The 57,671-nt window shown below is 39.3% G+C and carries 43 protein-coding genes and 3 pseudogenes (1 of these 46 running past the window's edge); 17 read left to right on the forward strand and 29 right to left on the reverse strand.

The annotated features are described in order from the left end of the window. Positions 1-229: 229 nt before the first annotated feature. From ACN6OV_RS01985 to ACN6OV_RS02000, 4 genes and pseudogenes are all read right to left on the reverse strand, one after another. Positions 230-541 (reverse strand): helix-turn-helix domain-containing protein, encoded by a 312-nt coding sequence (locus ACN6OV_RS01985; RefSeq protein ID WP_427949211.1) that lies wholly within the window; start codon positions 539-541, stop codon positions 230-232. Beyond that, positions 538-1,869, reverse strand: a complete 1,332-nt coding sequence (locus ACN6OV_RS01990) for a type II toxin-antitoxin system HipA family toxin (protein ID WP_427949213.1) — start codon at positions 1,867-1,869, stop codon at positions 538-540. The genes ACN6OV_RS01985 and ACN6OV_RS01990 overlap by 4 nt, the downstream gene beginning before the upstream one ends. 380 nt (positions 1,870-2,249) lie before the next feature. Continuing rightward, a pseudogene (locus tag ACN6OV_RS01995) lies at positions 2,250-2,363 on the reverse strand (IS982 family transposase); the annotation flags it as partial. 138 nt (positions 2,364-2,501) lie between these two features. Further along, entirely contained in the window at positions 2,502-5,840 is a 3,339-nt protein-coding gene (locus ACN6OV_RS02000; RefSeq protein ID WP_427949215.1) for an SNF2-related protein, read from the reverse strand. A gap of 107 nt (positions 5,841-5,947) precedes the next feature. On the opposite strand from ACN6OV_RS02000, the pseudogene ACN6OV_RS02005 reads away from it, so the two are divergent. Then, a pseudogene (locus tag ACN6OV_RS02005) lies at positions 5,948-6,219 on the forward strand (IS5/IS1182 family transposase); the annotation flags it as partial. A gap of 19 nt (positions 6,220-6,238) precedes the next feature. Here the strand turns inward: ACN6OV_RS02005 and ACN6OV_RS02010 are convergent. Together ACN6OV_RS02010 and ACN6OV_RS02015 are read right to left on the reverse strand one after the other, a co-directional pair. Continuing rightward, positions 6,239-6,388: pseudogene (locus ACN6OV_RS02010) on the reverse strand (IS30 family transposase); the annotation flags it as partial. A gap of 65 nt (positions 6,389-6,453) precedes the next feature. After that, positions 6,454-6,591 carry a hypothetical protein gene (locus ACN6OV_RS02015; RefSeq protein ID WP_427949216.1) on the reverse strand — a complete coding sequence of 46 codons (138 nt, stop codon included), beginning with the start codon at positions 6,589-6,591 and terminating at the stop codon, positions 6,454-6,456. A gap of 148 nt (positions 6,592-6,739) precedes the next feature. On the opposite strand from ACN6OV_RS02015, the gene ACN6OV_RS02020 reads away from it, so the two are divergent. From ACN6OV_RS02020 to ACN6OV_RS02030, 3 genes are all read left to right on the forward strand, one after another. Further along, on the forward strand, positions 6,740-6,898 hold the full coding sequence (locus ACN6OV_RS02020; protein ID WP_427949218.1) for a hypothetical protein: 159 nt from the start codon (positions 6,740-6,742) through the stop codon (positions 6,896-6,898). 147 nt (positions 6,899-7,045) lie between these two features. Next, complete coding sequence (locus tag ACN6OV_RS02025) at positions 7,046-8,464, forward strand: PLP-dependent aminotransferase family protein (RefSeq protein ID WP_427949220.1); 1,419 nt, start codon at positions 7,046-7,048, stop codon at positions 8,462-8,464. 171 nt (positions 8,465-8,635) lie between these two features. After that, positions 8,636-10,066: an amidase gene (locus ACN6OV_RS02030; RefSeq protein WP_427949222.1), complete on the forward strand. Its 1,431-nt coding sequence runs from the start codon at positions 8,636-8,638 to the stop codon at positions 10,064-10,066. Between the two features lie 103 nt (positions 10,067-10,169). Here the strand turns inward: ACN6OV_RS02030 and ACN6OV_RS02035 are convergent, their stop codons facing one another. The 6 genes from ACN6OV_RS02035 to ACN6OV_RS02060 all read right to left on the reverse strand — a co-directional run bounded on the left by ACN6OV_RS02035 (position 10,170) and on the right by ACN6OV_RS02060 (position 19,757). Then, positions 10,170-12,302, reverse strand: coding sequence for a TonB-dependent receptor family protein (locus ACN6OV_RS02035; RefSeq protein WP_427949224.1), 2,133 nt, complete (start codon positions 12,300-12,302; stop codon positions 10,170-10,172). A gap of 209 nt (positions 12,303-12,511) precedes the next feature. After that, the gene (locus tag ACN6OV_RS02040) at positions 12,512-15,667 is read right to left on the reverse strand and encodes an efflux RND transporter permease subunit (RefSeq protein WP_427949226.1); all 3,156 of its coding nucleotides are present in this window, start codon (positions 15,665-15,667) and stop codon (positions 12,512-12,514) included. Next, positions 15,657-16,877, reverse strand: coding sequence for an efflux RND transporter periplasmic adaptor subunit (locus ACN6OV_RS02045; protein WP_427949273.1), 1,221 nt, complete (start codon positions 16,875-16,877; stop codon positions 15,657-15,659). Before ACN6OV_RS02045 ends, ACN6OV_RS02040 begins: the two co-directional genes overlap by 11 nt. A 4-nt stretch (positions 16,878-16,881) precedes the next feature. Further along, complete coding sequence (locus ACN6OV_RS02050; protein ID WP_427949228.1) at positions 16,882-18,201, reverse strand: TolC family protein; 1,320 nt, start codon at positions 18,199-18,201, stop codon at positions 16,882-16,884. A gap of 44 nt (positions 18,202-18,245) precedes the next feature. Continuing rightward, positions 18,246-18,698 carry a cation efflux protein, CzcI-like gene (locus ACN6OV_RS02055; protein ID WP_427949230.1) on the reverse strand — a complete coding sequence of 151 codons (453 nt, stop codon included), beginning with the start codon at positions 18,696-18,698 and terminating at the stop codon, positions 18,246-18,248. A 222-nt stretch (positions 18,699-18,920) separates the two neighbouring features. Then, positions 18,921-19,757, reverse strand: a complete 837-nt coding sequence (locus tag ACN6OV_RS02060; RefSeq protein ID WP_427949232.1) for an SDR family NAD(P)-dependent oxidoreductase — start codon at positions 19,755-19,757, stop codon at positions 18,921-18,923. Between the two features lie 495 nt (positions 19,758-20,252). On the opposite strand from ACN6OV_RS02060, the gene ACN6OV_RS02065 reads away from it, so the two are divergent. Together ACN6OV_RS02065 and yddG are read left to right on the forward strand one after the other, a co-directional pair. Then, positions 20,253-20,690, forward strand: coding sequence for a DUF2147 domain-containing protein (locus ACN6OV_RS02065; protein ID WP_427949276.1), 438 nt, complete (start codon positions 20,253-20,255; stop codon positions 20,688-20,690). Positions 20,691-21,023: 333 nt separating this feature from the next. Then, positions 21,024-21,968 carry an aromatic amino acid DMT transporter YddG gene (yddG, locus tag ACN6OV_RS02070; RefSeq protein ID WP_427949234.1) on the forward strand — a complete coding sequence of 315 codons (945 nt, stop codon included), beginning with the start codon at positions 21,024-21,026 and terminating at the stop codon, positions 21,966-21,968. 5 nt (positions 21,969-21,973) lie between these two features. On the opposite strand, the gene ACN6OV_RS02075 is transcribed toward yddG, so the two are convergent. The 6 genes from ACN6OV_RS02075 to ACN6OV_RS02100 form a co-directional block, all read right to left on the reverse strand. After that, complete coding sequence (locus ACN6OV_RS02075) at positions 21,974-23,224, reverse strand: MgtC/SapB family protein (RefSeq protein WP_427949277.1); 1,251 nt, start codon at positions 23,222-23,224, stop codon at positions 21,974-21,976. A gap of 357 nt (positions 23,225-23,581) precedes the next feature. After that, the gene (locus tag ACN6OV_RS02080; protein ID WP_427949236.1) at positions 23,582-24,469 is read right to left on the reverse strand and encodes a DMT family transporter; all 888 of its coding nucleotides are present in this window, start codon (positions 24,467-24,469) and stop codon (positions 23,582-23,584) included. Positions 24,470-24,716: 247 nt separating this feature from the next. Then, a complete protein-coding gene (locus ACN6OV_RS02085) occupies positions 24,717-26,345 on the reverse strand; it encodes a long-chain-fatty-acid--CoA ligase (protein WP_427949238.1) in 1,629 nt (542 codons plus the stop codon). Positions 26,346-26,692: 347 nt separating this feature from the next. Continuing rightward, the gene (locus tag ACN6OV_RS02090; protein ID WP_427949239.1) at positions 26,693-27,967 is read right to left on the reverse strand and encodes a DcaP family trimeric outer membrane transporter; all 1,275 of its coding nucleotides are present in this window, start codon (positions 27,965-27,967) and stop codon (positions 26,693-26,695) included. A 238-nt stretch (positions 27,968-28,205) separates the two neighbouring features. After that, positions 28,206-29,573, reverse strand: a complete 1,368-nt coding sequence (locus ACN6OV_RS02095) for an MFS transporter (RefSeq protein ID WP_427949241.1) — start codon at positions 29,571-29,573, stop codon at positions 28,206-28,208. Positions 29,574-29,902: 329 nt separating this feature from the next. Next, the gene (locus tag ACN6OV_RS02100; RefSeq protein ID WP_427949243.1) at positions 29,903-30,817 is read right to left on the reverse strand and encodes a LysR substrate-binding domain-containing protein; all 915 of its coding nucleotides are present in this window, start codon (positions 30,815-30,817) and stop codon (positions 29,903-29,905) included. A 345-nt stretch (positions 30,818-31,162) separates the two neighbouring features. Here ACN6OV_RS02100 and catA point away from each other — a divergent pair, with 345 nt between their 5' ends. From catA to pcaD, 7 genes are all read left to right on the forward strand, one after another. Then, positions 31,163-32,083 (forward strand): catechol 1,2-dioxygenase, encoded by a 921-nt coding sequence (gene catA / locus ACN6OV_RS02105; protein ID WP_427949244.1) that lies wholly within the window; start codon positions 31,163-31,165, stop codon positions 32,081-32,083. Positions 32,084-32,166: 83 nt separating this feature from the next. Further along, a complete protein-coding gene (gene benA, locus ACN6OV_RS02110; RefSeq protein ID WP_427949246.1) occupies positions 32,167-33,564 on the forward strand; it encodes a benzoate 1,2-dioxygenase large subunit in 1,398 nt (465 codons plus the stop codon). After that, positions 33,561-34,070 carry a benzoate 1,2-dioxygenase small subunit gene (gene benB, locus ACN6OV_RS02115; protein WP_427949247.1) on the forward strand — a complete coding sequence of 170 codons (510 nt, stop codon included), beginning with the start codon at positions 33,561-33,563 and terminating at the stop codon, positions 34,068-34,070. The genes benA and benB overlap by 4 nt, the downstream gene beginning before the upstream one ends. A 90-nt stretch (positions 34,071-34,160) precedes the next feature. Beyond that, positions 34,161-35,177: a benzoate 1,2-dioxygenase electron transfer component BenC gene (benC, locus tag ACN6OV_RS02120; RefSeq protein WP_427949248.1), complete on the forward strand. Its 1,017-nt coding sequence runs from the start codon at positions 34,161-34,163 to the stop codon at positions 35,175-35,177. 17 nt (positions 35,178-35,194) lie between these two features. Further along, positions 35,195-35,980, forward strand: a complete 786-nt coding sequence (benD, locus tag ACN6OV_RS02125; protein WP_427949250.1) for a benzoate diol dehydrogenase BenD — start codon at positions 35,195-35,197, stop codon at positions 35,978-35,980. Positions 35,981-36,029: 49 nt separating this feature from the next. Continuing rightward, entirely contained in the window at positions 36,030-37,262 is a 1,233-nt protein-coding gene (benE, locus tag ACN6OV_RS02130) for a benzoate/H(+) symporter BenE (protein WP_427949251.1), read from the forward strand. Between the two features lie 63 nt (positions 37,263-37,325). After that, on the forward strand, positions 37,326-38,105 hold the full coding sequence (pcaD, locus tag ACN6OV_RS02135) for a 3-oxoadipate enol-lactonase (RefSeq protein ID WP_427949253.1): 780 nt from the start codon (positions 37,326-37,328) through the stop codon (positions 38,103-38,105). Between the two features lie 110 nt (positions 38,106-38,215). On the opposite strand, the gene ACN6OV_RS02140 is transcribed toward pcaD, so the two are convergent. The 11 genes from ACN6OV_RS02140 to ACN6OV_RS02190 all read right to left on the reverse strand — a co-directional run bounded on the left by ACN6OV_RS02140 (position 38,216) and on the right by ACN6OV_RS02190 (position 51,870). After that, the gene (locus ACN6OV_RS02140; RefSeq protein WP_427949278.1) at positions 38,216-38,962 is read right to left on the reverse strand and encodes an OmpA family protein; all 747 of its coding nucleotides are present in this window, start codon (positions 38,960-38,962) and stop codon (positions 38,216-38,218) included. Between the two features lie 20 nt (positions 38,963-38,982). Continuing rightward, positions 38,983-39,942, reverse strand: coding sequence for a type VI secretion system-associated protein TagF (gene tagF, locus ACN6OV_RS02145; RefSeq protein WP_427949254.1), 960 nt, complete (start codon positions 39,940-39,942; stop codon positions 38,983-38,985). Positions 39,943-40,002: 60 nt separating this feature from the next. Next, positions 40,003-43,773 carry a type VI secretion system membrane subunit TssM gene (gene tssM / locus ACN6OV_RS02150; protein WP_427949280.1) on the reverse strand — a complete coding sequence of 1,257 codons (3,771 nt, stop codon included), beginning with the start codon at positions 43,771-43,773 and terminating at the stop codon, positions 40,003-40,005. A gap of 91 nt (positions 43,774-43,864) precedes the next feature. Beyond that, complete coding sequence (locus ACN6OV_RS02155; RefSeq protein WP_427949256.1) at positions 43,865-45,310, reverse strand: hypothetical protein; 1,446 nt, start codon at positions 45,308-45,310, stop codon at positions 43,865-43,867. Positions 45,311-45,312: 2 nt separating this feature from the next. After that, entirely contained in the window at positions 45,313-46,302 is a 990-nt protein-coding gene (tssG, locus tag ACN6OV_RS02160; RefSeq protein ID WP_427949258.1) for a type VI secretion system baseplate subunit TssG, read from the reverse strand. Continuing rightward, complete coding sequence (gene tssF, locus ACN6OV_RS02165; RefSeq protein ID WP_427949260.1) at positions 46,266-48,074, reverse strand: type VI secretion system baseplate subunit TssF; 1,809 nt, start codon at positions 48,072-48,074, stop codon at positions 46,266-46,268. The genes tssG and tssF overlap by 37 nt, the downstream gene beginning before the upstream one ends. 15 nt (positions 48,075-48,089) lie before the next feature. Further along, on the reverse strand, positions 48,090-48,566 hold the full coding sequence (tssE, locus tag ACN6OV_RS02170) for a type VI secretion system baseplate subunit TssE (RefSeq protein WP_427949262.1): 477 nt from the start codon (positions 48,564-48,566) through the stop codon (positions 48,090-48,092). A 69-nt stretch (positions 48,567-48,635) separates the two neighbouring features. Then, a complete protein-coding gene (locus ACN6OV_RS02175) occupies positions 48,636-49,139 on the reverse strand; it encodes an Hcp family type VI secretion system effector (protein ID WP_086179007.1) in 504 nt (167 codons plus the stop codon). Positions 49,140-49,188: 49 nt separating this feature from the next. Continuing rightward, on the reverse strand, positions 49,189-50,670 hold the full coding sequence (gene tssC / locus ACN6OV_RS02180; RefSeq protein ID WP_427949263.1) for a type VI secretion system contractile sheath large subunit: 1,482 nt from the start codon (positions 50,668-50,670) through the stop codon (positions 49,189-49,191). Next, entirely contained in the window at positions 50,663-51,166 is a 504-nt protein-coding gene (tssB, locus tag ACN6OV_RS02185; protein ID WP_427949264.1) for a type VI secretion system contractile sheath small subunit, read from the reverse strand. Before tssB ends, tssC begins: the two co-directional genes overlap by 8 nt. 20 nt (positions 51,167-51,186) lie before the next feature. Then, entirely contained in the window at positions 51,187-51,870 is a 684-nt protein-coding gene (locus ACN6OV_RS02190) for a hypothetical protein (RefSeq protein ID WP_427949265.1), read from the reverse strand. Positions 51,871-52,253: 383 nt separating this feature from the next. Between ACN6OV_RS02190 and tssH the strand changes: the two genes are divergently transcribed. The 4 genes in view from tssH to icmH are tightly spaced (at most 19 nt apart) and all read left to right on the forward strand, a layout consistent with a single transcriptional unit that may run on beyond the window. Beyond that, positions 52,254-54,923 carry a type VI secretion system ATPase TssH gene (gene tssH / locus ACN6OV_RS02195; protein WP_427949267.1) on the forward strand — a complete coding sequence of 890 codons (2,670 nt, stop codon included), beginning with the start codon at positions 52,254-52,256 and terminating at the stop codon, positions 54,921-54,923. A 19-nt stretch (positions 54,924-54,942) separates the two neighbouring features. After that, positions 54,943-56,070 carry a type VI secretion system protein TssA gene (tssA, locus tag ACN6OV_RS02200; protein ID WP_427949268.1) on the forward strand — a complete coding sequence of 376 codons (1,128 nt, stop codon included), beginning with the start codon at positions 54,943-54,945 and terminating at the stop codon, positions 56,068-56,070. A 5-nt stretch (positions 56,071-56,075) separates the two neighbouring features. Continuing rightward, complete coding sequence (gene tssK / locus ACN6OV_RS02205) at positions 56,076-57,440, forward strand: type VI secretion system baseplate subunit TssK (protein ID WP_427949269.1); 1,365 nt, start codon at positions 56,076-56,078, stop codon at positions 57,438-57,440. Positions 57,441-57,449: 9 nt separating this feature from the next. After that, positions 57,450-57,671: the 5' portion of a type IVB secretion system protein IcmH/DotU gene (icmH, locus tag ACN6OV_RS02210; RefSeq protein WP_427949270.1), read on the forward strand. 582 nt of this gene lie beyond the right edge of the window; the window shows 222 of its 804 coding nt (coding positions 1-222); the start codon lies at positions 57,450-57,452; the stop codon falls past the right edge of the window.

The following is a 57,671-nucleotide window of genomic DNA, read 5'->3' on the forward strand; positions in this document are numbered from 1 at the left end:
ATGTTTAGTTCGTCTGATCACAGATACGTTATAAAGTATTTTAATACTTTTTTGAATCCGTCAATGCGTAAGTCCTAGTATAGATATTTTAATTGGTGAATAACATCCACTTGTAGGCCCAAAATAGAAATGCCCTTTTTTAAACACTCATTCTTGAGTATTTTATAGCGGTTGATTTTCAATGTTAGTGTCTATATAAGATAATCGAAATATCTTCGATATAAAGACTTTAATCACTAGAAGGCTGAATAATCTTGTGAACGATATGCTCATGTGTCGGTACGAGACCGGCTTTTAAGCCAAGTGGTTTAAACACCTTATCTAATACGACCTGAGTCAGTTGGCCTTTGTCTTGTTCAATGTCTGTTAAAGTACGCCGACTGATTCCGACCATTGCTGCATATTTTTCTTGAGATAGTCCCAATACATTTTTGCGTAAGTGGCTCAGTAGTTGTCCCAAGGTAATTTTACCGAATAAATATTGCGTATATAAATCAATGAGCAATTGCTGACGGTTAAATGGCTGATTTTCCTTTTTCATAATAGCTTCCATCGAATCAATTTGGCTTCAATAAAGTCATATCCTAGACCTGGCATATCTATAATCGTTTGGGGAACACCTTTATCGATTAATTGCTGTTTGAGACCAACAAGTTTGCTCGCCAATGTTTTCAATGTACTTAAAGATATTTGTGGTTCACACCAATGTGCAAGATTTTGGCTAATACTTTCCCAGCGGTATTCCCCTCCTTCTTCATACGGACTTCCCCATGTTGTTGATCTCGTCACAACTTCTGGATCGGCTTTCATTGGGGCAAAGTCGTAAATTGGAGCAAGAAATATTCGTCCTGATTTTTTTAAGAATGACGTATTACGACCATGATTATCTGAGTTGCCAAAAATGATATTCAGCAAATCTCTTTGTAACCACTCACAAACGAATTGCGAAGAATCAAAGTTTTTGTCTACCGATTTTAATAAGGTACAAAGCGCTTCTATGACCTCAAAATGATTCAAATAGCTCCCTGATGTTTTATTCAATATGGAATAAACTGACTCAAGCCCAAATCTATGCCATTGTTGATTACGCCACTCCGTGTCAAATCTCGGCAGCCATAACGAAGGGTATTTCTCACCTTCAATTAGCTTCATCTGAGAAGTTTCAATTGTTGTAAATCCAAGTTCATTCAGGGCATGATAAAAATGATATTCTGCTCTCAATATGTCGCAATCTATTGCACTACGCTTATTTCGAGGGAATTTAACTAGATAATGCTGATCTGGTTCATCAAAAGAATCTTGATAGGTATCAATCCAAACTTGCTGATCCTTTGACACGCGAATTAGTAATTTTGGAGCCTCGCCTCCTGCACCAGTTGCACCGCCACTAATTGCACCCATTTGTTGTGCGTATTCGAGAAAATCAATATTTCGTTCTGTAACATCACCAGTAGTGAACTTGCGTAAGTGTAATGTTGATTCTGGATTGTTCGGTGGAACTGATTCCTTAATTCTTAGATTCCCTACAGGAGCAATTGTACCTTTTTTCAATAACGTAAAATCTTGCTCTGCAGGTGAGAGTTTTTGCAGACCTAGATGTTGAACTAAATAACGTCGAGCAGCACCAGACGGAACAATATCATCTAAAAAACTAAACCATACTTTCGATTCATGTTGAATAAGAATTTGAACGGGAAGCGCTAAGCTACAAGCATGTTCATCCCTCTTGTCTAGATAAGAAATGGCATATTCTAATTCATAGACTAACTCACTCGCACTTGCTGATCCTTTATGTGGCTCTAAGATCTTTAGTTTTGCTATATCTAGCCATTCAGTATCGAGTAGAGCCTGGATTGTTAAATTTTCCATAGATAGCAATGTGCAAATATTTTCTCAAAAATATCATAAATACGAAAAAATGAGAATATATTTGCTCATTTAATTTAGATTATTATATAAATGCGCAAATATATTCTCAATAAATGGTTGAAGTTTCTTTAAATACTACAAATGTAGAGCTTGTCTAAATCAGAAAGTAAACAAAATATGTGCTTTAAGAATTCTAATCGTAGACTTGATATGACAATGCTCCATACGAGCGTGACTCCAGATGAAAAAATGAGGTTACGTTGCTGGCTAGCGATACTGAGGGCAGCCTAAAACTTGAAGTGCGACACCACATCCCAATTTAATTTGGGTTAAGGAGTGTCACATCGTCATACAAACATCTAAGTTTTGAAACACCACCCAATATCGGTTAAAGCTGGAGGGAATCCTCTCGTTCTTAATGGCTTTGTGACGATAAGTGAATAGCAAGAGTCTATGAATAAATACACAGAAATGATAAATTCGTAAATGGACATAACATGAGGTAGTTTTCTTAGTCGAAATCTAAATTGTGTTATGTCCTTTTTATTTCAAGAGTTTAGAAAGTTGAGATTCGCGTAATGATATGGTTAAAGACCTTATAATGATACATTCTAGTCGAACCTGTAAAAAGACTAAAATTTCTCAAACAATTTCATCACATCATTTTCCGTAAGTTTTGCCTCTCCTTCATGATCGGTGCTTAGAATAGATAGTGCCAGTTCTGCTTTATTTTTCTGCAAGGCAATAATTTTTTCTTCTATGCTTTGGTTGGTAATTAACTTATATACAAATACAAGCTTATCCTGTCCAATCCTCCATGCACGATCAGAAGCTTGATCTTCAGCAGCGGGGTTCCACCATGGATCATAGTGAATGACCGTATCCGCTGCTGTCAAATTCAAGCCAACACCGCCAGCTTTAAGGCTGATTAAAAACACAGGTACTTGCCCAGACTGGAATGTAGTAACAGCTTCATCTCGTTTCTTGGTCTTTCCAGTCAGCTTCACATAGCCAATTTTTGCGTTATTGAGTCGCTGCTCAATCAATTCTAGCATTGAAGTAAATTGTGAAAAGATGAGGATTTTTCTTCCCTCTTCCACCATTGGAACGACCATGTCCATCAACTGTTCAAGTTTGGCGGAGTGTGCCTGTCCAGTTTTAACTGAATCCAGTTTCAGCAAGCTAGGATGACAACAGACCTGACGCAGCTTTAGCAAGGCATCTAAAATTTGAATTTGACTACGCTTAAAACCTTTTTCTGCCACAATTTTCTGAATATTTTCCTGCATCGTGGCGCGAACAGCTTCATATAGCTTGGATTGCTGTTCATTCATATCAATGTTGACTTCAATGCTGGTTTTTTCTGGCAATTCTTTGGCAACGTCAGTTTTTAAGCGACGTAAAATAAAGGGCTTAATACGATTCACCAATTTTTGCCTTAACTGCTGATCACCCCGTTTTTCAATAGGATGGCGATATTTTTTATTAAAAACTTCTTGCGAATATAAAAAACCTGGCATCAGAAAATAAAATAACGACCACAGTTCACCCAAATGATTTTCCATCGGGGTGCCAGTCAGACACAGGCGATGTCGCGCTTTTAATTGCCGTACTACCTGTGCAGCTTTGGCATGCGGATTTTTGATATTCTGCGCTTCATCCAAAATGAGTTGATGGTATTCATATTGGTTTAGTTGTTCTTCATCTCTCGATAATAGTGGGTAGGTGGTTAAAATAATGTCATATTGCGGAATCTGGTCAAAATACTGACGGCGGTCCTGCCCCTGTAGTAACAGAACTTTAAGCTCAGGGGTAAATTTTTCCGCTTCTTTGAACCAGTTGTGCATCAACGATGTTGGCGCAACAATGAGTGCAGGTCTATCCTGCAAATGTCCAGCCTGCTTTTCCATGAGTAAATGTGCTAAAGTTTGTGCAGTTTTCCCCAAACCCATATCATCTGCCAGAATCCCGCCATGTTGAGTTTCCCGTAAAAACTGTAACCAACCTAAGCCCTGCTGTTGGTACGGACGCAACTGCCCCTGAAAACCGTCTGGTGTCGGCAATTGCTGCTGATAGCCTTGTTTGAATTTCTGCGCAAATTGCTGCAAGCGATCACTGACCTGCCACGCCATCCCAAGATTATGCTGTAACTCTACTAGCTGACTCGCATCATAGCGATCTATGCTGCGCTCTTCTTGCTGTAAAATGCTCCCGAGATGCAATAATACCGGCTTAATCTCCCTGACAGATAGTGCCAAATCGGGTTGATCCACTGCAGTTTTCAGGGTGAAAATTTGAGTGTCATCAAGATCACTGAAAGTTTTCGGATCAAGTAAATCAGGATGTTTTTGCACCAAAGCTACGATTGCATCGAGCAAATCATAACAATTGCCTGCACTGTCTTGAACAGTTGCCCCGATATTGAACCAGTCCTGCTGGCTTTCAGATTCAGTGATGGAAATATTTAAATTTTCAACATATTGCAGGTTAAAGGGGCTACGTTTCAGATGCTCTATTTGCCACCCCATCAATTCAATTTGATTGATGGGCATGAGTTGCCTGATCCAGTCTCCATAGAAAGCAAAAACTATAGAATCGAGACGTTGTTTATCCAGTTTTAATAGCTGGTCATTGCTCAGATCTTTCACCCACTCCAATGATTCGACTAACAGCTGTAAACGCTGGATTGCCTGTTGCTCCTGAGTGAAATCCCGAAGCTGTCGCACCATTTTGCCATGCTGCTCACCGATAAAACTGTCACCTGATGCACCTACTTTTATTCGCCCGCCTGCATAGGAGAATTCAATTTCAGCACAAACAGACTCCTCGAATTTCCAATCAATTTTATCTAAAACGCCAAAGCGTAAAATTGGCTGGGGACTACCCTCTAGTACCTGAATATTCTGAATAGACTCAGGCTGAGGCAGGTTCCACGCATCTGAATATTGATGAGTCATCTGCTCAAATTCAGTCAATAGCGTGGATGGGAGATCAGGCATCTGCAAGAAATGATAGAGTAGATTTGCCGTATATTCACCATATAACTGACCCACGGTATTCTGTCGAATATCGATATAACACGGTGGCTGGCTGGCGAGAATTTGGATATGTGGATTTGATTTTAAATCGAGTCGAATATCACCATTGACCAATTCAATATTTAAATGCTCAGTCTGTTTTTTGACACCTTGTTCCCATATAAATTCGATGTTGTAGCCTTGCTCTGACCATTGAAGTGCGACATGGTTCTTTTTTTGCCAATAAACATCGCCACTTTGAATAAAAGACTTGAAATGCTCCAATAAAATCCCGGAGATATCAAGATTACTCTGATAAAAGTGATTGTCGCTGTTTATTTTGGCGTAATAATAGACTTGGTTAAATAATTGTCGTTTTTGTTCAGGTAACGTCAGATGCTTTTTGGTGATATTTTCATATTGTATATAATCACTTTCACCGGCAATTGAGCCATTTTTATTCCGTCTAGCTTTCTGCACTACAAGAGTCAATTTTTTTAAGCTAATAGACTGATTTAACAGGTAAATTAAATGTGTGTTTGTTTTTGTAGATTGCTCAGGTTCAGTCTGTTGTAAATGCAGTTTAAAGTCATGCAACCAGCGTTGCGCCTGATCATCCCCCTGTTGGCGGTTTGCAGGGGATTTAGATTCAGCATAACGCTGCTGAAATTCCTGACGATATTCTTGGAAGAATAACCGTGCTAAAGCCGCAGCATGTTTACAATTATATGCAACTGGGCAAGTGCATTCGTCATCAATTAAACGATCCTTTTTAAAATTATAGGTAATCGCAGTCTCATAATAATCTGTACCCTCAATTTGAGCATACATCGTGATATCGCCGCTTGTCTCAAAAAACTCAATCGTTTCCCTATCAATGTGCTTAGCATAGCTAAGACTACGCTGAATAGTTGTGGTGCTGAAGCGGGATAAAAAATTGATCAATGAAGACATAACAACTTAATCAGCTAAAAAAGTGATAGAATTATACTGCTAATTTTTCAAACACATATGGATTAATCATACAAAATTTATCGGAGACCACATCCCTGAGTAAATATCCCGATAAAAATGCAAAAATACACTCTCTATTGGAGCGAAATAAGCTACTTTGAACAGTTAAACATTTAGGCAGAACCATTTGGGAAAAATGGTCTGGGTATCATCGAAGAAGCTTAGTTGAAACTAAGATGCATTGCATCAAACTATAATGCTAGGAGATAAACTCAGCGCTAGGAATTTTGATAAGCAAGTCAACGAGATTCATGCAGGTGTAACTGTCTTAAATAAATTTACAGAATCAGGCCGACCTCCTAACCAAGTTGTTACTTAAATTTGAGTCGCTTAAGGGGAGTTCTATTTTTGAGCCTGTGAATAATTTTATTTAACATGCTGTCCCGTCCTAACTCTCGAGCAAGCATAGCGATTGAACTTTTACTTTTCAAAGTTGCATAAATTTTGTATCTTTCATCTTGTTGAGAAAGTTGGGGGTGTATCTTGATTGTGTGCCTTCCAATTGCGAGTTGAAAAAGTCTAATGATTTTATGAATAAACCTAACTTTTTCAACTAACTACAAAAGTGTCGCACTTCAAGTTTTAGGCTGCCCTTTTGCACCTGCTTTTCTTCAACAAGCATCAATGGCTTACCGTCACCAGTTGTCTTGTAATAAATATTACGATCTTTGAACGATAAATAATCCTTCATGTGATGTCATCCTCGACTATATTGATCACCTAAAAAATTATGAGCTAATTATAACTGTTATAGAAATAAATCATTTTTTTGTATCTACCTCTCATTGCCTTATACATGAATAATCACCTACAACTACTAGGTATTTAGAGTACGTCTTATGAATGACCAACAACCTAAAAAACCGCAAAAATATGCTGATAGTGAGATTTCTGATAAAGCATTTAAACGTGCCATCATTTGGTTCACTATTTATGTTCTACTTTTTTGTATTGGCGTTGCATTTGTCGTTGGTGCAGACAATTCATATCTCCCTTAATACAAAATTAGAATCATAAAAAAGCTTGTAATCACTCTCTGGTTACAAGCTTTTTTTAACCGAGAAATCTAGCTTTTTGTTATAAAAAATAACTACAAAAGAAATTAAACTGATATATTTATAACAGATTTTTTAGCCCTTCATGATATGTATAAATCTGAACAGCTTGCTCAGCACTTACGTCAACTCATCGAAAATGGAACCTTAAAAGCTCATGAGAAGCTGCCATCGCTTCGTGAGCAAGTTCGACTCTCAGGTTTTAGTTTAATTACCGTGATGAATGCCTATCAAGAGCTTGAATCTCGTGGCTTAATCTATGCACGTGAAAAGTCAGGTTATTATGTAGCACAAACGATTTTAGAATCTGAAAATGAACACGCTCAGATTATCTCTTTAAATACGCCTGTCGAAATTAACTCACTCGTCTTTCAATACTTAAAATCCATTCAAGATTCACACATCATTCCATTCGGTTCTGCATTTCCATCACAAGATGTGGTTTTTTCGAAGAAACTCACGCAAATTATGGGGCAAATTTCACGTAATAAAAAAAGTTATGATGCGATTGATAACTTGCCACCAGGTAATTTAGCCCTCAGAAAATTAATTGCTCAACGCTACTGTATGCAAGGGATTCAAACCGACCCAGATGACATTGTCATTACATCAGGTTGTATGGATGCCTTGAATTTATCCTTACAAGCGATTGCAGATCCCGGTGACTATATTGTGTTGCAACAGAATATTTTTTATGGTGCATTGCAAGCAGCTGAACGTCTCGGGTTAAAAGTTGTGACCATTCCCGAACATCCGAAAGATGGTTTTGATCTCGATGCCTTTGAACATATTTTAAAGACCTATCCCGTTAAAATTTGCTGGTTAATGCTGAATTCGCATAATCCGATTGGTTTTACCGTTGCGGATGAAATTAAGCAAAAAATCGCTGTATTACTACACCAATATAATGTGCATCTGATCGAAGATGATGTTTATGAAGAAATGTATTTCGGCAATAAAAAACCATTATCAATGAAATATTTTGATCAACATAATATGGTGCTGCATTGTTCTTCATTTTCAAAAACTTTAGGTGCAGCGTTTCGTGTTGGCTGGGTACATGCAGGTAAATATTCACAAAACATTCAACACTTGCAGTTAATGAGCACTATTTCTGTAAATACCTTATTGCAAAATGCCCTAGTAGAATTCATCTCGAATTATCACTATGAAAAGCATTTACGTGTTTTGCGTAAAAGCCTACAACAGCATAAATTACAGTTTTATCGCTATCTTGAAAGCCGCATACCGACAGGCTGTAAATTGCAGTATCATCCAAGTGGTTATTTTCTTTGGCTTAAACTTCCTGAACAAATTAATAGCATGCAGATTTACCAACAGCTTATTCAACAAAATATTGGCGTTGCACCAGGCCAGCTATTTAATATTTCGGAGCAAAAAACGCAATGTATACGTTTAAATTGTTCCTTTGCATGGAATGCCGAGATTCAACAGGCTGTAGATACCCTACTCTCTATCCTCAATTTATCTAACCATTCAGAAATATGAGTAATTTGACAATTTTAATTGTCATTACTATTCTATGAATCGTTAAAGATGAAATCATCTGTGTCATATCTAAAGTAAATTCAGTTGAATCTGTAAGCTTAAGCGCATTAAAAAATGCGCTTAAGCAGCATTGATATATCTATATACCAAAACAAATAAATCGAGTTATTCATGGAAAATAAAAAAATCACGAAACGAATTCACGCCTTTAGCAATGATGTACTTGCAGACTTAGATGCAACAGGCATTGCTCAACTGATACAAGCCAAACAAGTGTCTGTGCAAGAAGTCACTCAAGCCGCAATTGCCCGTGCCAAGCAAGTCAATCCAGCCTTAAATGCGATAGAACTTGAATGTTTTGAACGTGCATCGCAAGAAAATGCCTATATCATCAAACATGGCGTATTTGCAGGTGTACCCTTTTTCTTTAAAGATAATCTCGATTATTTAGGCTTACCCGCAAATCATGGCTCAAAAGCGGTCAATGCAAAACCCGCTCAGTCGAATCCACAAATTAGTCAGCAAATGTTAGATCAAGGTTTTGTGGTTTTAGGGAAAACAAAACTACCTGAATTTGGTCTAAACGCAACTACCGAATATAAAAATGGTACAGCGACTTATAACCCATGGCATACCGATTATTCCTGCGGTGCGTCATCCGGTGGTTCTGCGGCATTGGTTGCTGCGGGTGTAGTACCAATTGCACATGCCAATGATGGTGGTGGGTCTATCCGTATTCCTGCTGCCTGTTGTGGTCTAATTGGACTCAAACCAAGTCGCGGCCGTACATACGATACTGAAGCTGCACGTACATTGCCGATTAATATTATTAGCGAAGGTGTGGTAACGCGTAGTGTTCGCGATACAGCACACTTTTTTGCCGGAATGGAATCGAGTTATTACAACAAAGCTCTACCTCGTATTGGTACTATTTATGGCCCATCAAAACGTCGTCTTCGCATAGGTTTAGTGCCGCAGTCGATTACGGGACAAATTGATCGGGAAACCACGCAAACCTTATTTGAAACTGCAAATTTATTGGAAAATTTAGGTCATCATGTAGAAGAAATGCATTTGCCTATTTCGATTAGCTTTGTAAGTGATTTTAGTGAATATTGGGGCATGCTGTCGTTTCTACTCAGTAGTTTTGGCAGGAAAATATTTGGCCCAGATTTTAATCCCAAAGAATTGGATAATTTAACCATTGGGTTAGCGCATCTGTATAAGAAAAATTTCTACAAAACGCCTCTATTTATTTATCGTTTAAAGAAAATGCAGCAGCAATATCGTGAGCTGTTTAAACACTATGATGTGCTGCTTTCCCCTGTATTGGCGCACACCACACCAAAAATTGGCTATTTATCACCACAATTGCCATTTGATCAATTATTTGAACGTATACAAAATTATGTCACCTTTACCCCGATACAAAATGTCGTAGGTGCACCGGGGATGTCTATTCCGATGGGACAAACAGCCATAGATGCCCTGCCTATTAGCATGCAGCTTTCTGCTGATGTCGGAGATGAAAAAACTTTAATCGAATTGGCTTATGAAATTGAAGAAGCTCAACCTTGGCGCAGAATTCAGGATGCCCACTAATTTAAACTGAATTAATTAATCCATTGCAGATTCATTTGATAAAAATAAAAGGGAGACTTTATTTCTCCCTTTTTATTTTGAATAGCTATTTATATCTAGATGATTAACGGAAGCTATAACTCAGTCCCACATATACGCCAAAACCATCACCCGGCGTCATCCGAGCTGGATCTTTTCCTGCATCGTTATAACCCGGTGTAATAGTCGATGCATATTTTTCATTTGTGATATTTCGAAAATCTAGCCAGGCCATATATTCCTTTTGTGGTTGCATATAGCCAATCGTCGCTCCCCATGTTTGCCAGTCATTGACATAAAAACTATTGGCATAGTCTGTTGGTGCTTTGGCAGCATAGACCGTATTGATCCCCGCATAAAATCCTTGCGGATGTTCATAGCGTAGTTCGGCCTGATAAATATGTTTAGGAATCCCAGCTAATTCATTTTTTTCAAATATCGCATCATCTTTATAATAGAAATGATTGTAAGTATATGACTGATTCAGTTGAATATTTCCAAATTGATCATTGTCCCACAATTGGCTATTTAAGCCGAATTCAAGCCCTTGATGAATCGTATCGGATGCATTGGATTCCGCAATGATCTGTTTTGGATCAGATTGTATTTCGACTGCGAGTAATTCATCACTCAGTGCCGAATAGTAATACGCCATATTCCATTCACCAAAGAGATTGCGTCCACGTCCACCGACTTCCACAGTATTTGCCATTTGGGTATTTAAATGAATCGGTGCACTTTGACGGCCTGTTGCCACACCACTCTTGTCAGGAAAATATTGATCCGAACCCCAAATTAAAGACCACGGATGCGGTGCTTCTATGCTGCGGCTGATAGTGGCAAATAACTGCGTCTCCGCTTGAAGTTGATAACGTATCCCTAGTGAAGGCAATAGATTCCATTCACGATCATTCTCCTTACGGCTCTGAATCGGCCAAGTCACTTCACTTTCGCGATGGGTATATGCCAAAGCAAGGCGACTATCGACCCAAAGCTGGGGTGAAAGTGCGAGTGCATTGGTGTAATGCATAACATAATCGCCACCTTGATAAGTATAGTGCCGTGTTTGCGTACCTGCGGGATAATCCCCTTGATCTATACGTAAACGCTCAATCACCTTTCCATCGGGCAAATGCGTGGTACTTCGAAAACCAATATTATTTTGGCTTTCTTTACCTAAGAACTCACGATCAAACTGATAACGCACTAAGGTGCTTATATCATCATAATCAACATCGGTACTATAAAAACCTTCTTGTAAATCCATTGGATAATGATGATAAGCCAAACCCAACTGTAATTGATCACCTGACTCCAGTGTCATATTGGTCTTATTGGCTAACCATAAACTGCCGGGTTGTGGGCGATGATTATTTAATGTGACATTTGAAGAAACTGCTTGCGTTGGATCGTCTTGTATTTGTTGCTGAGTTAAACGTCTCGGTGTTTGATGATCCGTTTCACGATAACGTAAATAAAACCGTGTATCGGTCGTTGGATTGATTTGATAGCCAATATTTGCAGCAATCCCTTTGCTATGACTGGATGAATGATCTTGAAATCCATCCTGATCACTCTGCGTGAGTGAAATAAAGTAGTCCAAATCACCGAGTTGTTGTCCCGAACTGATTTCAGACTTCTGGTATCCACGACTCCCCAGTTCATGATGCAATTTTAGTTTCGCTGCATCTCTACCAGTTGGTGTGCTGTAATTAATATTACCGCCTAAGTTTAAAGCCCCGCGCTGTAATCCATTTGCACCACGAAGGACTTCTACAGTATCGACCCACAATGGTTCAAGTAATTCATAAGGTGTACCACCAGGCCCTGTAAAGGGTAAATCATCCAAAGTGACATATAGGCCTGAACCATGTGCCCCGGGTGCGCGATTAATTCCCGAGCCACGAATCGATAGTTTGATTCCTTCATTGCCAGATGAAGCCGCATAAATCCCCGGCTGATTACGGAATAAATCGGCATTATTGATCTTTGCAACACGTTTGGTTTCTTCAGCCGTGATGAGATTGGTTGCACCACTTACTTTGGCAAGCTCTTGTCTGAGTTTTTCTTCTTTGGATAATGAAGTGACATCCACTGTAATTTCAGGTAGAACCTCAACAGCCAGAGCCTGCTGGTTCAACATAATGCCAAGTACTAAGGTACTCATCAGTGTTAATGGTGTACCTAAGGTATGGTGTGATAAAGCAGAAATTTCCATATCGTTGCAATCAATTTGATTTAATTTACCGCAGCGATTGTAGTGGGTTTATTTGATATACATATATCAAAATATTTCAAAAATTCGATTTTTTGATCAAAGTAAAACTATTAAGAAATACTCAAGCGATTTTCTAAGTTTGAAATGAATTGGTTTTGAAATAAAAAAGCAGCATCGAGGTGAATCATGATGCTGCTTTTTATAAGTTCCTAAATGAGCTCATCCATAGACTTATGTTTTGTACTACTCCATCGATAAATCACAGGGAGCACAATTAAAGTCAGGAAAGTGGAAGAAATAATGCCGCCAATGACCACCGTGGCTAAAGGTCGCTGTACTTCCGCACCTGTGCCTGTTGCAAGTGCCATAGGGACAAAACCTAAAGATGCCACACAGGCAGTCATGAGCACAGGTCTAAGTCGTATGATCGCGCCCATCCAAATCGCTTCATGTAACTCATATTTCTGACGTAGGTCTTTAATAAAAGTTAACATCACCAATCCATTGAGCACAGCCACACCCGAAAGCGCAATAAACCCGATGCCCGCAGACATGGATAACGGAATATCACGTAGCCACAGGAAAATCACACCACCGGTTAATGCAAATGGAACACCTGTAAAGACCAGTAAACTTTCTTTAATATTATGGAACACCGCCATCAATAAAATAAAAATCGTGATTAATGCCAATGGAATCACGATTTGCATACGAGACTTGGCTGATGCCAGATTTTCAAATTGACCACCATATTCAATCCAATAACCACTTGGTAATGAATAGGCTTTTAGCTCAGATTGTACTTCAGTTACAAATGAACCTAAATCACGTCCTTCTACATTACTGGTCACAATAATGCGACGCTTACCATTTTCACGGCTAACTTGGTTGATGCCATCCATATTCGACACCGTTGCCACATCAGCAAGCACGATACTGCCACCATTTGGAAGTCGTAAAGGCAATTGCGATATAACTGCTGCACTCCGATCCTGATCTTGTAAGCGTATAACAAAATCAAAACGTCGATCACCTTCTAAAATCTCACCGACACTTTGACCACCAATACTGGTTGCAACCAAATCTTGAATTGAACGTACACTTAAACCATATTGCGCAGCTAAAGCCTTATCAATTTCAATATTGAGTAAAGGTAGTCCTGAGGTTTGTTCAACCTTAACTGCACTACTTCCCGATACTTTTTGAATGATCTTGGCTATTTTTTCAGCTTCTGTCGTCAGGACAGACATATCATCGCCGAATATTTTTACACCGACATCACTACGAACCCCTGAAATAAGTTCATTAAATCGTAATTCAATTGGTTGTGAAAACTCACTATTATTCCCCGGAATTGTAGCTAGATATGCAACCATCCGTGAGCGCAGTTCATCCAGACTTTCTTTTGGATTTGGCCACTCACTGTGCTCTTTCAGCATGATATAGCCATCCGAAATATTGGGTGGCATCACATCGGTTGCGACTTCAGCCGTACCAGTTCGGGCAAAAATGGCTTTAATTTCAGGAAACTGTTTGAGCAATAATTTTTCAGTATTTTCCTGAATCCTTAATGATTCCTCCAAGCCTGTACTGGGTGATCTGAGCTGCTGTACTGCAAAGTCGCCCTCACTTAGTTGTGGTGCAAACTCACTGCCAATTTTGGTGCTTAAAAGTCCGGTAATGACCAATAAACAAATCGCAAAGGTCAGCACGACTTTTTTATATTCATATGCTAAATCTAAACTGCGTTGGTACTGTTGTTTCAGCCAACTCATCCAGCGGCTTTCTGATTCTTTAATATCGCCTTTGACCCATAAAGCAACCGCTGCGGGTACAAAGGTAATGGATAAAATAATGGCTGCAACCAAAGCTAAAACGACTGTCATTACCATAGGATGGAACATTTTTGCCTCTACGCCACTCAGTGCAAAAATAGGCAAATAAACAACCAAGATAATCAATTGGCCAAAAATGAGTGGACGGCGTGCTTGTCGCGCGGCAAGAAAGACTTCTTTAAAGCGTTCAATTTGGGTTAATGGTCGCTTTAACGCTTGCTGCATATGGGCTAAACGACGAATACAGTTTTCAACAATAACCACCGCACCATCGACGATAATCCCGAAATCAAGTGCGCCTAAACTCATCAGGTTGGCACTGATATTTTGTTGCGCCATACCCGTTAAGGTAAACAACATTGATAGAGGAATCACACAAGCCGTGATTAACGCAGCCCGCATATTTCCGAGGAAGATAAACAATACCACAATGACTAAAATGGCACCTTCAACCAAGTTCTTCTGTACCGTGTTAATGGCTTTTTCAACTAAAGTTGTGCGGTCATAAACCGTTTCAATCAATACGCCTTTAGGTAAGCTCTGCTGTACATCCTGTATTTTCTGATCTACCGCTTGAGAGACTGTACGGCTATTTTCTCCCATAGCCATCATGGCAATGCCCAATACAGTTTCTTGCCCGTTATAGGTTGCGCCCCCGGTTCTTAAATCATGTCCAATACTGACCTGTGCAATATCCGCGACCCGAATCGGGTTGCCATTTGGACTGGTAATTAGCGTATTTTCAATATCAGAAAGACTGTTCAATGTACCCGGTACTCGAACAGTCAGTTGCTGGCCATTTTCTTCAAGGAAGCCTGCGCCTCTATTTTCATTATTTTCTGAAAGGGCTTGTTGTAACTGGTCTAAATTAATATTGAGTTGTTGCATCCGACTTAAATCTGGCGACACCACATACGTCTTTTCAAAACCACCAATACTATTGACCTCCGCAACGCCTTTAACCCGCTGTAATTGTGGGCGAACAATCCAATCTTGAATTTCACGTAAGTCCATGGCGCTATAAGCTGAACCATCCGGCTTTTTTGCCTCCGGATCGACTTTGAGCACCCATTGGTAAATTTCACCTAGGCCGGTTGAAACTGGCGACATCGTGGGCGTAACTTGTGCAGGCAAGTCGGATTGAATTTCTTGCAGGCGCTGGTTAATTTGTTGCCGCGCCCAATAGATATCCGTACCATCTTTAAAAATAATCGTGACCTGCGAAAGTCCATATCGGGAAATGGAACGGGTCAATTCGAGGTCTAGAATCCCTGCCATCGCATTTTCAATGGAATAAGTAATCCGCTGCTCAACCTCAAGTGCAGTAAACCCGTTGGCTTGGGTATTAATCTGGACTTGGGTATTGGTAATATCCGGCACAGCATCAATCGGTAACTTACTATAACTGTAAACACCGACAGCAATCCACGTACAAAAAAACAAGACAACCCAAATGGCATTTTGAATCGAAAACTGAATAATGCGTTCGAACAAGCCTTCTGCTTGCGGTAAATCAGAATTAGTGTTCATGGGCAGCCTCATCTTTTTCAAGTTCAGATTTCAGCAAAAAGCTGCCTTGTCCCACATATTTTTGCCCAGCAGATAAGCCGGATAAAACTTCTAGCCATTGACCATCACTCGAAGCTTGACCGATCACGACATGTTCAGCTTTAAAATGAACTTGATCTTTTTCTTGTGCCTCCACAATAAAAATACTGTCTTTACCATTAATTTTCTGTAAAGCAGATTTTTGGATTCTTAATGCTGGTTTTTCGGTAGGTTTCGTAATCAGAACATTGACCATAACATTGGGGCGTAATTCGGCTGCTTGTGAGTTTAGTTTAGCTCTAACAACCAAACGTCCTGTTTGTTGATCGGCTTGTGAATTAAGACTTTGAATGGTCGCAGCATAGACCTGATTCAGCCCATTCACTTTAAACTGAATATTTTGTCCTGCTTGAAGTTGGCCATAGAACTGATTAGGCAAGCTAAACTCTAGCCACAAATCTTTGAGTTGTTCGATCACAAAAAGCTGATCTGCCAACTGTACATTTTCACCCACCACGATATCTTTTTGACTAATTACCCCAGAGATCGGCGCTTTAATCATAAACTGACCTTGGTTTCCACTCGCACCAAGTGCCTTTAAACGTGATTGCGTTGCTTGAATCGAAATCTGTGCTTGACGATAAGCATTTTCAGCACGTTGTAAATCCTGTTTCGGTGAAATGCCTTGCGACCACAATTGTTGTTCGCGTTGATATTCCTGTCTCGCCAATTCAAGCGTTGAGCGAGCCATTTGCAAGTTTGCTTGTTGGTCGATTAATTCAGGTACGGAAAGTACAGCTAAGATTTGTCCTTGCTCCACTTTTTGCCCTAAACTCACATTGACTTGCTCAACATGACCACTGAAATTAGGTGAAATATGTGCTTGCTGATCGGTATTCACCACCAGCTTACCCGGTAAAGTTATAACTTGTTCAACCAAGCCCTGTTCAACTGTTGCCAGTTTTAAACCTTGTTCCACCATTTGTTGCATCGAAAGTTGAATTTCTCCCTCATCGGCATGCTCACCTTCTTCCTGTTCATGCCCATGTTCAGTTTCCTCTTCATGTCCGTGTTCATCGGTCTGTTTATGGCTTGAACTAAACCAAATAATGACACTCAAGACCCCAGTAAGTAGCAACAAAATCAAAATGATAAGGGACTGAGAAACTTTACCTTTTTTTTTAAAATTCATCATATTAATTTCCCCAATTTATTAAATTCTGTGTTGCTTCAGTGGCTTTTTTATGCAGCTGCGAATAAGCATCCGAGCGACTAATATCTTCAAAGGTCGTGCCAATACTCAATGCTTCCGCACTCAATGCCGTTTGCCATGCACGACTCAGTAGCTCCAATTGTGCTAAACGGAGATTTTGTAATTGCATCGTCGATTGCTGAATATCTGTCAGTGAAAATTTACCCGCTTGGAAACCTTGTAAGGTTCGTTTTTGAACATTTTCAGCCAGCTTAATTTGTGTCGATACAGCTTCATTTTGATTTTTTAAGCCTTTCAGTTGCTGTAATTGATTCGCGATATCCAAAATCTGTTGTTGTAGCTCACGTTGCTGCTGTTGGTTTATCAGCAATTGCTGTTTCTGCGCCATTGGAATTGTATATTGCTGTCGATTAAAAAGATTCAGCGGCAGTTCAACGCCAACCACCAAGGCGGTATCATCTTTTTCTTCAGGAGTTTGCGTACTTGTCATTCCTATATTTAAAGTCGGTTGTGAGCGTCCTTTAATTTTTAAGTTATCAATTTGATAGTTCGCTTGTTTCAGATTCAGCACATATAATTTTTCTAACCAACCTTGTGTAATATAGTTCTGAACGGTTTGCTCACTTTGGTCTGGCCAAGCGACAACATCAGTTTGGGTTGACACTTGGTTGTTGCTCTCGCCCCATAAATTGGACAACTGGCGTTTTGCTGCGTGTAATTTTAGTAAGGCTTGTTGCTGTAGTCGTTTGATTTCTAAGCTTTCAATTTGTGCACGCTCAAAATCGACCAAAGCAATACTTCCAACCCGATAGCGTTTTTCTACACTCTCCAGATTGGCTTGGCTTACTTTCATTTGCGCCACATAAATACGCTGCTCCAACTCTGTAATCATCAATTGTGACCATGCAAATTTCACAATTAATTGGCTTTGTGCATTCCAAAGTTGCTGTTGTAACTGCATTTGCTGACTCGAAGTTTCAGCTCGGGTTCGATCAAGCTTACGCTGACCAAAAATATCCAGAGGTTGGCTAATTCCAATACTTAGCTCTTTTTCTTGTCCAGATTCAAAACCGGATTGCTCGATATTCAGGCTCGGGTTTTGCCATAAACGGCTTTGCTTTTGATTTAGCTCAGCCAGTTGCTCACGTTGTTGCCCCAATTCATTTTCGGATTGATAGGCTTGAACTTTTTGTAGTGCCGACTGATAACTTGTGACATTTTTAGCATGGCTATGCGTCATGCTTGCTGCAAAAAGACACGCTAGCACACAGTGACTGATTGCAGTCCTTGAATTTAAACTCATGATCTTCCCACTCATTTATTAAAAAAAGTGGTGGGATTTTTAGGCTACCCCACCATTAGCGGGGTAAAGACAGGAGGCGGATTTCGACCTAGAAGGTCTGGTGCTTGATAATTATTTTTCCAGTAAAATTGATGCTCCACCCGATTTTCAACATCAGGGATTTTTAATGCAATTTGGGCATTTTGCACAATTAAATGGGTCATTGAAGGTAAATGATCTTGATGATCTTCACCAATTTCTAAAATATCAATATTGTAATTATTGTTCGACTCTTGAACTTGGTGAGGTGATCTATTTACCTCATGCGTATTATCACTGGTACAAAGCGTGTTGAGATGATGTCCAAAATGATAAGTTTGTACGGTCTGATCTTTGCTTTCATGATTACAAAAAGCCGCCGCCACGTTCCAAAGGCTTTGGAACATGAACAATCCAACTAAGACTGTAATCCATGTAAAAGATCGCATTGTACAAAAAATATAAAATAATCTACCCATTATAAGACTTTAAATCTATCCCAAGTCAAACGATTTTAACGCTGCATCAAAATTTCAATATTTTTGTTTTTATGCACCTGTTTTTATATCTGGATAGAGGTCAAAGTTTAAATGCAAAATCATTCATTAAAAAAAGAGGCTTTTAATCTCGCCTCCTTTTTAGATTTGGCTGTGGCTCTCATTACTGTAATTAAAGTAAATTAAAGTTGATTAAAACTGGAATTATTTACGCTTTTTTTTACCACTAAGTAAATCAATAGCCTTTGCATAATGTGTCGGTGCAATTCGCTGAATTAAATCGATAATTTTTGCATCATTGCCAATCAAAATACGACGTTTATCCTGTCGTACCGCATCCAAAATTACTTTGGCAGCAACTTCAGGTGGTGTTTTTAACACTTTATTAAAAGCTTTACTCGCCTTGGCAGGATTCATACCCAATGAACGAATACTGTCGCTCATTCGCGCGCTATTGGCAATATTGGTCTGGATGCCACCGGGATGCACACATGTTGCGCTAACTCCTGCATTTTCCAAATCAAGTTCTTGACGCAGCGATTCAGTAAAGCCACGAACTGCAAACTTTGTGGCATTGTACGCGCTTTGGGTCGGTTGTGCGGTTAAACCAAATAGGCTTGAAATATTGACAATATGACCATCACCACTTTGTTTTAAATAGGGTAAAAAGGCTTTGGTTCCATAGACCACACCCCAGAAATTGATATTTATAATCCATTCAATTTCGTCATAACTCATCCCTTCGACCGTACTCGCCAAGGCCACACCAGCATTGTTAAAGATCAAATTAATTTGACCAAACTCAGCTTGTGTCTCTGCTGCCCATTTTTCCACAGCAGCTCGGTCTGAAACATCCAGTGTGGTTTGGGTGACTTTCACTCCTGTGGCTTTTAATAGTTCAACAGTTTGTGCTAGGCCTTCGGTATTACGATCACTTAATGCTAAGTTCGCGCCTTCTTTCGCCAATAAAATTGCCAACTGCTGACCTATACCTGAGCCTGCACCCGTAATTGCAGCAACCTTGGCTTTAAAGTTTTTCATGTATTGTCCTATAGCTATTCTTTAATCTGGCTCAAGCTTAAAAGCAGAAGTGAGATGAATAAAATGATTATTTTTAATGACTATTTATGAATTTAATACATGCTGAAAATGATATGAATATTGCCCATTCATTCAGTTTTCGTCTGATCATACGCTATATATTTAATCAGTAGATTCAACATTGTAAAATATTTTTTACCTTTTAGAGGCTTTATCCAAAAGTTTAGACAAGGAAAAAGCTATAAAAAAATACAAACTCCTTTATATATCAACAGAGTCCAACATAACTGCTATTTTTTCTATTTAATTAGGGAATTGAATATTCAAAATCAATATATAAACTCCACAAAATATACTTATTTATTTGGCAGTATAAGTGTCGAAGCTAGCAATCTAACCTTGCTCAATTCAACAGTCATGTGTCTTGCTATTCATACCTTACTTATAGGGTCTTAGCGTACACATCTCTAAACATGATATAGAGGTTCTAAAATGATAAAAACAACTCTGAGTATAATTGGTTTATCTCTGGTATCGACACTTGCTTTGGCAGCGGATCCATTGCATGGCACGAAATGGAAAACCATTGATGATCAAACTAAAAAACCTTTATCCATTGTTCAGTTTAATGAAACCTCAAATGGTGTGTTATCGGCAAAAATTGTCGATGTACTCACTCCGGGTGAAGCTGAAAGCTGTAAGAAATGTGTGGGGAAATTTCACAATAAACCCTTACTTGGTGTGCAAATCGTGCATGGTCTGAAAAACACCGGTAAACACACCTATGATGGCGGTAAAATTACTGACCCGAAAAATGGTAAGACCTATAGCTTTAATGCAAAAATGTCTAATGATGGTAAGACTCTGCATGGACGTGGCTATATCGGTATTTCAGCATTGGGTCGCAGTCAAACATGGATACGCGTCAATTAATTCTTCAAAATCCAAAATAAAAGCGGCTCTCAGGAGTCGCTTTTTTCATACGCAATAAAACCAATTAAACTTCGATGATGTTCAACAAACTTCATTTAAAAAATAAAATGTAATGACATTGGAATGCCAGTATCATCACCTTGATTGAAATTAAATCAATTTAAGTGTAGGTAGAATCCATTTTTAATATTGGGCAGAGCATTAAAACACAGCCTAAATCACATATTTTTTAAGTAAAAAATACGAATAATTTTTTAGAAGCATCACACCTTCTTTTGATAATCATTATACTGTGCACTTCAGCTTATCTCCCTTTGCAACACGTCTGAACTCATGTCCAAAAATCTCGCAACACTGCTAGGTTTCAGTGCGATCCTACAATGGTCATCAATTGTCGGTTTATTGAAAAAAATTAGTTTTAATATTGGGCCTGACCTTGCCGTGTTGTTCATGTACACCTTCAGTACCATAATTCTTTTATTACTGTTTCGTATTCCAAATTTAAAGCAAATTTCCCGTAATTATTTAATTTTTGCGACAACTTTATTTGTGGTTTATGAGCTGTGCTTTTCATATGCCATAGCACTGGCACAAACACCACAACAAGCCATTGAAATCAGTTTGGTGAACTATTTATGGCCAAGTTTGACCATTATTGCCCTGATTTTATTTAAAGAGCTGAAATTCAATATTTTTGTGATTATGGGACTGTGTATCAGTCTGGGTGGAATCATTCTGATTCAAACTGGCAATAAAAGTTTTGACTGGAACACGGTTATTTCGAATATTCAAAGTAATCCTATTAGCTATATTTTAGCCTTTTTAGGTGCCAGTTTATGGGCTTTATATTGCGTCATTACACGAAAATATAGTCATGGTCATAATCCAATTTCATTTTTCTTTTTGATCATTACGATTGTGCTTTGGCTGAAAATGCTTATTTCCCATGGGGTGCCAACGCTTCCCGAGATCGATTTAACGATCGGCATTTATATGTTGCTTGTCTCGACGGTTACGGCTTTGGGCTATGCTGCGTGGAATATTGGGATTATTCGTGGCAATATTACCATTCTTGTCACCCTTTCCTATTTCAGTCCAATGTTTTCTTCTGTAATTTCAATGTTCATTTTACAGACACAACTCAGCTTAAGTTTCTGGCATGGCGCAATTTTAGTTACACTTGGTTCTTTAGTCTGTTGGGTTTCGACCAGTTGGTCGCAGATCAAAGCCAAGTTGCATCAACTACATAGCAAAGCGTTAAAACTTGAAAAATTTTAATCAGGTCATTGTAGGCTAAACATCAATACCGCAATTAAACACAGCATGTGGCATAGTTGAGTCGGTGCAAAATAGACAAAGTATTTCCAGCCACCGGTTAAAAATGCATTGATGCATTTTGATATTGCATGCGCTGATAGCCCAATCACGACAGCATAAATTAAAGTTAAATTTTCAGTACTGCCCTGTATGACCACGGTTGCCATCGCGGCATGAACTTCAAAAAGTGACGCAAGGAATGTACCCAAAACCAGTCCTTTATCCCCGAGCAAGACATTCAGGCCATACACCATTGCCTGAATTACTGTTAAGGTGATTGCGATAATTGCAGCTTCTTTTAAGCTAAACATTCGGCTGTCTTCAGCTTGATTTTCTTGAATATTGTTTAAATTATTTATAGTGTAATCTACAGAACTTTTTACTGTCTTTGATCCTTTAGGACTGCTATGAATAAGGTAAATTGCGGCTAAAGATAAAATAAACATCCCCACCAAGGAAGGGATTAAGAGCAATTTAAACCATTCAAAACTAACTCCTAATACAATAATCAATAATTGAACCAAGGTTGCGACACAAGAAAATAGTCCTGCGCCTGCATTGGATTTGGCTTGGGCTTTTCCTGCCCGCACCTCCATACCAAGACTTGCAATCGTTGCGGTACTGGAAACAAAACCAGACGCAAGGGCAGATAAAATAATGGCTTTGTTGGCTGACAATAAGCGTTTAGCAATATGCGCTAAAGATTGCACCAGCAAGATTAAAATTAATAACTTTAAGATGACATATGGATTTAAGACTGAACCCCAAAACGGTTCATTCGGCATCATCGGAAGTGCAATGAGGATCAAGGCCAATAAAAACAGCCCATCACGCAGTTCATATTCTTTGATCCAATTCCCCGCAAAATCATGCAAGAAATTTTTACCCATTAAAATGATGGTCAATAAGACTGCTAAACTGGCTGCCAATGGAATATGAAAAACACACAATGCGCCAATAAAGTAGGTCATTACAAAGGCCAGTTCTGTGGTGGAACCGATATCCTTTTGTTGTTTAATCAACCCATAATAACTAAACATACTGACAGCAAGCGCACCGATCAAACCCACCGCCAAATGAATCAAGAAACATAATGCCCCGAGCAAGGCACAGATCGTAAAAGAACGCAAACCAGCAAAAACTTGTTCCTCATCGTGATTGTTTTTACGTTCACGCTCTAAGCCAATTAAAAGTCCACAGCCGAGTGCAGAGGCCATAATGGTTAACAATTCATGAAACGTTAAAGTTTGCAAAAGTGTTTCCAATGAATTGTCCTCCCACGAATGAATGCTAAAATTTTAATGGATCTAAATATCACGATGTAATGCTAAAAACTAACAAGATTTAAGATCTATGGCTATGCAAATTTTTAAATTTGATTTAATTTACAGCAATTTAATAACATGACTTTAACTTCGACTTTTAAAGATCAAATGATATAGGATCAACTCATCCTCTTAAATTCTGTTCACTAAACCATCGTTGAAGCACTTTTGTTTAATCGTAATTCAGATGTCATTACAACAGGTACTAGCTAAAACTCTTTATAAATAAAGCATTCAATCAAATCAGGATTAAGCCCAAATCACCATGATGGCCGCAATCACAACCAACACTAAACCCCAATGATCTGAACGAGCCAATTTTTCTTTAAAGAAATAGGTCGAAATCAGTAAACTAAATAAAATTTCGATTTGCCCCAGTGTTTTGACAATAGCAACAGTTTGCATACTCATTGCAGTAAACCAGCCCAATGAAGCTAAAAAGCTGCATACACTGACTCGAAATGTTAGCCCTATGCGTTGCAACATCGCTTGCAGTGTTTTGCGGCTAAAAACTCCCAGATATAACAACATGATGCAACATTGAAAGCTAATTACACTAAACAGCACCCATGCTGCGCGATGTAAAACAGGTAAATGCAATAATTCAAGGCTTGCTTCACGTACCAATAATGAAGTGATGGCAAAGCTTAAACCACTCCCCACACCTATGCATAAAGTGGGTAACGATAGTTGTTGCAGTTGACCGCCTTTACTTAATAAAAATACTGCCATGCCACCAATTAAGACACCCATCCAACCAAATAAGCTAAGATGTTCACTTAAAAAAACCACACCCACGATTGCCGCAAATATCGCCTCACTTTTGGCTAGGCCCACACCAATGGCGTAATTTTTTTGTTTAAATAATAACACCATCAAAATCGTGGCTAATATTTGGCTCAAACCTGCGACTCCAACATAGAACCAAAATTTCATGGTAAATGTGGTCGCTGTCTCTACAGGTTGTTGTTGATAAAGCACATACAGATAGATTAAGGCCAAAGGAAGACCAAAAATAAAACGTGCCAATGTGACACCATAGACATCGACAGTGGTACTTAATTGCTTTTGAAAAGCATTACGCCATGACTGCATAAAGGCAGCCATAAGAGTAAATAAAATCCAAATTGGAAACATAGAAGATATTTAAAGGATAAATGCAGCTTCAATTTACGCTTTTCATTCTGTTAAAGCGACCGTATAAGCCATTTTATTAATTGAACTTTGTTATTAATCAATGAAGTATTTTTTATTTGAAAGCCATTTTACGAAAGTTTGATGTAATTGGTTTTTGGAATTTCAAAAGTCCTTCGAGTGATGATCTAAGACATAAAAAACCGCAAAAACTCAAATTGTTCTTGCGGTCCTGAACGCTAAAATTGGATTAATTTTCTAGTAAGACAGAACCAAATTGTTCACGTAGGTCTTTTTTCAACATTTTCCCTGTACCACTTAATGGAATTGCATCGACAAAAATCACTTTATCTGGCACCTGCCATTTTGCGACTTTGTCTGCATAGTAATCCAAAATTTCGGTATCGGATAAATCGACATTCGGTTTTTTAATTGCAATTAAAATAGGACGTTCATCCCATTTCGGATGTGTTGCTGCAATCACTGCTGCCATGGCAATTTTCGGATGTCCCATCGCCAAGTTTTCTAGATCAACAGATGAAATCCACTCACCGCCCGATTTAATTAAATCTTTGGAGCGATCGCTAATTTTGAGGAAACCATCTTCATTCAGTGTTGCAATATCACCTGTGTCAAACCAGCCGTCAGCGGTGTGTGTAGACTCAGTTTTTCCAAAATAATTTTGAATGATCCAATGACCTTGGATTTGTAGATTACCTGTCGTGATGCCATCACGAGTGACTTCATGTGTGCCATTTTCTTCATCTGTTATACGTAAATCGACACCAAATGGTGGACGACCTTGAGACAAACGAATTTGTAATTGTTCATCTGCAGATAAATGCTGATGCTTGGCTTTGAACTGATTGGCAGAACCCAATGGACTAGTTTCAGTCATTCCCCATGCATGAATGGTTTCGCAGTCAAACTGCTCTTTAAAAACTTTGAGCATTGCAGGTGGACATGCCGATCCACCGACCACATTGCGTTTGAGACTCGGTAGTTGACTACCCGCTTGTTGTGCAGCATTGATTAAACCTTGCCAGATGGTTGGCACACCCAAAGCCACAGATACTTTATAAGTATCAATCATGTGAGTCAGGCTTGCACCATCAAGCCCCGGACCTGGTAGCACCAAGGTACAACCGACCATGGCTGCGGCGTATGGTGTGCCCCAAGCATTGACATGGAACATCGGCACGACAGGCATCATAATGTCGCGTGCTGAAATATTCAGTGAATCTGGCATACAGATCGCGTAACTGTGTAGCACGGTAGAACGATGACTATATAAAACTCCTTTCGGATTACCTGTCGTTCCAGAGGTGTAACACAATGAACTTGCAGATAATTCATCAAGTTCGGGCCAAATAAAGTCAGTACTTTGCGCGGCAATTAAATCATCATAAAATTGAATATCTGGAAAATCTTCAGCGATAGCCGCATCAAAAGCATCGAGACAAATATAGTGTTCTACCGATTTTAATAATGGTCGCACTGCTTTGACTAAAGGCAAGAAGGTTTTATCGAATATAATCACGCGATCGGATGCGTCATTAATGATAAAAATTAATTGTTCCGGAAATAAACGCGGGTTAATGGTGTGACAGACAAAACCACTGCCCGAAATGCCATACCAAGACTCTAAATGACGATGATTATTCCACGCAATTGTCGCAACACGGTCGCCTAAATTTAGTCCCAATGAAACCAATACATTGGCAAAACGTTTCGAGTTTTCGTGAACTTTCCCCCAAGTCGTTTCGGTAATCGTGGTATCAGTATTTTTTGAAATGACTAAACTATCCGCATGATAGCGACCTGCATGTTCAATCATGCTGCTAATTAATAGCGGTTTAAACATCATATTACCCAGCATTCTGTGCTCCTTATGCTTTTTCCATTTTTATATCTGTGATTTTTATCAACGAAGTAAACTTAATACGATGTATCAATCCTATCTACATCAAGTCTGTCCAATTGTTTTAACCTAGAAAACCCACTTTGACTACTGTTTTTCTTGAAACTTTAAAATTCTATTTTTTATTAGACAATTTATTGGTCGAGATAAAACTCTAAAACGTAAGTGAGAACAAATTTCAGTCCATGTTGTTTTTAAGAATACTGAATTAAATCAGTATTTAAAAAGATATTTTTTATGTCATTTAAATCTAAAAAGCCTGAGATCATGGCTCAGGCTTTTTAGTCAACCTTTAGTATATTGCCTTAGAAATTATAAATCGCAACGGCATTTAGACGGTTATCTTCACCCTTTTTACTGCCGTTTGGCGCAGCGCCAAATGCTTCACGTTCACCATAGACATATTCAAGCCCGAAACTAATCGGTTTAGTTGGGCTATAGAACACATTGGCCCATGCTTGCCATAAGTCTTTATTAATTGTTGTTTTATTAGCAAAGGTATTGATATAGTCATTATTTTCATCGGCTTTCATATAACCATAGCCCAATGTACCGCGCCATTGCGTATTGAATTGCTGGGTAATGCCAAGCGTAATCGAATCAAATTCATTGGTCTCAACAATGTCTTTATCGGCATTCGTCACAAAACCGGGGTTGGTCCAAGACACAAAGCTACTGTCACCTTTAACATGGTAGTAATCGGCTTTTATAAATGTTTTCTCTGTTAGATCCAATTTAGCGCCAAGTCCCACGCCCCATGCGGTTTCAGTGTCTGCATCCGTTTTCTTTTCCGAGCCCATTGCACGAGCGCTGATTGCCAAAGTATCGCTAAACTTATGATTTAATCGTGCAGTTAAAGCCGGCAAGCGCATATTTGAACTGCTATCTTTAGAATCTTCAGCCGCTAAAACTAAATTTGTAGCAGGAGCAAATTTGTAGGTATAGCGTACTTGCGGTGTACGTTTTACAGAGCCACCAACATAACCCAATGCATCAATGGTTTCCGGCATATAATCTGGAACGGCAAAGTTTGACCATGTCTGACCCATTAACCAATTACCATAAGTTAAATATGCATGACGAATACGTAAATTATCGAGGTTAGTACCGCCTAAGAAATCTACTTCAATTTTACCGCCGACATCACCAACTTGTGTCGGTGTTTTAAAATCTAAGCCTAAGCGCGTTGCTGAAAGTGTTGATCTTAAACGATCACTATTTTCGGTGTTCCCTTCCAAAGGTACGCTATTGATCTGGTTATATGGCATATCGCGAGCGCCACCTTCAGCTTGATACGATGCGTCCATACGAACATTACCGTATAAGTTGAACTCAGCCCCACCTTTGGTTAAAGTTTTTTCAACCATCTTAGGCGTCGTCGACACTTGCTGCTTCACCGCATTCAGTTGAACGGCTTGCTGCTGTTGTTGCTGCGTATACTGTTCAAGCATGTGTTTTAACGCATTTACTTCATTTCTCAGTTGTTCAACTTCTGTCGTTGTATTGCTTTGTGCATATAATGTGGCACTACTTAACATTGATAATGTCGCAACTAGAGCATTCTTCTTAAATTGATTCATTTAACACGGGTCCTGTGTATCTAAGTCTGTCCTGACTTTTACTCTTAAGGTTTTAGATCCTTTTGCATTGCTGGTTTTTAACGCAATGTATTTTTTTAATACTTTAAAATGAATCTTTTATCGCATTAAAATTGCGTTAAAAAACAACGTATAAAAAGCCTATTGATTCTAACAGTTCGTTCATTTTTTAGAATAAGCCTACTACTAATGTGCAGTAGGCTCATGAGTTCAATATTCTTTAGTTGGTGGTGGTTTTAACTGCATCAAAGCTTTGTTTTGATTTGTTTTTTTCACCATCTACAGACGCTTTTAGGTTAACCATAAATACCGCTAATGCCGCAATCACACCCGGTATCGCAATCGCCAGAAAGTTCATTTGATGTGGTAACTCAAAAGTTAACAATGCGCCAGTCAACACTGGTCCAACAATTGCGCCGATTCGTCCAATCCCTGAAGCCCACCCCATACCTGTAGAGCGCACCGCAGTTGGATAGAACTGTGCAACAAAGGTATAGAGTAAAATTTGTGAGCCAATGGTTGCTGCACCGGCAATCGCAATTAAAGTATACAACACGGCTTGCGGGCTATTAAAACCAAGTAAAATCAATGCGATTGCGCCAGCAGCGAACATCGTTGTTAAAACTGGTTTCAAATGGAAACGGTCTGCAAGCACACCACCGCCAATAGCACCGACCATACCGCCAATGTTTAAAGCAAATAAGAAAATCATACTTGCACCAAGCGAATAACCCGCTTGAATCATTAGTTTCGGCAACCAGCTTCCAAGTGCATAAACCATTAGTAAGCACATAAAAAATGCTATCCAAAACATCATGGTGCTAAAAGTACGGCCTTGTTGGAACAATGCTTTTAATGGGGCCTCATCACCTGCAACAGCTTCATTTAATTTAAAGGTAGTTTGTGGTGGGATATTTTGCTCAGGTGCAATTTTTTGTACAATGCTACAGACTTTTTCAGTTTCCCCTTTTTTTGTGAGAAACATTAAAGACTCAGGTAGAAATTTCCAAATAAGCGGTAAAGCCAGAAATGGAATGATGGCGATATAGAACATGATTTTCCAACCATAGTCCGTCACTAACCATGCACCCAATAAAGCTGAAGTCATCCCGCCAATAGCATAGCCACTGAACATGACCGCAACGAGTGTGCTACGAATACGCTTTGGCGCATATTCAGTCATTAAAGCCACCACGTTTGGCATCACGCCGCCAATGCCTAGCCCTGCTAGAAAGCGTAAAATACCGAATTCAATTGGATTTGATGCAAATGCACCTAAGAAGGTGAATCCACTAAAAATGGCCACACAAATCATGATGGTCTTTTTACGGCCCAATCGGTCAGAGAGCGTTCCAAAAGACATTGCGCCAAACATCATGCCAAATAATGCGGTACTGGCCAACATACCAGCCTGAACTGCAGATAGTGCCCATTCCTGCATCAGCAGCGGTAAGGCAACACCGTAAATCACTAAATCGTAGCCGTCAAAAATAATAATTAAAAGACACCAAATCAGTACACCCCAATGAAATGGAGTAAATTTTGCTTCATCAATCACTGTGTTGATATTTATAGGTTGTGTGCTCATGCTCGCCTCCTGCTTGCGATGTTCCTTGCAGGTGGAACAATGAAGCAAAGACTTTTTCATGTCCAAAACCGATTAGCTCTAAATTTATACCTTTTTGGTAGGTTTATCATAATAATTTTTTATATCAGCATCTTACAACAAAGTTAAATTAAATCTGTTCAATCAAAATACTCATTGATTGAGTTGTTTTTTATATTTATAGGCGATAAAAAGCGAATTTAAGATTTTTGCTTAAATTCGCATAAAGTTGACTATTTACATGATTATTATCGCTTTAATTATCTATACGATAATAACAGAATTTAAAAAGCTTTTATTGGGTAAGCTTTTTAAATCACCACTCGATCATACTTTATTGCTTCCAAATCATAGACTTGATAGATACTGTCGAAAAGTGAGCGTATATATTCACTTTCATCCATAGATCGAAGTGCCATAAAAATTGGGCTGACAGCAGCATCATCTAATATTGGAATATAGTTTAAATGTGAAAATTGAATACTGCGCGCGCTGGCAGGCACAATGCAGATTCCTTCACCTGCCGCCACTAAACCTAAAGCTAGCTGAATTTCACGCACTTCTTTTAACTTTTTCGGATCAAGGCCGTATTCAGAAAATAGCTGGCGAACTTGGGTGGAGAAATTCGGCTTCGGCATGCTTGGGTATAAAAATAAGTTTTCATCGACTATATCTGCCAAATAAATGCCTTCTTTTTGCTGTGCAAATGGATGTCCTGCATGTACCGCCAGCAATAAAGGTTCTTCGCGCAACAAGACACGCCGTATGGCTGAATCTGAAATACGTAATCGACCAAAGCCGACATCAATTCGTCCTTCTTTTAATGCCAGAATTTGGTCTGTGGTACTCATTTCAATCAATTCAATTTTCAAATTGGGATGCTGTTGGCGAAATAAATAAATAATTTTAGGCAAAAAGCCGTAAAGCAATGAACCGACAAAGCCCATGGTGATGGTTTTTTCGACTAAACCAATGCGCTGCGTCATGGTTTTAATCTCTTCAGCATTAGACAAAAGTTTAACCGCATGCTGATAAAAAAATTGACCGGCTTCTGTGGTCTTAAGTGGACGGCTGCCACGCTCAAAAAGCTGAATCCCTAGCTCTGCTTCAAGGTTCTGGATCTGCCGGCTTAAAGGCGGTTGAGCAATAAAGAGTTTTTCAGCCGCTTTGGTAAAACTTTGCTCTTCTACCACAGCTACATAATAACGAAGGTGCCTGAGTTCCATTCTAGTCCATACCTTTTAAATATAAAAAAATGCAAATTTGATCTTCGACAGTCAAATATTATTCTTCTAAGGTATATCACATCAGGTACACAACGCAAGATTGCGAAAAGTCTGCGAGATGTAAATCGATTGGAATACGGCTTGTCAAAAGTAATGAGATCAACACTTCACCACTTTTTGCAAGGGTTGCTGCTTTATCCATAGATGAATGATGAGATTGGATGTTTGCAGCGTAGATATCCTAAAAATTGAATGTTTTAAAAACAAGGATTATGGCAGGCAGCTAGGTGAAAGTCTCTTTCATTCAAGCCACCTAAATAAATTGCATACTTAAGGAGCATTAGTATGAACCGTCAAGAAATTGATGCACTCGTTAAAAAAATGAATGTAGATACTGCAACTGGCCCTGTAGACGAGCGTGTACAGCAAGTGATTGTACGTTTATTGGGTGATTTATTCCAAGCGATTGAAGATTTGGATATCTCTCAATCAGAATTATGGAAAGGTCTGGAATACTTTACCGATGCAGGTCAAGCCAACGAATTAGGTCTTTTGGCTGCAGGTTTAGGTTTAGAACACTACCTAGATTTACGTGCTGATGAAGCTGACGCAAAAGCAGGCATTATTGGCGGCACACCACGCACGATTGAAGGTCCACTTTATGTTGCTGGTGCACCAGAAACAGTTGGCTTTGCACGTATGGATGATGGTTCTGAAGAAGGCAAAATCCCGACACTGTTTATTGAAGGTACAGTGACTGATACCGAAGGCAACATCATTGAAGGTGCTCAAGTTGAAATCTGGCATGCCAACAGCCTAGGCAATTATTCGTTCTTCGATAAATCACAATCTGATTTCAACCTACGCCGTACGATTATTTCAGATCATGACGGTAAATATGTTGCACAAACCACGATGCCTGTAGGTTATGGCTGCCCACCTGAAGGGACAACTCAATTTGTTTTAAATAAATTGGGCCGCCACGGCAACCGCCCTTCACATGTTCACTACTTTGTATCAGCGCCGGGTTATCGCAAGCTCACCACGCAATTCAACATTGAAGGCGACCAATACCTGTGGGATGACTTTGCTTTCGCGACTCGTGACGGTCTGGTTGCAACCGCTGAAGATGTTACAGACGAAGCTGAAATTGCGCGCCGCGGTATGAGTGAACCATTCAAACACATTAGCTTTAATGTGGAATTGGTGAAAGAACAATCTGCTGCACCTTCAACTGAAGTTGATCGCCGCCGCGCAAGCGCTTAACGCATTATTTAAAGGAATTGAGATGTCAATGCAAGGACATCTCAAGGACTTCCCTAAAACATTTGGAAAGTCGGAGAACGGACATGCCTCGTATTCCAGTAATTAACACCAGCCATTTAGATCGTATTGACGAACTTTTAGTTGACGATTTCGAAAGTGGCGAATTTAAACTTCATCGTTCTGTATTTACAGATCAAGCCCTTTTCGATTTAGAGATGAAATACATCTTTGAAGGCAACTGGGTATACTTGGCACACGAAAGCCAAATTCCAAATAACAACGATTTCTACACCACTCACATTGGCCGTCAGCCGATCATCATTGCGCGTAACCGCCAAGGTGAGCTGAATGCCATGATCAACGCCTGCTCACACCGCGGCGCACAGCTTTGCCGCCATAAAAAAGGCAACAAAGCAACTTATACTTGCCCATTCCACGGTTGGACATTTAACAACTCAGGCAAGTTGCTGAAAGTGAAAGATCCTGCTGATGCGGGTTATTCCGACTGCTTTAACCAAGACGGTTCACATGACTTGAAAAAAGTGGCACGTTTTGAAAACTATAAAGGCTTCTTATTTGGCAGCTTAAACCCAAATGTACCTTCACTTGAAGAATTCCTTGGCGAAACCACAAAAATCATCGACATGATTGTGGATCAGTCAGAACAAGGTTTAGAAGTACTTCGCGGTTCATCAACTTATACCTATGAAGGCAACTGGAAACTGACTGCCGAAAATGGCGCAGATGGTTACCACGTTTCTGCTGTTCACTGGAACTATGCAGCAACGACGCAGCAACGTAAAGAAAAAGAAGCGGGTGACAATATCCGTGCGATGAGTGCGGGTTCTTGGGGCAAGCAAGGTGGTGGTTCATACGGTTTTGAACATGGCCATATGCTGCTTTGGACGCAATGGGCTAACCCAGAAGACCGTCCTAACTTTGTTAAATCAGATGAATATACCGAAAAATTCGGCGCACCAATGTCGAAGTGGATGATTGAGCGTTCACGTAACCTTTGTTTATATCCAAACGTCTATTTAATGGATCAGTTTGGTTCACAAATTCGAGTCCTGCGCCCGATTTCTGTCAATAAAACGGAAGTGACGATTTATTGTATTGCCCCTGTGGGTGAAGCACCTGAAGCGCGCACACGCCGTATTCGCCAATATGAAGACTTCTTTAATGCTTCAGGTATGGCAACACCAGACGATCTTGAAGAATTTCGTGCTTGCCAAGCCGGCTATGCAGGTATTGAGCTTGAATGGAACGACATGAGCCGCGGTGCAAAACACTGGATTCAAGGCCCAGATAATGCTGCCAATGAAATTGGTTTAAAACCTATTTTAAGCGGTATTAAAACTGAAGATGAAGGCCTGTATTTGGCACAGCACCAATACTGGCTACAAATGATGAAACAAGCGATTCAATCTGAAAAAGAGTTGGCGGATTTAGAAACTGAAAATATGGGAGAAAGCGCATGAATGCAGTTGCACAACAAGACATTATAACGCTTGAAAATATCTCTCAGTTTCTTTACCGCGAAGCACGCTTTTTAGATGATGAACAGTGGGATGATTGGCTCAATTGCTATGCCTCTACTGCGTCTTTTTGGATGCCGGCTTGGGATGATGATGACAAACTGACCGAAGATCCACAGTCTGAAATCTCATTGATCTACTACCCTGACCGTCAAGGTTTGGAAGACCGTGTGTTCCGTATCAAAACAGAACGTTCTTCTGCAACCATGCCGGATACACGTACCAGCCACAACATTTGCAATATTGAAGTGGTTGAGCGTAATGGCGATAAAGTGACAGTCCGTTTTAACTGGAACACTTTAAGCTTCCGCTACAAAAACAATTACAGCTATTTTGGCATGTCACGTTATGAAATTGATTTTTCAGGCGCTGAGCCAAAGATTCTGAGTAAATACGTTGTCCTTAAAAATGATTATATCAATCAAGTTATTGATATTTATCACCTCTAAGACTGTTCTTACAGCAAGGTAACACCTTTCAGCCAGAAGGATATTTGGCTGAAAGGCATCGTTTCAAAGATTTATATAGGATATTCAGCCATGTCAAACCACAATGTTGCACTTCAATTTGAAGATGGCGTAACACGTTTTATTTCTGTTGCACAAGGTGAAACCTTATCAGATGCGGCATACCGCCAAAAGATCAATATTCCTCTGGACTGCCGAGACGGTGCTTGCGGTACATGCCGCGCATTTTGTGAATCAGGTTCGTTTGACATGCCTGAAGAAAATTATATTGAAGATGCATTAACTCCTGAAGAAGCGGCTGAAGGTTATATTTTGGCTTGCCAATGCAAACCAACTTCAGATGCAGTGTTCCAAATTCAAGCCTCTTCAGATGTTTGCAAAACAGAAATTCACGAATTTAAAGGCACCCTGTCACGTGTCGAAAACTTGTCAGATTCGACCATTACTTTCGATATTCAGCTTGATGAAGGCCAACCTGACATTAACTTCTTGGCTGGTCAATATGTCAATGTCGGCATTCCGGGAACAGATGAAACCCGTTCATATTCATTCAGTTCTAAGCCGGGCAACCGTTTAACCGGTTTTGTGGTACGTAATGTGCCAGAAGGCAAAATGAGCTCATTCCTCAGCGCCAATGCCAAAGCCGGCGATGTAATGAGCTTTAAAGGCCCTTTTGGCAGCTTCTATCTACGTAATGTGGTGCGCCCTGTGTTGATGCTGGCCGGTGGTACGGGTATCGCGCCATTTATGTCAATGCTGCAAGTTTTGGAAGAAAAAGGTTCTGAACAGCCAGTACGTCTTGTATTTGGTGTAACCAATGATTTTGACTTGGTTGCGATTGAAAAACTGGATGAATTGCAAAGCAAATTCCCGTGGTTTGAATACCGCACTGTTGTTGCAAGCCCTGAATCTACCCATGAGCGTAAAGGCTATGTGACTGGCCATATCGAAAATGAATGGCTGAATGGCGGTGATGTCGATATTTACCTCTGCGGTCCTGTACCGATGGTTGAAGCAGTTCGCAGTTGGTTAGATGCTGAAGGTGTTAAACCTGCAAGCTTCCACTTTGAAAAATTCTCTGCAAATTAATTTTAGGAGCTTTTTCAATGTGTGATCGTCAAAGATTTTTAAATAAAGTTGTTATTGTAACTGGTGCCGCACAAGGCATCGGCCGCGGTGTTGCGCTGCAAGTTGCAAGCGAAGGCGCTCAAGTTGTCTTGGCTGATTTTTCTGATTATGTTGATGAAACCCTAGCAGAAATTGAAGCAAATAACGGTGATGCCATTGTGGTGAAAGCCAACTTGGAAACCTATGCTGGCGCGGCAGCAGTTGCAGCCAAAGCGGTTGAAGCCTATGGCCGAATTGATGTACTGATTAACAATGTTGGCGGTGCAATTTGGATGAAACCTTTCACTGAATTTACACCGGAAGAAATTGAGAAAGAAATCAGCCGCTCACTTTTTCCCACCATGTGGTGCTGCCATGCCGTCTTGCCCGAAATGCTAAAAAATCAGACGGGTGCTATTGTCAATGTATCCTCTATCGCAACTTGCGGTATTAACCGTATCCCTTACTCTGCGGCTAAAGGTGGCGTGAATGCATTGACTCGATCTTTAGCCTTTTGCCATTCCAAAGATGGCATTCGAGTAAATGCTGTCGCCACTGGCGGTACAGAAGCACCGCCGCGTAAAGTACCGCGTAATGCGAATCCATTGTCGGACTCTGAAAAGCAATGGATGCAGCAAGTGGTTGATCAAACCATTGACCGTACTTTCTTAGGCCGTTACGGTACCATTCAAGAACAAGTGAATGCAATTCTCTTCCTTGCTTCTGATGAATCTTCATATATGACCGGTACGGTCATGCCAGTCGGTGGTGGTGATCAGGGCTAATCCTGATCATTTGGTAATACAGGATCATTGAGGCACGGAGGCAAAAACAATGACGACCCTGTTTAAAACTTTAAAAGAAGATTGGTCGATTTCGGCAACTGTTGCAGGATTTTTAGCAGTTCTTATTTCATATGCTGGCCCGATGATTATCTTTTTTCAGGCCGCACAACAGGCTGATGTTTCATCTAGCATGATGGCATCATGGATTTGGGGCAGCTCCATTGGGGCGGCAATTACTGGGATTATTTTATCGATTCGATATAAAGTCCCGATCATTACCGCATGGTCTGCACCCGGCACCGCGTTATTGGTCGCATTATTTCCCAATATTTCACTCAATGAAGTTGTCGCGGCCTACATCACCTCTGCCGTGATTATTTTTATCATCGGCATTACAGGCTCTTTCGATCGATTGCTTAAATCCATCCCACAAGGACTGGCGGCCGGCATGATGGCCGGTATCTTGTTTCAATTTGGTGTTGGATTGTTTAAAGCCACAGACAGTATGCCCTACATCGTGTTTGGCATGTTACTGTGCTTTTTACTGGCCAAGCGTTTTTCACCACGCTATGCCATTATTTGGGTGTTAATTTCAGGTGTTTCTTTAAGTTTCCTTTTTGGAAAAATCAATCCTGTTCCCATGGATTTTGCATTGGCAGTCCCAGAGTTTATTTCTCCTGAATGGACTTGGTCATCGACTTTAAACTTTGCAATTCCATTAACAATTGTGAGTTTAACCGGTCAATTTTTGCCCGGTATGGCAATTATCAAATTAAGCGGTTATGACACCCCTGCAAAACCAATTTTAAGTGCCGCAAGTATTGTGTCTTTAGCTGTAGCCATTACAGGCGGTATCACTATTGTCTTGGCTGCAATTACGGCAGCTTTATGTACAGGTAAAGATGCGCATGAACTGAAAGAAAAGCGTTATATCGCCGGTATTGCCAACGGTCTGTTCTACATTTTAGGCGGCTTATTTGCAGGCAGTATTGTCACGCTGTTCAGCATTTTACCCAAAGAGTTGGTGGCTGCACTTGCAGGTCTTGCTTTGCTTGGTGCAATTACAACCAATATTAGTGCGGCTATGCACGATGAGTCGCAACGTGATTCAGCATTAATTACGTTTTTGGCTACCGTATCTGGAATGCATTTTCTAGGTCTCAGTTCAGTGTTTTGGGGTATTTGTATAGGAATTATTGCTCATCTTATATTGAGTAAACCTAAACAAACTGCAACCAGAGTGCATGCACCTACTGTACCGTCTACTGATTCGAAGTCGTGAATGAGTCAAAACGAATGAATAGTCCACTCCCTTTTTTAAAGGGAGGCTGGGAGGGATTTTAAAATGCCAACATTTAGATCGAATGATGCTGAAATCAATTACCAAACTTTTGGTGACAGCCATAAATCCGCGCTGATATTTTCTAATTCTTTAGGTGCCAAGTTCAGCATGTGGCAGCCGCAAATCAATTTTTTCAAAAAAGATTTCTATGTTATTTGTTATGACACCCGTGGACATGGCGAATCTACCGTACCCAAAGGTCCTTATCAAATAGAACAACTGGGTACAGATATCGTCAATTTACTGGATCATCTGAATATTGAAAAAGCCAGTTTTTGCGGTATTTCAATGGGTGGACTGATTGGCCAATGGCTGGCGATTTATCATCCTGAACGTTTTAACCATGTGATTGTGTGCAATACGGCAGCGAAAATTGGTCAAGCACCAACATGGAATGACCGTGCGCAGCTTGTGCGTGAACAAGGGCTAAAACCCATTGCAGATACCGCAGCCGCACGTTGGTTTACCGAACCGTTTATCCTGAGCAATACAGCAATTGTAGAGTCTTTAACTAATGACCTTGGTGCTGGCAGCCCAGAAGGTTATGCTAGCTGCTGTGAAGCTTTGGCTCAAGCGGACATGCGCAAACAATTGGCAGAAATTCGCACTCCTCTACTGGTAATTGCCGGACAAAAAGATCCAGTAACGACCGTAGCGGATGCACAGTATATTATCAACAACGTGCGTAGCAGTTCATTGTTTGAGCTTAATGCCTCACATATCTCTAATATTGAACAGCCCAAAGCATTTAATCAGGCCGTACTCAGTTTTTTACAGCTATAACTTTTATTTGAAAATAAGTATCTCACTTCATGTGTGGCTTTATTTTATGAAGATACATAAAAAAACCAGTTCATTTTGAGCTGGTTTTTATTTCGGCTGAATCTGATGTGTTAAAGCACTTCAAACTCGATTCGACGGTTTTTCTTACGACCTTCAGGTGTAGCATTGTCAGCAACAGGTTTATTTGCTCCCATACCTTCTGCGCTCAAATTCGCTGCATTAATATTTTTTGAAATCAAATAGCTTTTAACAGTATTCGCGCGTTCTTGGCTCAGGGCTAGATTCTTTTCAGCATTGCCTGAGCTATCCGTATGTCCAATAATTCGAACTTTCTTGCCACCAACACGATTTAATGCAACCACCATCTCATCTAAAATTTGCACGCCAGATGACGCTAAAATCGCACTACCCGATTCAAATTCAATGATACGGTTACGTAAAGCTGCATCAATGATCGCTTGTTCTGCTTGATTCACAGAAAGCTGAGCATTAAATCGGTAAGGTGCTTGGACTAAAGATTGAAACTTGGTGCTGGTCGGTTGAATATCATTTTGATTTGACATTTTTCCGCTTAAATCCACTTGCGTTCCACGAACTGAAAGTTTGCCTTGTTTAACCTTTTTCAGATCATCATTGATCATTTGGCTCACACTATTGCCCCAGCCATTAGGTGCAGTCACCGCACGAACCTGAATTTTATCAACGACATTTTCTTGCCCATAGGTTAAATAGGCTTTATTTAAAATTTCTTGCTTGGTGGTTTCATTCGGTACCGCACCTTCAATCACAATGGGTTGCGCCCAAAGTGCGGTAGAAAATCCGACGAAGCACACTGTCGCTAAAAATTTAGACAACATTGGTTTGGTTTTCAGCATCATTATTCTTCTATAAAAGTCTGTCTAAAAAGTTTGATTCCGTGACTCAGGCTAATCTGACGTTCACTCAATGATTGTTCCAATACCGCCAAGCCTGCATTTTGCTCTAAATATGGATCAATCCATTGCGCATCAATGAGTGATACCCAATGGTCACTGTCCATATTTTGGGTAAACACATCACTTAAAGCCCTAATGTCTGCACCTTGGAAGCCAAACAACAGTACAGGTGAATCACTATGCAAAATCCCAATCAGTAATTCTGCATCTTGATTTTTCACAAATCGGCTAATCAAATTGACCCAAAAAGCTGCAATTTCATAGCAATAGCTAATATTGTTGATCGGCAGAATCAACACTTTATTCAGCTTTGATGTGCCTTGACGAATGATCGGTTGTAGCAGCAATCCCAAACCAATCATGCTTTGTGCAAGCTGATACGGCGTGAAATTCAATAATCGCGCAAACGAATGCAAGGTATGGTGCTCATAGAACGAAGATGTTTCTTCAGTCCCAAACACCTGAATGTCATTGCTTAATTTTCCAAGTTTATCGAGCAAAACATCTGGATCACGGATCGAACGCATCACACGATTACGCTGATATAAATCAATCAGCGTTTGTTTATAACGATATGGAGCATACAAAATATTGTCATAAGGATCATCTATTTCTAACAGATGTGCCAAGACCATCGGAAACTGTCGTTTTGAACTGTCTTCACTACTGATTAAATTCGCAGCCAAAAAGCGTTTATCTTTTGGACTGGCGATAAAAAAATCCAGTGATGGCAAGGCATTATAAGCAGCATTAAACTTATCCGAGCGCATGGCATATTCAAGCGCCTCGGTAATCCACTGATCGATTAACTGGATCAGTGAATATTGTTCACGGCTTTTTAAGAAGTCACCACGTGCAGGACATTTGCCATAATACAGAGGTGTCGTTCTTACTTCATACATAGGCACACTCCTTGTTGCGCTGAGCGAATGTCGCGAATCGAATTTGAAAATGAATAGTCATCATGGCGTTGCTGTTCCTTGTACAGCACGCATTGGTGAATTTTCTGGCGATGCAACAGGAGCCTGACTGGCAGGTGTTGCTTGTGCAGCGACAACGCGAACACCTTTATTGGTAACCACTTGATCCACCAATGTCATGCCTGAATAGCCTGAACCTGTTGTTGGACCAGAAGCATTTCCACTGATTAAACGGAAATTCACTTTTACAAACACTTTAGGATTTTGTTTGCTCGGCCATACCATTTCAAAGGAATTTCCACGTTCTGTACGCTGTGCACCTTCAATTAAACGGTTAATCCCATATTCACCCGGTTCATCAAAGATAGTATGTGTTTGACCTTCCAAATCAATCGCGGTAATACGCGCACCCGGAATTGCCCCTTTATTTGGCCAAACGAAATTCACCCATTGTTGAACTCCGTTTTCATACACCATTCGTTGACCATCAATATCAATGGTATAAGACAGTAATTGAGGGTTTTCCAATGGATAGAATTGGAAGTTCGATTGACTGGTTGCCGCAGGTGCAGCTTGAGTTAACTCGCCTGTTGCTACGCCATTACTTGGTGCAACATAACGTTGGAAATTCGCAACAAATTGCGGATTTAAGCCAATACCCAAATCTTTCCAGGTTTTAGTCGTTAAGGTATAGCCACGACGGATTACTAATGGGTCTAAATATTCCTTCACAAAGCGTGCAATACTGCCATTTTCACCAAAAATCTGGCTAATTTCATTACTTGTTGCCTGTAATGTTGCATTGCTATTGAATGGATATTTAGGTGCTAAATTCGTACTAAACGGTTGATAAGCTTGCATTGTCCATAACTTATTAATTTCGTTTTGTGCAGGAATTAATAGCACTTCAAATGATTGCGTCACAGGTTGCATAAAGAGTTTTTGAATCATCTGCTGATCTAACTCATTTAGACCCACCGACATTTTTTCATCAACAAATTTTTGTGTACTGTTAAAGACTGAGCTTTGATCATTAATGGTTTGCTTCACTAAGGCCATGCTCGCAGGCCCCATATCGCCACTGCTTTTCAGATCATTAAATTTGCTGCGCACTTGGCTTAATGACAGCATATATTCATCCATAATAGATTTATTCTGCTGATCATCACGCTTACGTACCAATTGATAGAACACATCAAATTCTTTGGCAATCACGCCTTGCGCTGCTGTAGTTGCAACTTGTTGTGCTTGCTGTGCATCATCACGACTCAGCACTTTACGCTTAAACCATGCCACAAAACCTTTTTGTGGTGCCGCAAGTTCGGCTTGAACAATTGGATTATCCCAATTGGTTTCTTTGGCAATACGGTCAATCACTTTACGAATTGGTGAATTTTCAGGCTCACCTAAAATATCAATAAAACGTGACTGTTGTGCAACATCCTTGCCTTTACCATAATGCATTGCATTCAGGAACTTACGCCATTCAGCAATATATTCTTGTTTATACAGCTCAGTTAATTGTTTACTAATTTGGTCTGGGCTTCCGCTAAAGGTTAAGTCATCAGAACGGCTGGTATTGAGCACCCAATCTTGCGTATCGGTTGGATTATTCGCAGCTTGGTTAATTGCATCTTTCACATAATCATTCCAAGCTTGATAGGTGAATATCCCCGGTAAGGCATAACTGCCCAACATGCTATTTTGCGCAGTATCACCGACAATTTGTTTCACCGTTACCGCAGGGAAACGTACCGATCCACGCATTTTAATTTCGTTATACACACGGTCGCGCGCTGGAATACCCATGGTCACAGCGGTCAATAACTGACGCGTTTGATCAACCAATAACGGATCTGATTCTAGCTGCGGGAATGCTGGGTCTGTTGCCAAAGTCATAGCATAAGACAGCACTTGCTCTGCTTTTTGAATCATTTCACCACGTGGCATTTGCCCACGATTTGAGTCTAACCATGAACGCCAGAAACGAGTCACTTGATCACTTAAATGGCTCGATTCAACATATTTATGATTGCTCAGCATGAGATAGGCTTTCAAGGCATTGTATGCATCTTGTGGATTGCTATCTGATGGTTCTAAATATGGTTGATTAGTTTTTACCGCTTGCTTAATTTGAACATTAACATGATTTTCTTTTAATGTTGCTTCATTCGATTTTACGCGCTGTAAATATTGCGCCATATTTTGTTGCGAAGGCACAAGTACCAGTTGTTGAATACCACGTAGATATTCAGTTTTTAATTTTTCACGAATTTGATTGCCTTGATAAAGCCCGAAGCTATATTTCAGTGGACGATCTTCATCAAAATGATCAAGTTGTTGCAAATGACCTTGTAAAATTAGTAAGGCATCGAGTTGAGTCGAAAGTTCACTGCCACTACGGCTTTCCATTTGTACGACTTTGTCCAAATCCGCTTGGACTTCAGCCACCAACTGCTGGTTATTACGATAAGACCATACCCATAAGCCCAGTACAATCGCAACTAATAGTAATGCAGCAATAAACGCCATAAAGCGTTGGCGTTTACGTGTTGGATTAATATGCTGTTTAACTAGATTTTTGTCTTTTAAAATGACCGTTGAGAATAGCCCTTTTAAGAAATAGCCATGATCCTGTGACACTGAATTGGTTGGAATACCAAATTCGCTGTCGGTGCTTTTAACCAAATGAAAATCATCAGCAATTTGCTCCGTCATTGGGCTTTCAATCACACCTTCTTGCAATGCACTGGTGAAATAAAAACCACGGAATACCGGTTTAAACTGATATGGATTATCCTGAAATAAAGTGCCAATAAAGGTTTTTAAAACAGGTTTTAAGCTCTTAAATTCTAATGGGAAGGTCATTACACTCGGTGAAATATTTTGCGAGTGGCGACGACTTAAATGTGTGGTACTAACACTTTTTAAACCATCATATAAAATTGAATAATGCTTTTCGAACATTTCAACCGCATGTTCTGATGAATTTGGGTCATACGGTAAAGTTGCACCCCAAACTTGGTCAAATTCATCTTTATCATAACAATCAAAAAATTCAGTAAATCCTGCAATTAAGTCCATTTTTGAAAAGACAATATATACAGGAGCAAAAACTTCTAAACGCTCCGTTAAATCTTGAATACGCGCACGTAGGTTTTTAGCCAATTTAATCGATTTTTCAGGGCTTTGGCTGACCAATTCAGCCACTGAAACAATCACAATCAAACCATTAATTGGCGCTTTAGAACGGTTTTTCTTTAAAATATTGAGAAAACCCAACCACTCTGAATGATCTTCAGCATAGACCGAATAACGGCCTGCAGTATCCAACAAAACACCATCGGTTGAAAAGAACCAGTCACAGTTACGTGTTCCGCTTAAACCCGCAGACACCATTTTTTGATGTGTTTCTTCAAAAGGAAAACGTAAACCTGAATTATAAATCGCAGAACTTTTACCTGCCGCTGGGTTACCAATCACCATATACCACGGTAATTCATACAGTGCTGCACTGCCTTTTTTATCCCCCAGTTTTGACTTACGAATCAGCTGAATTGACTCTTTCATTTGCTGATTAATCAATGTAAGTTCTTCTTTATTTTTTTGCTTTCCGTATTCAGCTTCATTGTCTTTGGCTATCGCTTCTGCAAGTTCTTCGCCTTGTTGCTTATGGCGATAATGCTGAACCAGCTCATAAATACCCCAAAGAATTAATCCTAGAATATAAACAGCGACAACGATATAAAAGGTTTTTTGTGGAATCGAATTATGCATGGCTACAAGCGCCACAAAAAGCGACAATGCCACCATCGCTTTAGGATTGGTGACATACTGCCAAACATAACCGAGTATTGTATTAAATAATGTGCTCACAATTTTCTCAATCTAATCTTAATTCTATTTAAATCGTTTCATGTTCAAGCTGTTCGTCATCTGAAAATGCTTGAATAAAAGCAAATGTCGATTCTTGGTCGGTACTGTACATCATGGCTGTTAACTCTTCTGGCAAGTGCATACCCAACATGAATCCAAAGATTTTTGCCAAATGCTGGGTATCCCCAAGATTCTGTTTTGTATATAAAAAATGAAATGTTTCGATTGCTGTTGCATCGAATTTATGTTGCAGTTTTTTCACCACCTTCATATCGGTGGCATCATCTAACATCAATAAAAAAGGTTGTTCTGCATCAAACTGCGCTAAGTCTTTGAGTTGCTTGCGTTTTAAACTTTGGGCAAACTCAGTTTCATTAGCCACCAGATTCAGCACTTTTGTCGGCATTAAATTTTGAATATTGACGCTGCTATTCGCAACACACCAACTTGATGCAAATTCGGCAGCGATATACTGTTCTTGCTGCCACATTTTTTCATCCACCCATTCTTGATCAATTTCTGAATCGGTATTAATCACTAAACTGACTTCTGCAGTTTGTTTTGAAACTTGTTCCAAAATGCTGAGCCACTGGGTATATGCAACAGCTGTTCCAATAAAATGCGCTTCGAGATGAATTTGTTCTGGAATAATGCCATAGCCGTTTGACAACTGATTTTTGAGCTCATCAAGATAGTCATCATTCCATTGATGGATTAAATTTTCTGCCAATAGAACATGAATATTTAAACGATTCAGACGCGAAATGGCCGCCTCAGATTGTGCAGCCTGTTCCAAAGCATCATCTTGTGTATAATTCGGATCGACCCAAGCTGGATGCATGCGATATTGATAGGCCAACTCACTATCATAGAATAAAGCCGATTGTTTTAAATGATCCGCGATACAAAATAGGCTTTCCACATGCTGTTCTAATTGTTGCTGAATTAAAGCTTGAATACGTTTTTCGCGCATCGTGATCACATTAAAATCGGTATCTTCATCTTCAGCCGTTAAGTCATCCAGATCTTTAATTCGGTAAGACAATACCGGTAAGCCATAGGCATTAAATAGATTTTGATCTAATTCAGGGCTTTTGAATTGCTGAATCTCTTCAACAATTTGCTCATTTTCACCAAAGCTATGCCATGCCGCAGATGAAAAAATATTAACACTGATATGCTGAACTTCTAAGGGCTTTGGTTTGGCTTGCTCTAAAGCTTCCTGCTCTTTTTGCTCCGCTTGTTCTTCCGCTTTTTTCTGCGCTGCTAATTTTTGTTCTTTCTGATACTGAATGCCTTTATAAATAAAATAAGGAGATAAAATCAGTGCGCATAGAACAGCAGGTAATAGGACAAAATAAGCCGCCAAATCGATTGCTGTTGGATCATAAGCTGTGTCACGCCAGTAAAAAATCACAAAGGTGTTGCACAGTAAAAAAAGCGATGTAAAGGTACCAATGATTAATTTAATCACGATTAATTCCCCATTAAGGCATAACAGGTTTCAGTATTATCTTCCTGCTGATTTGGCTGTAAAAAAGCCCCCTGTCCTAAGCCAATTCCACCAAAGGAATTTAAACAGACAGGTGTCATTTCTTCTTTTTTTAATATCAGACGTATATCCACCATTAATGTGGGACTACACCAAGTTTGAATCATTTGTTTGAGTTTTTGACTTCGTGGTCGATTAGGTAAAAAGCTTAAATAATCATCGTGGGCTAAAGGCCCAATGACAATTTCAATTTTTTCATCAATTTGTTGAATACTTTCCCCACAGAAGGTATTCACGCCAAGTAAACTTGGCTGACTTCCACCTAAGTAGGTTCGCTGCTCTTCCTCAAAAATAAAGGTTTCTGGAATAAATTCACGCACAGCAAAATCATGTTTAAAAATACAACTCAACATGGTTTTTAATGCATAGGCTGTATTATTTTGCCCCTGCATCAGCCCCGAAAATTCTGCAAAATAATCATCCAGATCTGGCTGTTCATGTTGGCTACGTACATAACCATTTAAAGCATGTAAAATGTCGAGATAATGGTTATCTTCTTCAATTTCATAGCGAATCGGCAAATGATAATTGATACTGGCATCAACATAATGTGCTGTCAGCTTATGGTTAAATAAGCCTAGAAACTTCTGGGTTTCTTGGCGTTGCTGGCGGCCACTGAGCTTAATTTTATTGGTATAACTATACGGTAAAGCGCCTTGTATCCCAGTTAAACCGACCATTAAATTGGTAATTTGAACTTTGTCATCATTTAAACTTAAAGTCTCAATTTCCGTATTGGGGAAATTAAGATTTAGAGAACTATCAAACTCAAAATCATTGGCCCAATGCCCTTGTACTTTGCCATACGGTGCATGTCTTAATAGCCGAGTGGCCTGGACAAACTCATAGGCTTTGGGTTCTTTAAAAAGACTATCAACTACAGAGCTTTCTTGCCACCAACGTTCTGAACGCATTGGTATAACTCCTGTTGAGTGTTCGCATCAAAAACCATGACATCGACAAAACTATTCATATTGACTTTTAAATTAAAAATATTGGTCAATAATTGGATAAAAATATACAGGCTGTGCCCTCTAAAAATGTCAGCATCAATTTCTAATTTAACTTTAAGCCCACGTACAAATAATGGAAATGGTTTGCTATCGATTAACTTTTGCGTGGTAGAAAACTGAATATTTTTGATGGAGTCAATAATAATTTGATTTTCTTTCGATTTAGGCAGGTTATAAAGCTCTAACAGTTCTTTAATATGTGCAACAGCATCGCCTTTCATTAATGACATGTTATTTAAGGATAAATGTGAAATAACTCGCCATTGCTCTTTTTTATTTTGCTCAAAATAATATGGAATAGATGGTCGTTTTAACATTAATGCACGACGTGCCAAATTACTGTCGTTTAAGGTCAAGGCATTCTGATCTTTATTATAACTTTCATAGGGTAATTCACGATTACTACATAAAAGTTCAGTACTGATAAAGTCAGATTGGGTGCTATGTGGATCTAATGCACGTGAGACAATAGAATAATTAAGTTCCTGATGTTTATTCTTCATCTGCTGTGGATTCAGACTATAAAAAAACTGAACTTTATCTTGGTGATAATGGCTCATCGCAAAAAATGGCAATACCGGATAATACACTTCATCCTGATTGCTTTTTTCACGCACCATATTCATCTTTAAGATCGAATAGGCTTGATAATATTCAGGATGATGCGCATCGGTGATTAATGGATATTCCATGCGCTTGTGATTAATTTTTTGTGGCTCAGCCTGTTTTTTAAATAAATTTACAATCGGTGTGGAAAATAATTTAAAGTTTGCGGCATTTAATTCCGAATAATTTCGGATTGACGCTTGATCATTCAAATTCAGTTTAAAATGCATTTGAACTTCAAACTCACTGTGCTCCAAACTCAAATATTGAATAAAATCTAAATTCAGTTTCAGGAAATTAAACTTTTCTGGAACACAAAAATATTCCATTAATAAACGATAAGCATGATGCGTATGTTGATCAACTGGAAGTACACTCTGTATTTCATCAAAACCCATCACTTCAAATGGGTTTGAAATATCAAAAATATGTTGTCCAACGCGAATTGAAAAACTGGTACTCGACTTAAAAATACTGTCGAGAACTTGTAGAGGGAAATTTGAAATCGCATCCAGAAAAATCGGCAATTGTTCTTGTGCCAATAAAGCATGTTTATTTGAAAATATTTCAAACCCCAGACTCAAGGTCGCATTTTGATTTAAATGCATGTGTGCTGATGGATGAGTTTTGAAATTTAACTGTTTTAATTGAATCGGTAGTAATACAACATCTTGTACCGTTTGATATTCACATTGAACCCCACGGGTACTTTTAGCCTTTAAGGTTGTCGCTTTTGGAATGAAGTGTCGAGCCGTTAATTGCTTAATTTTATTAATATCTTCAAAGCTGACCACGGAACATGCAGGAAATGGTTTTAAATATTGAGGAAACATCACCTCAAAAATCGAGCGGGTAAAAACGTCATAGCTATCTGCAAGCTTTTTATCAATACGTGCAGAAATTAACGAAAATGCCTGAATTAAACGTTCAATATGTGGATCATCAATCTGTTCTTGATTTAAAGACAGACGTTGTGCAATTTTGGGGTATTTACTGGCAAACTCACGGGACTGTTGTCCAAATTCCTGTAGTTGTTTTTCGTAATACGGTAACAGCTCTTCAATCACAGATAACCCACTTCATTAAGCTCTTGGTGAAATAACATATTGTTGTGTTGTTGGTTTTAATAAGGCATCAAAAACGACAGGTTCATATAATGGGTGGATATTCAGATAAGCTTGAATACTCAAACATAATGCGCCCATATTGTGCCCATCCATTAACATTTCTACTCGAATCTGTTTGAGTCTGGGTTCATGTGCAGCAATTGATTGCTCAATCGACTGACAAATTTTATCGCGGTCTGTCGGATTTGCTGTGGATAAACCCACAAAATCGATAATACCAAACTGTAAAATTGACTTTTTCGCTAAAGGAAAATCGTCAATCAGCTGATCTAATTTTGCCACACGGCTATTCAGCAAATCTTCTAAATCTGAAGCAACAGATTCACGTAATTCTTGCAAAGACAAACCTTGAGTTTGCTGTGCATCGGCAGGAAGTAAACGGTCAAATAAAGTCGTTCTAAAACCATAAGGATAAAGCTGATCGAGATTCATATCTTCTTATAAATATTAAAAAAATTAAAATAGAGGCTAAACAAGTTAGCCTCTATCAGAATCCGTCTATTACGCTGCGTATGAAGCAGTGTTATTAGACAATGACCATTTCTTCGTCACAGCACCTTTCGCTGTTCCGTTGATGTCTTGTTGGTTATACGTCCACTCAACCGCAGCGTATTTCAAACCAAATGATTCGTGTGGAACACCTTCATCATTTACAGTTGGTGTCACACTTGAAACCAGTACATGTTTCAATTTGATTTGAAGATATTTAATACGTTTGTCGCCATTCGCACGGTAGAAATCGATTTGAACTTCGTCAAATGTATAACCTGCAGAGCACGCTTCCCAAAGTTTTGGGCTTGTCGCATCAAGGTCTTTCACAAACAGCATGTCAGAATGTTCAACACGTTCAGCTGTATGACCACCAACACTCGAAGAAGTTGCAGATTTTGGCTGACGAATGTTATGCGTCCAAGAGTTTACTTCTAACCAGCTCTTATGTTCCGCATCACGTGATTCGCCATCTACTTTGTACTTACCACGAAATTGAATGTATATATCTTTCATTGTTCTCAAAACCTATTTATTTAAAGTTATTATAAAGTTGACCCAAAAATTAATTTGAGGACTGAGGCAACTCGGTCACAAGTCGTAAAGAAACAGACAACTCATCCAACTGGAAATGCGGTCTTAAAAAGACCACAGACTTGTAGTGACCCGGTAATGCTGGGTTTTCTACAACCTTTACAGAAGCTTCACGTAATGGATATTGCGCTTTTGCTTCCTGAGATGCGCCATCATCAAGCAATACATATTGAGATAGCCATTCATTTAAGAAAGTTTCCACATTACCAGCAGATGCAAAACTTCCCACTTTATCGCGCATCATTGCTTTTAAATAATGTGCAATACGGGAAACTGCCATGATGTATTGAATTTGACTAGATAAAGCAGAGTTTGCATTTGCGCTATCACTATCATATTTCTTTGGTTTCTGCGTCGATTGCGCACCAAAGAACGCTGCATAGTCAGTATTTTTGCAATGGACCAATGGAATAAAGCCCAAATCACTGAGTTCTTTTTCACGGCGGTCTGTAATTGCAATTTCAGTTGGACATTTGAATACCACTTCACCATCATTGGTTTTAAAGGTATGAACTGGCAAGCCTTCAACCAAGCCACCACCCTCAACACCACGAATTGCAGCACACCAACCATGCATATCAAAGGCATTGGTCAAACGTGTACCAAATGCATAAGCGGCATTCATCCATAAGTATTCATTATGGTTTTGGCCAGACACTTCTTCAACATAGTTGAAGCCTTCGGTCGCAGTACCTTCTTTCGGATGGTACGGCAAACGTCCCAGTACGCGTGGCATGGTCAATGCAACATAACGCGCATCATCACTTTCACGGAAAGAACGCCATTGTACATATTCAGCAGTTTCAAAGATTTTTGAAACATCACGTGGGCGGTCAATATCTGTAAATGACTCAAGCCCCAACATATTTGGACTAGCTGCCGAAATAAATGGCGCATGTGCTGCTGCAGCTACATGTGAAATTTGTTCAAGCAGGTACATGTCTGACGGTGTACGATCAAACTCGAAATCACCAATCAATGTTGCATAAGGTGCACCACCGAATGAACCGTATTCTTCCTCATAGATTTTCTTAAACAAAGTGCTTTGATCGAAATCAGTCGCACCCTGAAAATCTTTAATTAACTCTTTCTTGGTCGTATTGAGCATACGAATTTTCGTGAGTGAGTTAGATGGGGTTTCTTGACAGAAATAATATAGTCCGCGCCATGTAGATTCAATTTTTTGAAACTCTTCATGGTGCATAATTTGACTAAGCTGAGAAGAAATTAGCGCATCAATTTCTGCAATACGTTTGTCGATAGACATCGTCATATTTTCAGAAACTGTAATTGTACCTGCCATCACCTCTTTAGCAAGCTCGCCAATTAGACTTTTCGCACGATCATGTTCTTGATCTGTACGTGCAATTCGACTTTGTTCAACAATCGAATCTAGAAGCGAATATTCTTCAACTTCAATGTTTTCAGCAGTTGCAGTATTTAAATTACTCATTTTCTGCCTCCACACTTAACTTACGCACTTGATCTGTATTGTTTAATACTTCATCAAGCAGGTCTTCTAAACGTTCGTTATTTGAAATTTTATTGCGCAAATCCGATAAACGTTCACGTGCAGCAACTAATTTCTGTAAAGGATCAACCTGTTGTACAACATGTTCTGGCGTAAAGTCCGCCATACTTTTAAAAGTAAGGTCTACAGACATTTTCCCGCCATCTTCAGTCAAGGTATTATTTACTTGAAAGTTTGCACGCGGTGCAAGTGATTCCATCACTTCATCAATATTGTCCAAATCAACATTAATGAATTTTTTATCTTTCAATTTGGTTTTTTCTACTTCAGAAGCTGCAGAGAAATCCCCTAATACCCCAACCACAAACGGTAATTCTTTAATTTCCTTACCATCACCAACTTCAACGTCATAGGTTAATTGCACACGAGGTGGACGAATACGCTGTAGCTTTTTTTGCACACTTTCACGTTTTGCCATGAGAGTTATTTCCTTGTTATTTATTTTTTCAATGTATCAAATGGTGAAGCGCCAGATGTCCGCTGTCTTGCTGGAGTAGCCGATTGTTGTTTCACTGATGTCGTTGTGGTTTTCTTTTGCTTCACTGGATTTGACTTGGTTGAGGTTGTTCTCTTCGTTTTAGCAGGAGCCGTTCTCTTCGGTTTTACATTGCTCACAGGCTCATTTTTGTCACGAGAATCAGCCGTGGTATTTTGGCTTTTATTCATTGAAGGTTGAATATAGCGAATATTGTCTGCAAGTACTTTTGCAGGAGAATATGTATTTTCATCCAAGGTACGTCCCTCATTACTACGCATTTGATTCAATGCATTGTGAGAAATCGACACACCCGCCAAGAACGTTATATCGGTCAAATCTGGTGAATGATAATTTTTTGAACGTAATGAATTTACAACTTGTAATGCTTTTAAGTTATAACCAGTCGTTTGATATTTTTTTGCAAGATCAACCATTAATTCATTTTTTAGTGCCTCATTTTTTTTATTTTTTTTGTCACACAATTGATTGTAGTAACCGATAATTTCTAAATCTGTATCACCAACGGCAAGCGGATAATCCTTAAGACAGGATTTTTTGACTGATGCCACCGCATCCTTTGCCGAAGCGATTTGTGTAAAACAGGTTGCTAAAATTAAAGGGAATAAAACATTAATTTTTTTCAAAATTACCTCTGGGTTTTCTATGTAATTGAAAAAACATAGTTTATGTAGAGAAATCACCACTTATTTTCCGTGGGTTTTCTCTTCATTTATCGAAAATAAAAATATGTTGCAGATTTAACAAAAAATAGTGACATGGAGTCAATACAAAATCCCGTAAAAAGCACTGAACTTTGTCGGCTATTTGTTCTTTTTTGTATCTTTTTCTTAAAAAAACTTTTTCCTTTTTTTGTTTAGTCTGTATTATAACGCCTGAAGTTAGACACTAAAAAACATAAAGTGTTGATTTTTAAGTTTTAATTTTTAATTTTTATAGCAAAAATAAAGTGATCACAGTCACATATGTAAGAATTCGTACTGTGATTTCTAAATCTGATGAGTTTTTCATGAATAATTTAAAAGTTTTAATTACGAAACTATCGCCACATGCACGTATTTCACTTGAAAAATCTGCCAATACATGTATTGCTCAACAAAATTATGAAATAGAAATTGAACACTTTTTATTAGAATTACTCACTCAAAATTATAAAAATGACCTGCAGATTTTACTCGAAAAATACAAAATCTCACGAGATGGTTTGATTGATGATTTAAAGGAAAATATTTCACAACTGCCTAAAGGCAATACACGCACCCCTATTTTTGCAAAATCAATTGTGCGTTTATTAGAACAAGCGTGGTTATTGGCTTCTGCTGAACAAAACCCATTGATTCGCAGCAGCCATTTACTTGTCGCTTTTTTAACTGCTCCCGATCTTTATCAAATTGCAGTTCGCGCTTCGTCCCTATTTGAGCTTTTACCGATTGATACCATTAAGCATAAGTTTTTAGATCTTTGTGCAAAAAGTGTTGAAAATGAAGATTTAGCGACTGAAGCAAATGAAAGCCGCGAAGCTCAATCCACTCAAACTTCTCCAATTAAAACCCCTGCTCTAGATCAATATACGATTAATCTGACTGAAAAAGCCAAAAATGGCGGGATTGATCCTGTAATTGGTCGTGAGTTCGAAATTCGCTTGATGCTCGATATTTTAATGCGTCGTCGTCAAAATAACCCGATTTTAACTGGTGAACCTGGTGTTGGAAAAACGGCAGTAGTTGAAGGTCTTGCTTTAAAAATTGCAACCAATCAAGTCCCAGATGCACTTAAAAATGTCAGTATTCACACCTTAGATATGGGCTTGTTACAAGCAGGTGCCAGTGTGAAGGGTGAATTTGAAAATCGCCTAAAACAAGTCATCCATGAAGTTCAGGCTTCTGCACATCCGATTATTTTGTTTATTGATGAAGCACATACGTTAATTGGTGCGGGCGGTCAAGCTGGACAAAATGATGCCGCGAATTTACTTAAACCGGCCCTTGCACGTGGCGAATTACGCACCATTGCGGCAACAACTTGGGCGGAATATAAACAATATTTTGAAAAAGATGCTGCGCTGAGCCGCCGTTTTCAAGTGATTCAAGTTGCAGAACCGAGCGAAGACGTTGCAATTGATATGTTACGCGCGATGATCCCCGTAATGGCCAATCATTTTAATTTACAAATTGATGATGAAGCCATTGTGACTGCTGTACATGCCTCACATCGCTATATTACTGGCCGCCAATTACCGGACAAAGCCATCAGTGTTTTAGATACGGCTTCAGCACGTGTTGCACTCACCCAAAATGCGCAACCGGTAAAATTAGATCAACTTCAAGCACAACGACACAACTTGAAGCTTGAACTCGCTATTTTAGAAAATGAACATAAAAATATTCCGATTCATCATGAGCGAATTGAAAATTTAAAAACGCAATTGGCCGCACTTGAACAAGAAATTCAAACGACTGAAACACAATGGCAATCTGAACTGAATCTTGTTCATCAAATTCAAGAATTAGAAAAAGACTCTACTGACAATCAGGCGCATAGTGAAAAAGTTAGTGCTCTTCGTATTGAACTTGCTCAATTACAAGGTCAAACACCTTTGGTTTTTGAACGCGTAAATGCTCAGATTATCAATGAAATCATTTCTGACTGGACTGGTATTCCTGTGGGTAAAATGGTCAATGATGAAATTCAGCAAATTCTAAAGCTTGAATCTCAATTAGAGCAGCGTGTCATGGGCCAAGACTATGCGCTTCATCAACTGGCGCAAGGGATTAAAACCTCTAAAGCAAAATTGGAAGATCCGAATAAACCACAAGGTGTATTCATGCTTGTGGGACCAAGTGGTGTGGGTAAAACAGAAACTGCCCTTGCGCTTGCTAATGAGTTATATGGCGGCGAGTCACATTTAATCACGATCAATATGTCTGAATATCAAGAAGCGCATACCGTTTCATCGTTAAAAGGTGCTCCTCCGGGTTATGTGGGTTATGGTCAAGGCGGGGTACTTACGGAAGCCGTTCGCCGCAACCCTTATAGTGTGGTTTTGTTAGATGAGATCGAAAAAGCACATAGTGATGTTCAAGAACTCTTTTATCAAGTTTTTGATAAGGGCACTTTAGAAGATGGCGAAGGTCGTGTAATTGACTTTAAAAACACCACGATTTTACTGACTTCAAATGCGGGTTCAAGCACCATTATGCAAGCATGCTTGAATCAACCTGTTGAGGAATGGCCATCTGCTGAAGAATTAACTGATGCCCTAAAACCTGCTTTGTATAAACAATTTAAACCTGCGTTTTTAGGACGTATGCGTATTGTGCCGTATTTCCCACTGCATGATGATCTGCTGGTTCGTATTATTCAGCACAAATTAGGAAAAATTACCGCACGTATTGAAAAGCAATATGGCACAGCAACACGCTACACCGATGACTTGGTCGAATTGTTATTGAGCCGTTGTACAGAAGTTGATAGTGGTGCACGAAATGTTGACAACATTTTAAACTCAACTGTCTTACCTGCGCTTGCAACAGAATTATTGATGGCGATGAGCGAGCAAAAAATTCCATCTATCATTGAAATTGATGTCAAAGATGATGAAATTATTTATGTTTTGGATCCAAAAGCTAAAACAGCCAAGAAACACAGTAGCAAAAAGTCAAAAACCGTAGAAGCCTAAGTTAGGAAATAAGTAAAATATGAGTCTGGAACTCGATGCTTTATTGCAGCCCATCTCTGAAGATCAACCTTGTGGAAGTGATTACTCATTTTCCAATGATTTTCATGCAATAAAAAAAGCCAAGACACAAGATGATCCGTTACTCGACCAAGGTGATTGGATCGCTGAACCAAAACAAGCGGATTGGGGTTTTGTTCATCAGAAATCATCCGATTTATTATCGGAACATACCAAAGATATCCGTCTATATGGTTGGTTACTCGAGGCATGGACACATATACACGGTTTTATTGGCATTGCGAAAGGTATTGAACTGACCCAACGCAGTCTCGATAATTTTTGGCTACAGTTACACCCTGAAATTGAAGATGAAGACCTTGATCAACGCCTTGGCCTACTTCAAGGCATAATTAATCAAATTCCAACCTTGATTAAAAGCGTATCGATTGTCAGTGGAACTACGGCTTTTTCACTTGCAGATTATGATCGTTTGCTTCATCAACAAAATCAACGTCGTAAAATGAGCCAAGACGATGATGATCAGGATGATGTCACAAATGTGATGGAACAATTTGAACAAGCACTGTTTAATACGTCAAAATCCATTCAATATCAGTACTATCAGCAATTTTTAGACATCTTAAATGATTGGCAAAAGCTCAAAGATACGCTAGATCAGCTGATGGGCTTAGATGCGCCAAGTTTTGCAGGGCTTGATTCTCAAATTGAAATGATCCATTTGAGTTTGAAAAAAATTTATAAAGCCGATGCCTTTATGACTTCGGCAGCATCTGAATCAGCGCCGACTATGTTGGAAAACACAACATCTACTACCACCGTGCAACATGTGCAGAATGATATGCCAATATTACAAGAACAGCATACGCAACAATTTAGACCGCAAGCACAGAATCATTTAGAAAATCGTGAACAAGCAATGAAAGTTCTTCAAGACATTGCTGATTATTTTCAAGTGAATGAGCCGCACAGTCCTGTCAGCTATATGCTGCAAAAAACCATCAAGTGGTCACAAATGCCACTGCACGAATGGCTGACTCAGGTCATTAAAAATGAAAATCCGCTTGAAACCGTACAGGAAATGTTAGGTGTTCAGCAACAATCAAGTGAATCGAATAGCGACTGGTAATATCAATGTTTAGAGCAGAAAAAATTTTATGGGGCGAAGGTTTATTCTTACGTCCCCAACACTTCCAGTTGCAAGATGCTTATCACGAGCAGCGTCTAAACCATACCGTTCGTGCAACCATTCCCTTTGCTTACGGAATTCAAAGCCTAATATTTGATGAGTCACAACTCGGCACCAATACCTTGGCTTTAAATAAAGTCGAAATGATTTGGCAAGATGGCGAAATTTATCAAGCGCCAGCGCAAGACTTATTGCCAGAGCCAGTTTTGTTAGATTCATTGAATTTACGTGGTGAAATGCAGATTTATCTAGCATTGCCAATTGTTCAGCCGAATAAACGTAATGTGAATTATGAGGAAAATACGCAGTCGAGCCGTTATCATTCACATTTAACTGAAACTCACGATTTATTTACCGATGCGACTGCTGCAGAGATTACCCTGCTTCGCCGCCGTGCTGAATTTAAAATTTTTGAATTAGGCCAAGAACCTCAACATAATCTTGATGGTTTCTTATACATGCCAATTGGAAAAATTAAGCGTCAAAGTTCAGGTAACTTTGTACTGGATTATCAATTTATCCCTCCAATTTTGCATATCAGTTCATGTGATTCATTAATTACTGGATTGAAGCGCACGCTGAATATTATTAAAGCGAAAATTAAAACGATTCAATCTAATAACCGTGAGAATGAACAAAAGCTGATTGAGTTCCGTTCGGGTGATATCGTTTCGTTTTGGCTGGTTAATGCATTAAATACTGCACACGCAACACTGAATCATTTATTGCAATATCCTTTAATTCATCCTGAGCGTCTATATTTTGAATTATTACGCTTAACTGGTTCATTGCTAACTTTTTCTACAGCCTATGAAGTTGATCAATTACCTCAATATCAGCATCATAATTTGCAAGAAAGTTTTGCTCAGCTTGATGTTATTTTACGTGAGTTGCTAGATACGATTATTTCTAATCGCTATATCAGTATTAATTTGAAAGAAACGCGTCCATCGTATTGGGTTGGTAGTCTTGAAAGTGACAAGATTACACGAGATTCTCGTTTGTATCTTGCTGTTTCGAGTAGTGTTATGCCAACACATGACATTATTTCGTATGTACCATTGCGTTTTAAAGTCGGCAGTACTATTGATGTTGAACAACGTGTTATGGCGGCATTACCTGCAGTGCCGTTGCAACACATGATGCAAGTACCCACAGCAATCCCTGTGCGTTCAGGGGTGAGTTATTTTGAAGTTGAGCCAAATAGCGACCTTTATCAACGCATGCTCGACTCAGAATCGATCTGTGTATATATCCCTGCAGGCTTCCAAGACATTTCAATCGAACTGATTGCTGTGATGAATGGATAAGACATCATAATGAATACTTCAAACAACGCTCCCTCTTTATTTGATGATGGCCAAATTGGCCTAGGTATATCAAAACCTGTAGCCGAAGCGAAAATAAACAGCTCAACCAATTTAGTTGATCTTTTGCATGATGGTTTCTACATTGTTTTTCTTTTGAAAAATCAGTACATCCCTTCTAGTCCTGAAAGTTTCAGGGCTAAAATTATGGATTTACTCAATCGTTTTGAAAGC

This window comes from Acinetobacter sp. (genome assembly GCF_050285345.1).
In the GTDB taxonomy this organism is placed as follows: Bacteria; Pseudomonadota; Gammaproteobacteria; order Pseudomonadales; family Moraxellaceae; genus Acinetobacter.

Bases quoted from the DNA above. Each gene is read 5' to 3' on its own strand.
- ACN6OV_RS01985 (WP_427949211.1), bottom strand. From the start codon at position 541: ATGAAAAAGGAAAATCAGCCATTTAACCGTCAGCAATTGCTCATTGAT.
- ACN6OV_RS01990 (WP_427949213.1), bottom strand. From the start codon at position 1,869: ATGGAAAATTTAACAATCCAGGCTCTACTCGATACTGAATGGCTAGAT.
- ACN6OV_RS02000 (WP_427949215.1), bottom strand. From the start codon at position 5,840: ATGTCTTCATTGATCAATTTTTTATCCCGCTTCAGCACCACAACTATT.
- ACN6OV_RS02015 (WP_427949216.1), bottom strand. From the start codon at position 6,591: ATGAAGGATTATTTATCGTTCAAAGATCGTAATATTTATTACAAGACA.
- ACN6OV_RS02020 (WP_427949218.1), top strand. From the start codon at position 6,740: ATGAATGACCAACAACCTAAAAAACCGCAAAAATATGCTGATAGTGAG.
- ACN6OV_RS02025 (WP_427949220.1), top strand. From the start codon at position 7,046: ATGTATAAATCTGAACAGCTTGCTCAGCACTTACGTCAACTCATCGAA.
- ACN6OV_RS02030 (WP_427949222.1), top strand. From the start codon at position 8,636: ATGGAAAATAAAAAAATCACGAAACGAATTCACGCCTTTAGCAATGAT.
- ACN6OV_RS02035 (WP_427949224.1), bottom strand. From the start codon at position 12,302: ATGGAAATTTCTGCTTTATCACACCATACCTTAGGTACACCATTAACA.
- ACN6OV_RS02040 (WP_427949226.1), bottom strand. From the start codon at position 15,667: ATGAACACTAATTCTGATTTACCGCAAGCAGAAGGCTTGTTCGAACGC.
- ACN6OV_RS02045 (WP_427949273.1), bottom strand. From the start codon at position 16,877: ATGAATTTTAAAAAAAAAGGTAAAGTTTCTCAGTCCCTTATCATTTTG.
- ACN6OV_RS02050 (WP_427949228.1), bottom strand. From the start codon at position 18,201: ATGAGTTTAAATTCAAGGACTGCAATCAGTCACTGTGTGCTAGCGTGT.
- ACN6OV_RS02055 (WP_427949230.1), bottom strand. From the start codon at position 18,698: ATGGGTAGATTATTTTATATTTTTTGTACAATGCGATCTTTTACATGG.
- ACN6OV_RS02060 (WP_427949232.1), bottom strand. From the start codon at position 19,757: ATGAAAAACTTTAAAGCCAAGGTTGCTGCAATTACGGGTGCAGGCTCA.
- yddG (WP_427949234.1), top strand. From the start codon at position 21,024: ATGTCCAAAAATCTCGCAACACTGCTAGGTTTCAGTGCGATCCTACAA.
- ACN6OV_RS02075 (WP_427949277.1), bottom strand. From the start codon at position 23,224: ATGGCCTCTGCACTCGGCTGTGGACTTTTAATTGGCTTAGAGCGTGAA.
- ACN6OV_RS02080 (WP_427949236.1), bottom strand. From the start codon at position 24,469: ATGTTTCCAATTTGGATTTTATTTACTCTTATGGCTGCCTTTATGCAG.
- ACN6OV_RS02085 (WP_427949238.1), bottom strand. From the start codon at position 26,345: ATGCTGGGTAATATGATGTTTAAACCGCTATTAATTAGCAGCATGATT.
- ACN6OV_RS02090 (WP_427949239.1), bottom strand. From the start codon at position 27,967: ATGAATCAATTTAAGAAGAATGCTCTAGTTGCGACATTATCAATGTTA.
- ACN6OV_RS02095 (WP_427949241.1), bottom strand. From the start codon at position 29,573: ATGAGCACACAACCTATAAATATCAACACAGTGATTGATGAAGCAAAA.
- ACN6OV_RS02100 (WP_427949243.1), bottom strand. From the start codon at position 30,817: ATGGAACTCAGGCACCTTCGTTATTATGTAGCTGTGGTAGAAGAGCAA.
- catA (WP_427949244.1), top strand. From the start codon at position 31,163: ATGAACCGTCAAGAAATTGATGCACTCGTTAAAAAAATGAATGTAGAT.
- benA (WP_427949246.1), top strand. From the start codon at position 32,167: ATGCCTCGTATTCCAGTAATTAACACCAGCCATTTAGATCGTATTGAC.
- benB (WP_427949247.1), top strand. From the start codon at position 33,561: ATGAATGCAGTTGCACAACAAGACATTATAACGCTTGAAAATATCTCT.
- benC (WP_427949248.1), top strand. From the start codon at position 34,161: ATGTCAAACCACAATGTTGCACTTCAATTTGAAGATGGCGTAACACGT.
- benD (WP_427949250.1), top strand. From the start codon at position 35,195: ATGTGTGATCGTCAAAGATTTTTAAATAAAGTTGTTATTGTAACTGGT.
- benE (WP_427949251.1), top strand. From the start codon at position 36,030: ATGACGACCCTGTTTAAAACTTTAAAAGAAGATTGGTCGATTTCGGCA.
- pcaD (WP_427949253.1), top strand. From the start codon at position 37,326: ATGCCAACATTTAGATCGAATGATGCTGAAATCAATTACCAAACTTTT.
- ACN6OV_RS02140 (WP_427949278.1), bottom strand. From the start codon at position 38,962: ATGTTGTCTAAATTTTTAGCGACAGTGTGCTTCGTCGGATTTTCTACC.
- tagF (WP_427949254.1), bottom strand. From the start codon at position 39,942: ATGTATGAAGTAAGAACGACACCTCTGTATTATGGCAAATGTCCTGCA.
- tssM (WP_427949280.1), bottom strand. From the start codon at position 43,773: ATGGTGGCATTGTCGCTTTTTGTGGCGCTTGTAGCCATGCATAATTCG.
- tssG (WP_427949258.1), bottom strand. From the start codon at position 46,302: ATGCGTTCAGAACGTTGGTGGCAAGAAAGCTCTGTAGTTGATAGTCTT.
- tssE (WP_427949262.1), bottom strand. From the start codon at position 48,566: ATGAATCTCGATCAGCTTTATCCTTATGGTTTTAGAACGACTTTATTT.
- ACN6OV_RS02175 (WP_086179007.1), bottom strand. From the start codon at position 49,139: ATGAAAGATATATACATTCAATTTCGTGGTAAGTACAAAGTAGATGGC.
- tssC (WP_427949263.1), bottom strand. From the start codon at position 50,670: ATGAGTAATTTAAATACTGCAACTGCTGAAAACATTGAAGTTGAAGAA.
- tssB (WP_427949264.1), bottom strand. From the start codon at position 51,166: ATGGCAAAACGTGAAAGTGTGCAAAAAAAGCTACAGCGTATTCGTCCA.
- tssH (WP_427949267.1), top strand. From the start codon at position 52,254: ATGAATAATTTAAAAGTTTTAATTACGAAACTATCGCCACATGCACGT.
- tssA (WP_427949268.1), top strand. From the start codon at position 54,943: ATGAGTCTGGAACTCGATGCTTTATTGCAGCCCATCTCTGAAGATCAA.
- tssK (WP_427949269.1), top strand. From the start codon at position 56,076: ATGTTTAGAGCAGAAAAAATTTTATGGGGCGAAGGTTTATTCTTACGT.